Annotated in this window: 51 protein-coding genes and 1 pseudogene (2 of these 52 only partly in view); 24 read left to right on the plus strand and 28 right to left on the minus strand. The window is 62.6% G+C overall.

Annotated elements, in window-relative coordinates; translation table 11 throughout:
- A protein-coding gene (locus KW062_RS17340; RefSeq protein ID WP_027616496.1) for an NCS1 family nucleobase:cation symporter-1 crosses the window boundary here: on the minus strand, positions 1-931 show its 5' portion. It extends 554 nt beyond the left edge of the window; only the first 931 of its 1485 coding nucleotides appear in the window; the start codon lies at positions 929-931; its stop codon lies beyond the left edge, outside the window.
- A gap of 618 nt (positions 932-1549) precedes the next feature.
- Between KW062_RS17340 and hydA the strand changes: the two genes are divergently transcribed.
- From hydA to preA, 3 genes are all read left to right on the plus strand, one after another.
- The gene (hydA, locus tag KW062_RS17345) at positions 1550-2989 is read left to right on the plus strand and encodes a dihydropyrimidinase (RefSeq protein WP_105754574.1); all 1440 of its coding nucleotides are present in this window, start codon (positions 1550-1552) and stop codon (positions 2987-2989) included.
- Between the two features lie 144 nt (positions 2990-3133).
- Positions 3134-4501, plus strand: a complete 1368-nt coding sequence (locus tag KW062_RS17350) for an NAD(P)-dependent oxidoreductase (RefSeq protein WP_177433258.1) — start codon at positions 3134-3136, stop codon at positions 4499-4501.
- A complete protein-coding gene (preA, locus tag KW062_RS17355; protein ID WP_027616493.1) occupies positions 4501-5775 on the plus strand; it encodes an NAD-dependent dihydropyrimidine dehydrogenase subunit PreA in 1275 nt (424 codons plus the stop codon). Before KW062_RS17350 ends, preA begins: the two co-directional genes overlap by 1 nt.
- A gap of 132 nt (positions 5776-5907) precedes the next feature.
- Here the strand turns inward: preA and KW062_RS17360 are convergent, their stop codons facing one another.
- On the minus strand, positions 5908-6528 hold the full coding sequence (locus KW062_RS17360) for a TetR/AcrR family transcriptional regulator (protein WP_027616492.1): 621 nt from the start codon (positions 6526-6528) through the stop codon (positions 5908-5910).
- A gap of 122 nt (positions 6529-6650) precedes the next feature.
- Here KW062_RS17360 and copC point away from each other — a divergent pair, with 122 nt between their 5' ends.
- On the plus strand, positions 6651-7016 hold the full coding sequence (gene copC / locus KW062_RS17365) for a copper homeostasis periplasmic binding protein CopC (protein ID WP_027616491.1): 366 nt from the start codon (positions 6651-6653) through the stop codon (positions 7014-7016).
- 3 nt (positions 7017-7019) lie between these two features.
- On the plus strand, positions 7020-7880 hold the full coding sequence (gene copD / locus KW062_RS17370) for a copper homeostasis membrane protein CopD (protein ID WP_105754575.1): 861 nt from the start codon (positions 7020-7022) through the stop codon (positions 7878-7880).
- Here the strand turns inward: copD and KW062_RS17375 are convergent.
- From KW062_RS17375 to pedF, 13 genes are all read right to left on the minus strand, one after another.
- Positions 7877-9604: a PAS domain-containing hybrid sensor histidine kinase/response regulator gene (locus tag KW062_RS17375; RefSeq protein ID WP_027616489.1), complete on the minus strand. Its 1728-nt coding sequence runs from the start codon at positions 9602-9604 to the stop codon at positions 7877-7879. The genes copD and KW062_RS17375 overlap by 4 nt on opposite strands.
- Entirely contained in the window at positions 9588-10751 is a 1164-nt protein-coding gene (ercA, locus tag KW062_RS17380; RefSeq protein WP_027616488.1) for an alcohol dehydrogenase-like regulatory protein ErcA, read from the minus strand. The genes KW062_RS17375 and ercA overlap by 17 nt, the downstream gene beginning before the upstream one ends.
- A 142-nt stretch (positions 10752-10893) precedes the next feature.
- Positions 10894-12036, minus strand: coding sequence for a pyrroloquinoline quinone biosynthesis protein PqqE (gene pqqE, locus KW062_RS17385; protein WP_027616487.1), 1143 nt, complete (start codon positions 12034-12036; stop codon positions 10894-10896).
- On the minus strand, positions 12014-12286 hold the full coding sequence (gene pqqD, locus KW062_RS17390; RefSeq protein WP_027616486.1) for a pyrroloquinoline quinone biosynthesis peptide chaperone PqqD: 273 nt from the start codon (positions 12284-12286) through the stop codon (positions 12014-12016). The genes pqqE and pqqD overlap by 23 nt, the downstream gene beginning before the upstream one ends.
- A complete protein-coding gene (pqqC, locus tag KW062_RS17395; RefSeq protein WP_105754576.1) occupies positions 12283-13035 on the minus strand; it encodes a pyrroloquinoline-quinone synthase PqqC in 753 nt (250 codons plus the stop codon). Before pqqC ends, pqqD begins: the two co-directional genes overlap by 4 nt.
- 112 nt (positions 13036-13147) lie before the next feature.
- Complete coding sequence (gene pqqB / locus KW062_RS17400; protein WP_105754577.1) at positions 13148-14062, minus strand: pyrroloquinoline quinone biosynthesis protein PqqB; 915 nt, start codon at positions 14060-14062, stop codon at positions 13148-13150.
- Between the two features lie 55 nt (positions 14063-14117).
- On the minus strand, positions 14118-14189 hold the full coding sequence (gene pqqA, locus KW062_RS17405; RefSeq protein ID WP_003253598.1) for a pyrroloquinoline quinone precursor peptide PqqA: 72 nt from the start codon (positions 14187-14189) through the stop codon (positions 14118-14120).
- Positions 14190-14437: 248 nt separating this feature from the next.
- Complete coding sequence (exaC, locus tag KW062_RS17410; RefSeq protein WP_105754578.1) at positions 14438-15958, minus strand: acetaldehyde dehydrogenase ExaC; 1521 nt, start codon at positions 15956-15958, stop codon at positions 14438-14440.
- A 233-nt stretch (positions 15959-16191) separates the two neighbouring features.
- Positions 16192-17967: a PQQ-dependent methanol/ethanol family dehydrogenase gene (locus KW062_RS17415; RefSeq protein ID WP_105754579.1), complete on the minus strand. Its 1776-nt coding sequence runs from the start codon at positions 17965-17967 to the stop codon at positions 16192-16194.
- Between the two features lie 174 nt (positions 17968-18141).
- The gene (locus KW062_RS17420) at positions 18142-19089 is read right to left on the minus strand and encodes a quinoprotein relay system zinc metallohydrolase 1 (RefSeq protein WP_105754580.1); all 948 of its coding nucleotides are present in this window, start codon (positions 19087-19089) and stop codon (positions 18142-18144) included.
- A 16-nt stretch (positions 19090-19105) separates the two neighbouring features.
- Positions 19106-19867 (minus strand): quinoprotein dehydrogenase-associated SoxYZ-like carrier, encoded by a 762-nt coding sequence (locus tag KW062_RS17425; RefSeq protein WP_105754581.1) that lies wholly within the window; start codon positions 19865-19867, stop codon positions 19106-19108.
- A gap of 11 nt (positions 19868-19878) precedes the next feature.
- Entirely contained in the window at positions 19879-20754 is an 876-nt protein-coding gene (locus KW062_RS17430; protein ID WP_105754582.1) for a substrate-binding periplasmic protein, read from the minus strand.
- 3 nt (positions 20755-20757) lie between these two features.
- Positions 20758-21219 carry a cytochrome c-550 PedF gene (gene pedF / locus KW062_RS17435; protein WP_027616478.1) on the minus strand — a complete coding sequence of 154 codons (462 nt, stop codon included), beginning with the start codon at positions 21217-21219 and terminating at the stop codon, positions 20758-20760.
- 253 nt (positions 21220-21472) lie between these two features.
- Between pedF and exaA the strand changes: the two genes are divergently transcribed.
- Together exaA and KW062_RS17445 are read left to right on the plus strand one after the other, a co-directional pair.
- On the plus strand, positions 21473-23362 hold the full coding sequence (exaA, locus tag KW062_RS17440) for a quinoprotein ethanol dehydrogenase (protein ID WP_081786279.1): 1890 nt from the start codon (positions 21473-21475) through the stop codon (positions 23360-23362).
- 152 nt (positions 23363-23514) lie between these two features.
- Complete coding sequence (locus KW062_RS17445) at positions 23515-24162, plus strand: pentapeptide repeat-containing protein (protein WP_027616476.1); 648 nt, start codon at positions 23515-23517, stop codon at positions 24160-24162.
- Positions 24163-24484: 322 nt separating this feature from the next.
- On the opposite strand, the pseudogene KW062_RS17450 reads toward KW062_RS17445, so the two are convergent.
- The 4 genes and pseudogenes from KW062_RS17450 to KW062_RS28970 form a co-directional block, all read right to left on the minus strand.
- Positions 24485-24670 (minus strand): annotated as a pseudogene (locus tag KW062_RS17450) (helix-turn-helix domain-containing protein); the annotation flags it as partial.
- Positions 24671-24882: 212 nt separating this feature from the next.
- Complete coding sequence (locus KW062_RS17455; protein WP_027616475.1) at positions 24883-25521, minus strand: response regulator transcription factor; 639 nt, start codon at positions 25519-25521, stop codon at positions 24883-24885.
- Positions 25518-26780 carry a HAMP domain-containing sensor histidine kinase gene (locus tag KW062_RS17460; protein WP_027616474.1) on the minus strand — a complete coding sequence of 421 codons (1263 nt, stop codon included), beginning with the start codon at positions 26778-26780 and terminating at the stop codon, positions 25518-25520. Before KW062_RS17460 ends, KW062_RS17455 begins: the two co-directional genes overlap by 4 nt.
- A gap of 2 nt (positions 26781-26782) precedes the next feature.
- The gene (locus KW062_RS28970) at positions 26783-26905 is read right to left on the minus strand and encodes a hypothetical protein (RefSeq protein ID WP_256350804.1); all 123 of its coding nucleotides are present in this window, start codon (positions 26903-26905) and stop codon (positions 26783-26785) included.
- A gap of 156 nt (positions 26906-27061) precedes the next feature.
- Here KW062_RS28970 and KW062_RS17465 point away from each other — a divergent pair, with 156 nt between their 5' ends.
- From KW062_RS17465 to KW062_RS17490, 6 genes are all read left to right on the plus strand, one after another.
- Complete coding sequence (locus tag KW062_RS17465) at positions 27062-28246, plus strand: ABC transporter substrate-binding protein (RefSeq protein WP_105754583.1); 1185 nt, start codon at positions 27062-27064, stop codon at positions 28244-28246.
- Between the two features lie 41 nt (positions 28247-28287).
- Positions 28288-29247, plus strand: a complete 960-nt coding sequence (locus KW062_RS17470; protein WP_105754584.1) for a YVTN family beta-propeller repeat protein — start codon at positions 28288-28290, stop codon at positions 29245-29247.
- Positions 29244-29984, plus strand: coding sequence for an ATP-binding cassette domain-containing protein (locus KW062_RS17475; protein WP_105754585.1), 741 nt, complete (start codon positions 29244-29246; stop codon positions 29982-29984). The genes KW062_RS17470 and KW062_RS17475 overlap by 4 nt, the downstream gene beginning before the upstream one ends.
- Positions 29981-30772 (plus strand): ABC transporter permease, encoded by a 792-nt coding sequence (locus tag KW062_RS17480; protein WP_027616470.1) that lies wholly within the window; start codon positions 29981-29983, stop codon positions 30770-30772. The genes KW062_RS17475 and KW062_RS17480 overlap by 4 nt, the downstream gene beginning before the upstream one ends.
- A gap of 125 nt (positions 30773-30897) precedes the next feature.
- Complete coding sequence (locus KW062_RS17485) at positions 30898-31455, plus strand: PQQ-dependent catabolism-associated CXXCW motif protein (RefSeq protein ID WP_027616469.1); 558 nt, start codon at positions 30898-30900, stop codon at positions 31453-31455.
- Between the two features lie 56 nt (positions 31456-31511).
- Positions 31512-32177 carry a response regulator transcription factor gene (locus KW062_RS17490; RefSeq protein ID WP_027616468.1) on the plus strand — a complete coding sequence of 222 codons (666 nt, stop codon included), beginning with the start codon at positions 31512-31514 and terminating at the stop codon, positions 32175-32177.
- 109 nt (positions 32178-32286) lie between these two features.
- Here the strand turns inward: KW062_RS17490 and pgm are convergent, their stop codons facing one another.
- From pgm to KW062_RS17510, 4 genes are all read right to left on the minus strand, one after another.
- Entirely contained in the window at positions 32287-33930 is a 1644-nt protein-coding gene (gene pgm / locus KW062_RS17495; protein WP_027616467.1) for a phosphoglucomutase (alpha-D-glucose-1,6-bisphosphate-dependent), read from the minus strand.
- Between the two features lie 234 nt (positions 33931-34164).
- Positions 34165-35565, minus strand: coding sequence for an aminotransferase-like domain-containing protein (locus KW062_RS17500; protein ID WP_027616466.1), 1401 nt, complete (start codon positions 35563-35565; stop codon positions 34165-34167).
- An 88-nt stretch (positions 35566-35653) separates the two neighbouring features.
- Positions 35654-37114: a hypothetical protein gene (locus tag KW062_RS17505; protein ID WP_027616465.1), complete on the minus strand. Its 1461-nt coding sequence runs from the start codon at positions 37112-37114 to the stop codon at positions 35654-35656.
- 602 nt (positions 37115-37716) lie between these two features.
- Entirely contained in the window at positions 37717-38739 is a 1023-nt protein-coding gene (locus tag KW062_RS17510) for a zinc-dependent alcohol dehydrogenase family protein (protein WP_027616464.1), read from the minus strand.
- Between the two features lie 267 nt (positions 38740-39006).
- Between KW062_RS17510 and KW062_RS17515 the strand changes: the two genes are divergently transcribed.
- Positions 39007-39921 carry a LysR family transcriptional regulator gene (locus KW062_RS17515; RefSeq protein WP_105754586.1) on the plus strand — a complete coding sequence of 305 codons (915 nt, stop codon included), beginning with the start codon at positions 39007-39009 and terminating at the stop codon, positions 39919-39921.
- 15 nt (positions 39922-39936) lie between these two features.
- Here KW062_RS17515 and KW062_RS17520 read toward each other — a convergent pair whose 3' ends face one another.
- Entirely contained in the window at positions 39937-40725 is a 789-nt protein-coding gene (locus tag KW062_RS17520) for an IclR family transcriptional regulator (RefSeq protein WP_027616366.1), read from the minus strand.
- A 318-nt stretch (positions 40726-41043) separates the two neighbouring features.
- On the opposite strand from KW062_RS17520, the gene KW062_RS17525 reads away from it, so the two are divergent.
- The 8 genes from KW062_RS17525 (at position 41044) to KW062_RS17560 (ending at position 50775) form a co-directional block, all read left to right on the plus strand.
- Positions 41044-42414 carry an aminotransferase gene (locus KW062_RS17525; RefSeq protein ID WP_105754587.1) on the plus strand — a complete coding sequence of 457 codons (1371 nt, stop codon included), beginning with the start codon at positions 41044-41046 and terminating at the stop codon, positions 42412-42414.
- Between the two features lie 35 nt (positions 42415-42449).
- A complete protein-coding gene (locus tag KW062_RS17530; protein WP_051550469.1) occupies positions 42450-43565 on the plus strand; it encodes an ABC transporter ATP-binding protein in 1116 nt (371 codons plus the stop codon).
- Positions 43566-43657: 92 nt separating this feature from the next.
- Complete coding sequence (locus tag KW062_RS17535; protein ID WP_105754588.1) at positions 43658-44701, plus strand: ABC transporter substrate-binding protein; 1044 nt, start codon at positions 43658-43660, stop codon at positions 44699-44701.
- A gap of 15 nt (positions 44702-44716) precedes the next feature.
- Positions 44717-45934, plus strand: coding sequence for an ABC transporter permease (locus KW062_RS17540; RefSeq protein WP_027616362.1), 1218 nt, complete (start codon positions 44717-44719; stop codon positions 45932-45934).
- Positions 45934-46731: an ABC transporter permease gene (locus tag KW062_RS17545; protein WP_027616361.1), complete on the plus strand. Its 798-nt coding sequence runs from the start codon at positions 45934-45936 to the stop codon at positions 46729-46731. Before KW062_RS17540 ends, KW062_RS17545 begins: the two co-directional genes overlap by 1 nt.
- 208 nt (positions 46732-46939) lie before the next feature.
- On the plus strand, positions 46940-48271 hold the full coding sequence (locus KW062_RS17550) for an MFS transporter (protein ID WP_027616360.1): 1332 nt from the start codon (positions 46940-46942) through the stop codon (positions 48269-48271).
- 25 nt (positions 48272-48296) lie between these two features.
- On the plus strand, positions 48297-49391 hold the full coding sequence (locus KW062_RS17555) for a class II histone deacetylase (protein WP_027616359.1): 1095 nt from the start codon (positions 48297-48299) through the stop codon (positions 49389-49391).
- A 157-nt stretch (positions 49392-49548) separates the two neighbouring features.
- Positions 49549-50775, plus strand: a complete 1227-nt coding sequence (locus KW062_RS17560) for an OprD family porin (RefSeq protein WP_027616358.1) — start codon at positions 49549-49551, stop codon at positions 50773-50775.
- A gap of 51 nt (positions 50776-50826) precedes the next feature.
- Here KW062_RS17560 and KW062_RS17565 read toward each other — a convergent pair whose 3' ends face one another.
- From KW062_RS17565 to KW062_RS17580, 4 genes are all read right to left on the minus strand, one after another.
- On the minus strand, positions 50827-51627 hold the full coding sequence (locus tag KW062_RS17565; protein WP_256350807.1) for an IclR family transcriptional regulator: 801 nt from the start codon (positions 51625-51627) through the stop codon (positions 50827-50829).
- Between the two features lie 76 nt (positions 51628-51703).
- Complete coding sequence (locus KW062_RS17570; protein WP_027616356.1) at positions 51704-53044, minus strand: MFS transporter; 1341 nt, start codon at positions 53042-53044, stop codon at positions 51704-51706.
- A gap of 45 nt (positions 53045-53089) precedes the next feature.
- Complete coding sequence (locus tag KW062_RS17575) at positions 53090-54679, minus strand: GMC family oxidoreductase (RefSeq protein WP_027616355.1); 1590 nt, start codon at positions 54677-54679, stop codon at positions 53090-53092.
- 27 nt (positions 54680-54706) lie between these two features.
- On the minus strand, positions 54707-56137 hold the full coding sequence (locus KW062_RS17580; RefSeq protein WP_105754590.1) for an NAD-dependent succinate-semialdehyde dehydrogenase: 1431 nt from the start codon (positions 56135-56137) through the stop codon (positions 54707-54709).
- Positions 56138-56319: 182 nt separating this feature from the next.
- Here KW062_RS17580 and KW062_RS17585 point away from each other — a divergent pair, with 182 nt between their 5' ends.
- Both KW062_RS17585 and KW062_RS17590 read left to right on the plus strand, forming a co-directional pair.
- Positions 56320-56715 carry a cupin domain-containing protein gene (locus tag KW062_RS17585; RefSeq protein ID WP_027616353.1) on the plus strand — a complete coding sequence of 132 codons (396 nt, stop codon included), beginning with the start codon at positions 56320-56322 and terminating at the stop codon, positions 56713-56715.
- Positions 56712-56929, plus strand: partial view of an HpcH/HpaI aldolase family protein gene (locus tag KW062_RS17590; protein WP_027616352.1) — the start only. Its footprint extends 541 nt past the window's final position; only the first 218 of its 759 coding nucleotides appear in the window; the start codon lies at positions 56712-56714; the stop codon falls past the right edge of the window. Before KW062_RS17585 ends, KW062_RS17590 begins: the two co-directional genes overlap by 4 nt.

Genomic DNA, 56929 nt, shown 5'->3' on the forward strand with positions numbered 1-56929 from the left:
TATGGCCGATCAGTGACACCGGATCCGAGACGGTCACCCCCACCAGTTTTTCCGAAGCCGCAGTCATCACTACGCCGAGGGCGGCGAACAGGAACATGGTCAACGGCAGGCCCATGATCTGCCCGACAATCTGGTCCTTCTGGCTTTTCGCATAACGGCTGAAGTCCGGGATATTCAACGACAGCGTGGCCCAGAACCCGACCATCGCGGTCAGGCCGGCAAAGAAATAACTCCACAGGCTGGCGCCCTCGGGCCGTTTTGGCGGCTGGGCCATGAGTTCGGTCAGCGACACGTTAGGCATCGCCCACACCAGCAGGCCCAGGCCCACCAGCACCAGCAGCGGCGCAGAAAGGGTTTCCAGCCATTTGATCGACTCGGCGCCGCGCAGCACCACCCACAGGTTCAGCGCCCAGAACAGCATGAAGCCGATCACCTCCCCGGTGCCGCCGAGCCCCTTCCAGTCGGCCGACAGCGAGCCTAGAAACAGGTGGATCGCCAGCCCGCCGAACATGGTCTGGATGCCAAACCAGCCGCAGGCCACCAAGGCGCGAATCAGACAGGGTACGTTGGAGCCAATCACCCCGAAGGACGAGCGCAGCAACACCGGAAATGGAATGCCGTACTTGGTGCCGGCAAAGGCGTTGAGCGTGAGCGGGATCAGCACGATGACGTTGGCCAGCAGAATCGCCATCAGCGCTTCGCCGACACTCAGGCCGAAGTAAGCCGTGAGCACGCCGCCAAGAGTGTAAGTCGGTACGCAGATCGACATGCCAACCCATAGTGCAGTGATGTGCCACTTGTTCCAGGTGCGCTCGTGGACCTTGGTCGGGGCAATGTCGTGGTTGTATCGGGGGCTGTCGAGGACGTCGCTGGCGGCCTCGAGTTCGTAGAGTCCGTCACGCTCGGTGACTTGCGATCTGTTCTGTTGCATGGCCGCTCCACTGTTCTGATTATTGTGCTCATCGGGTTGGCCAGCGGCGATCCGCTGACCTGACGATGGCCGGAGAACTGACAACATTTACCGACCGGCCAAGGTGCCAGCGGCGGCAATCAATAACTGTGCCGCAGGCTCCGTTGACGGTTGCAACGGCTCGGTAAAATCCATGTAAACAACTGATACCCATAACTTTTATATCTACAGTCGATCCCGCTGCGACTACTTGATCGGGCACTCAGGCTAAATGTCGGTCAAATGATCGGAACTTCCAGGATCCAAACTGGTGCGCTTTATTTATAGGCGTTTTTTTCGTATGCCACGAACCTACCGCAAATAGCTGATTGCACATGAGAAATCTTGACCATATTTGGATCCTGTCAAGTGCGTCAAATTGGTGAGGGACCGCACCAAATTGCGGATTTACATATTTAATCATTTAAAATCATATAGTTAATCAGGCTATAAGCTTATAAAAAATATTCTTGCTCAATCAGACATCACCAGCTAGCGTTTAATCTTGACAGCGCTGACAGGAATATAACCCACGCAGCCTGCCTCCTATAAAAACACTTAGAACCGGCATAAGCCGGTCTTGCCTGCGAGGAACTCGGAATGTCTCTGTTGATCCGTGGCGCCACCGTTGTTACCCATGATGAAAGTTATCGCGCCGATGTCCTGTGCCATAACGGATTGATCGCCGCCATCGGTGACAATCTTGATGTTCCCGCAGACTGCGAAGTGCTCGACGGCAGCGGCCAATACCTGATGCCCGGTGGCATCGATCCCCACACCCACATGCAATTACCCTTCATGGGCACCGTGGCCAGCGAAGACTTCTTTAGCGGCACTGCGGCCGGCCTGGCCGGTGGCACCACCTCGATCATCGACTTCGTGATTCCCAATCCGCAGCAATCCTTGCTGGAAGCCTTTCACCAATGGCGCGGCTGGGCGCAAAAGTCCGCCTCTGACTACGGCTTTCATGTGGCGGTGACCTGGTGGAGCGAGCAGGTCCGCGAAGAGATGGGCGAGTTGGTGAGCCAGCACGGGGTCAACAGCTTCAAGCATTTCATGGCCTACAAGAACGCGATCATGGCGGCCGACGACACCCTGGTGGCCAGTTTCGAGCGTTGCCTGGAACTCGGTGCCGTGCCCACCGTGCACGCCGAAAACGGCGAGCTGGTGTTCCACCTGCAACGCAAACTGATGGCCCAAGGCATGACCGGTCCCGAGGCGCATCCGCTGTCGCGCCCCTCTCAGGTCGAAGGCGAAGCTGCCAGCCGGGCGATCCGCATCGCCGAAACCCTCGGCACTCCGCTGTACCTGGTGCACGTCTCGACCAAGGAGGCACTGGACGAAATCACCTATGCCCGTAGCAAGGGCCAGCCGGTCTACGGCGAAGTCCTCGCCGGGCACTTGCTGCTGGACGACAGCGTCTACCAGCATCCCGACTGGAACACCGCTGCAGGCTACGTGATGAGCCCGCCGTTCCGCCCACGCGGCCATCAAGAGGCGCTGTGGCATGGCCTGCAGGCAGGTAACCTGCACACCACCGCCACCGACCACTGCTGCTTCTGCGCCGAGCAGAAAGCCGCCGGCCGCAACGATTTCAGCAAGATCCCCAACGGCACCGCTGGTATCGAAGACCGCATGGCGGTGCTCTGGGATGAAGGGGTCAACACCGGACGCCTGTCGATGCAGCAGTTCGTCGCCCTGACCTCCACCCACACCGCGAAGATCTTCAACCTCTACCCACGCAAAGGCGCGATTCGTGTCGGCGCCGATGCCGACCTGGTGCTCTGGGACCCTGAGGGCACTCGCACGATCTCGGCCAAAACCCATCATCAGCAGGTCGACTTCAACATTTTCGAAGGCAAGACCGTGCGCGGCGTGCCCAGCCACACCATCAGCCAGGGCAAGCTGGTCTGGGCCAACGGCGACCTGCGGGCCGAGCGTGGTGCCGGGCGCTATATCGAACGGCCGGCCTATCCGGCGGTGTTTGATTTGCTCAGCAAGCGGGCGGACTTGAACAGGCCCGTGGCTGTGAAACGCTGAAGCCGTCATTCGCTGGCAAGCCAGCTCCTACAGTTTGAAATCGAAGTGCAATCCCCTGTGGGAGCGGGCTCGCCCGCGATAGCCATACAAAAAAATCACCTGCCCAGCAGAGGCAGCACCTCAAATAACCGTGAGGCCACCACCGTGATCCCGACCCTCAACCACTTGCCCCATCCCCTCGAGGATGGGGCCACCCTCGCCGGCCACTTCACCGACCTGGCGCCCCCTCTTACCCCACGCCAGGCCGAGGTCGAAGCCTCGCGCTGCCTGTATTGCTACGACGCCCCCTGCGTCAATGCCTGCCCGAGCGAGATCGACATTCCGTCGTTCATCCGCAACATCCATCAGGACAACGTCCAGGGCGCCGCGCAGAAAATCCTTTCGGCAAACATCCTCGGCGGCAGCTGTGCCCGGGTCTGCCCCACCGAAATCCTCTGCCAGCAAGCCTGCGTGCGCAACAACGCCGCAGAATGCGCGCCGGTGCTGATCGGCCTGCTGCAACGCTACGCCATCGACAACGCGCAGTTCAGCGAGCATCCCTTCCAGCGCGCACCAACGACTGGCAAGCGGATTGCCGTGGTCGGTGCCGGGCCCGCCGGGTTGTCCTGTGCCCACCGTTGCGCGATGCACGGCCACGATGTGGTGATTTTCGAAGCGCGGGAAAAAGCTGGCGGCCTCAATGAGTACGGGATCGCCAAGTACAAACTGGTGGATGACTTTGCCCAGCACGAAGTGGACTTCCTGCTGCAGATCGGCGGCATCGAAATTCGCCATGGCCAGCAACTGGGCAACAACCTCAGCCTGAGCGAACTGCATCAACAGTTCGACGCGGTATTCCTCGGCCTCGGCCTGGCTGCCAGCAAACAATTGGGCCTCGCCGATGAAGATGCTCCGGGGCTGCTGGCCGCCACCGAGTTCATCCGCGAACTGCGCCAGGCCGATGATCTGAGCCAATTACCGCTGGCCCAACACTGCATCGTCCTCGGTGCCGGCAACACCGCGATCGACATGGCGGTGCAGATGGCCCGACTCGGCGCCCGTGACGTCAACCTGGTGTATCGCCGTGGCGTCGAGGACATGGGCGCCACCGACCATGAACAGGACATCGCCAAGGCCAATCAGGTGCGGCTGCTGACCTGGGCCCAGCCCGAGGAAGTGCTGCTCGACAGCAACGGCCAGGTGCGCGGCATGCGCTTCGCCCGCACGCGCATGGACAGCGGTCGCCTGGCCACCACCGGCGAGACCTTCGAACTGGCCGCCGACGCTATCTTCAAAGCCATCGGTCAGGCTTTCGATGACCAGGCGCTGAGCGATTCCCTGGCCGCTCAACTGCAGCGTACCAATGGCCGGATTCAGGTCGACGAACAGATGCGCACCAGCGTTCCCGGGGTCTACGCCGGCGGTGACTGCACCAGCCTCGATCAGGACCTCACCGTGCAGGCGGTGCAACATGGCAAGCTGGCCGCACAAGCGATCCATGCCCAACTCATGCTCAATGTGGAGGCTGCGTAATGGCCGATCTCTCGATTGTCTTCGCCGGCATCAAAGCCCCCAATCCGTTCTGGCTGGCCTCGGCGCCACCTACCGATAAAGCCTACAACGTGGTCCGCGCGTTTGAGGCCGGCTGGGGTGGCGTGGTCTGGAAAACCCTCGGCGAGGACCCGGCGGCGGTCAACGTCTCATCGCGTTACTCGGCGCATTTCGGCGCCAACCGCGAGGTCATGGGCATCAACAACATCGAGCTGATCACCGACCGCTCGCTGGAAATCAATCTACGCGAGATCACTCAGGTCAAGAAGGACTGGCCGGACCGGGCGCTGATCGTGTCGCTGATGGTGCCCTGCGTCGAAGAGTCGTGGAAAAACATCCTGCCGCTGGTGGAGGCCACGGGCGCCGACGGCATCGAGCTGAATTTCGGTTGCCCCCATGGCATGCCGGAACGCGGCATGGGCGCGGCGGTCGGCCAGGTGCCGGAGTACGTCGAGCAAGTCACCCGCTGGTGCAAGACCTATTGCTCACTGCCGGTGATCGTCAAGCTCACGCCCAACATCACCGACATCCGCGTCGCCGCCCGCGCGGCTCACCGTGGCGGCGCCGATGCGGTGTCGCTGATTAACACCATCAACTCGATCACCAGTGTCGACCTCGAGCACATGGTCGCCCTTCCCACCGTCGGCAGCCAGAGCACCCACGGTGGCTACTGCGGCTCGGCGGTCAAGCCGATTGCGCTGAATATGGTCGCGGAAATCGCCCGTGATCCACAGACCCAGGGCCTGCCCATCTGCGGTATCGGCGGCATTGGCAGTTGGCGCGACGCCGCCGAATTCATCGCCCTGGGCAGCGGTGCGGTGCAGGTGTGCACCGCGGCGATGCTGCATGGTTTTCGCATTGTCGAAGACATGAAGGACGGCCTGTCACGCTGGATGGACAGTCAGGGCTATCGCAGCATCGCCGACTTCTCCGGGCGCGCCGTGGGCAACACCACCGACTGGAAGTACCTGGACATCAACTACCAGGTGATCGCGAAAATCGACCAGCAGGCCTGTATCGGCTGCGGTCGTTGCCATATTGCCTGCGAAGACACCTCCCACCAGGCCGTGGCCAGCCTCAAACAAGCCGACGGCACCCACAAGTACCAGGTGATCGACGACGAATGCGTGGGCTGCAACCTGTGCCAGATCACCTGCCCGGTACAGGACTGCATCGAGATGGTGCCCAAGGACAATGGCAAGCCGTTCCTCGACTGGAACCATGATCCGAGGAATCCGTATCACGTCAGTGCTTGAGTGCGGCGGCGCCTGCCAGGCCGCCTTCGCGAGCAGCGGAGCGCCGCCCGGGCGGCGCTCCGCTGCTCGCGAAAAACTTCTGGGCGCCGCGCACATTCAGGATGAACACATCATCGTTGTGCCAAATCACCCTCACAACCCCAACCCAATCCCCCGCAAAATCACACTCGTCACCGTCTGCACCGCTTTCTCGAACTGCATATCCGAAAGCGGCTGATGGTCATTGAGAATATTCACCTGATGATCAAAGTCAGCGTAGTGCTGGGTCGAGGCCCAGATCATGTAGAGCAGGCTCGAAGGCTCCACCGGCAGGATGCGTTTGTCGTCGACCCACTGACGGATTTTCGCTTCTTTCATTTTTGCCCAATCGTAGAGACTGGCATCCAGGGCTTCGCCGAGGGTCGGGGCGCCGTGGATGATTTCGTTGGCCCAGACTTTCGAGCCATAGGGCCGGCTGCGTGAGTGCTGCATTTTTGCGCGGATGTAGCTGCTCAACACCACCCGCGGGTCATCGAACATCTCGAAGCACAGCGCGTCCTGTTTCCACACTTCCAGCAGGTCGAACAGCACCGCGCTGTAGAGTTCGGTCTTGGTGCTGAAGTAGTAATGCAGGTTGGAGCGCGGCAGTTGCACTTCGCGGGCGATGTCGGCCATGGCTGTGCTGCCGAAGCCTTTCTCGGCGAAGACCTTTTCGGCCGCCAGGAGGATTTTTTCGACGTTGCTGCGACGGATCTCGATCTTGTGATTGCCCATGGGGGCTCCCTGAGAACGGCATGGTCCAAGACTAGCATTGGCACAGGACGAAACGAAACGTCGTGCGCTGCGCCAGCCAAGGCTAAACTGCGGTATTTCGATCAATCACATAGGTGCCTCTCATGCTGCTGAAAAATGCCCTGACCACTGCCGCCCTGCTCGGCTCCTTGCTGGTGGCCTCTTCGGTCTGGGCCCATGCCCACCTGAAAAGCCAGGTGCCGCCAGCGGACAGCACCGTCAGCGCGCCCGCTGACGTACGCCTGGTGTTCTCCGAAGGCATTGAAGCAGCGTTCACCCAGGTCACCCTGACCAAGGATGGGGTCGCGGTGCCGGTCAAGAGCATCGTCACCGAAGGCAGCGACAAGAAAACCCTGGTGGTCACTCCGGTGGCACCTCTGGCGCCTGGCAGCTATCAGGTGCAATGGAATGCGCTTTCAGTCGACACCCACAAAAGCAAAGGCAGCTACGGCTTCAAGATCGGCGAATAACCCATGATCGATGGCATGGTGCTGTTGCGCTTTGTGCATTTCAGCCTGGTATTGACCCTGTTCGGTGCCTGGCTGTTTCGACCGTTACTGATCAAGGACAATACCCCGCTGTTGGATCGCCGCTTGCTGCGTCTGGCGCGCTGGTTGACCTCACTGGCGCTGCTCAGTGGTGTGGCCTGGTTGTGGCTGATCAGCGCCAGCATGGCCGGTTCAACGCTGCTGGAGGTAGATACACCGACGCTGCAGTTGGTACTCGACAAGACCTTTTTCGGCCAGGTCTGGCGCTGCCATTTGCTGCTCAACGCCCTGCTGCTGGCGCTGTTGTGGACGCCCTGGCATTCGCGCCACTGGCCGCGCCTGAGCCTTGGCGCGCTGCTGCTGGCAACCCTGGCCCCGGTCGGCCACGGCGCCATGCTCGACGGCCTGAGCGGGCAGTTGCTGATCCTCAATCAGATCGTCCACCTCAGTTGCGTTGCCGCCTGGCTCGGCGGTTTGCTGATGCTGGTGCTGATTTTGCGCCAGCCCGAGGGGCATGACCTGGGCACCATCCTGCGACGTTTCAGTGGGGTCGCCTACGGGCTGGTGGCGGGGTTGATCATCAGTGGTCTGATCAACGTGCGGGTGCTCACCGGCGCCTTCTGGCCCACCCCGCTGCTGTCCGGCTTTGCCTTGATCCTGATGATCAAGGTGCTGCTAGTGTTGGCGATGCTCGGCCTGGCCCTGTTCAATCGGCTGCGCATCGACCAGTGCCAACAGCGCCTGGGCGTGTTGCGCGCCAGCGTTCAGTTGGAGTGGCTGCTGGGGCTCGGCGCGGTGGCAGCGGTGGCGTTGCTTGGGACGCTACCGCCGATGATCGCCGGCTAAGCCAGCAACTGGCTCAACACTGCGCGCAGCTTGCCCGGCTTCACCGGTTTGTTGAGCAGCGGCGCCTCCAGCTGTTGCAATGAGCGCCGGCATTGATCGCTTCGATCGGCGGTGATAATCACCGCCGGGATCGCCTGCTGGAAATGCTCGCGCAAATGCCGCACCACGTCACAGCCCACCACCCCATGATCCAGGTGGTAGTCGGCGAGGATCAGTTCCGGCGCCTGGCCTTGCAGGTTGCTCAGGGCCGAGCTTTCGTCAGTGGCGGTCACCACTTCGCAGCCCCACTGCCCAAGCAATGCCCCCATGCTCTGCAGAATGCTCACTTCATTATCCAGCACCAACAGACGCCGCCCCGGCAGCGGATTGCCCGTGCTGGCTTGAGGAGCCGCGAGGTTGATGGGCAGCGGCACTTCGGCAGAAATCGGTACCTCGATACTGAAGCGTGAGCCGCGCCCCGGACGCGAATGCACCTGCACCGAGTAGCCGAGAATCTTGGCGATGCGCTCAACAATCGCCAGGCCCAGACCGACACCCTTGCGGTCAGCGGCGCGGCCGACATCCAGTTGGTTGAACTCAAGAAAGATCGCTTCGAGCCGGTCTGCGGCGATCCCGCGTCCGGTGTCCCAGACTTCCAGCCGCAGTTGGTCGCCACGACGCCGGGCCGCCAGCAGGATGCTGCCCTGGTCGGTGTAGCGGCAGGCATTGCTCAGCAGGTTGCGCAGGATCCGAGTCATCAGCCGCAAGTCGGTGCGAATCGCGTAGTCGCCCATGCGTACCCGCAGATTGAGACCGGCAGCCTGGGCCACCGACTGAAACTCCGAGACCAGCGGCCCGAGCAATTCATCGAGGCGATACAGCGCCACATCGGGCCTCACCGCCGACTGGTCCAGACGGGAAATATCCAGCAAGTCGGTGAGCAGATCCTCTGCCCCTTCCAGGGCCTGATGCGTGCGTTCTACCAGCACCTGCTCGACCTCCGGAAGACGTCGCTCGCGCAGGGTGGAAATCAGCAGGCGTGCGGCATTCAGCGGTTGCAGCAAGTCATGGCTGGCCGCCGCCAGGTACTTGTCCTTGCTGCGATTGGCGGCCTGGGCGGCGTCGCGGGCATCGCGCAAGTCCTGCTCGATCTGCTCACGCTGGGCGATCTGCTGTTGCAGGTTGCGGTTGGCCTCGAGCAACTCGTCTGTGCGCGCGGTCACCCGCTGCTCCAATTGATCGTTGAGTTGTTGCAGATGCTCCTGGGCCAGCTTGCGCTCGGTGATATCAGCGACAAAGCCCTCAACCAGGCCTTGCTGGTCCGGCTTGAGCAGCAGGTTCATCAGCACATCGACATGGCTGCCATCCTTGCGCCGCAGCTGGGTTTCATAGGCCAGCAGGCTGCGCTCGCGCTGCAGGATCAGGCCGATCTGCTCCAGTTCGCGGGCGCCGCCGACGAACAAGGTGCCGGCCAGGTCGGTGAGGGAAAACAGCACGTCCTGCGGATCGTCGTAGCCGAGCATTCGCGCCAGCGCCGGATTGGCCGCGCGCATGCCCTCCAGCAAACTGGCCTGGAACACCCCGTGCACGGCGTTTTCGAACAGCCACTTGTAGCGATTGCGCTCGGTTTCCAGATCCTGCAAACGCGCCGCCAGCTCCGGGTAATGGCTCTTGCGCGTCGAGTGGCTGCCCAGTCCCAGTAACCCCGCCAGCGCCTGTTGCTGCTGGTCAGAGGGCTTCGCCATAAACGACCTCGACGTCACGCTGACTGGATTCGCGGGGGTTGGTGAGAATGCACGGATCGTCCATCGCGTGCTGCGACAGGAACGGAATATCCGCCGTGCTGACGCCGTGCAATCCAAGGGTCTCGTGGAAGCCGATGGCGTGCTTGAGGGCGATCAGGTGCTCCACCAGACGGCCGCAGATCTGCCGGTGATTGAGGCCACGGCAATCGATGCCGAAGGTCTCGGCGATCACCTTGAAACGCTCCGGCGCCGAGCTGTAGTTGAACGCCACCACGTGTTCCACCAGCACCGCGTTGCACAAGCCGTGAGGCAGGTCGAGAAAGCCGCCGAGGCTGTGGGACATGGCGTGCACCGCGCCGAGGATCGCGTTGGAGAACGCCAGCCCGGCCTGCATGCTGCCGAGCATGATTTTCTCGCGCAGGGCAATGTCGTGGGGATTGGCAATCATCTGCACCAGATTGCCGTTGATCAGGCGCATTGCTTCCAGCGCATGGGGATCGGTCAGCGGGCCGTGGCCAGTGGAAACGAACGCCTCGATTGCATGCACCAGCGCGTCGATACCGGTACAGGCCGAGAGGAACGGGTCCATGCTCAGGGTGGTTTCCGGGTCGATCAGCGACACGTCCGGCACCACCGCCTTGCTGACGATGGAGAACTTCATGCGTTCCTGCTGGTTGGAAATGATCACGAACTGCGAGACGTCTGCGGAGGTGCCGGCGGTGGTCGGAATCAGGATCAGCGGCGGGCTCGGCACACGAATGGTGTCCACGCCCTCGAACTCGAGGATGCTGCGCCCATGAGCGACCACGATGCCGATACCCTTGCCGCAGTCCATCGGGCTGCCGCCGCCGACCGCGACAATCACGTCGCACTGTTGCTCGCGGTACAACTCGGCACCGCGCATGACTTCCTCGACCCGTGGGTTGGGCGATACGTCGCTATACAGGCAGTAATCGATATCCAACGCCTGCAGGCTGGCCTCGACATCCGCCACCCAACCGGCGGCAATCACCCCGGGATCACTGACCACCAGCACCTTGCGCGCGCCGAAACTCTTGGCGAAGTTGCCGACGTTGTGCCGGCAGCCGGCACCGAAAATGATTTCCGGGGAAACGAATTTACGCAGTTGACTGAGACTCTGGCTCATTGGAAAGCCTGTTTTTTATTGTATTGGAATGTAACCGCCACACTAAAGCATCCGTTGGCGAATGCAATGAGACCAAATGGTGGGGAGCTGGCGTTTCTGTGTGCCCCCCAGTAGGAGCCCATTCACAGGATCAAAATCGGCTTTATCCACGAAAAATCAACCGCGAGGCCTTTTCATTGCGCAGCGTCAGCTGCTCGATCCCCTGCCCCGGCGCCTCGGCTTCTTCCCGGGCCTTGAGGATGACCCCGTGATGCGCTGACTTGCTGCACACCGGGTCGGCGTTTTCGGCGTCGCCGGTGAGCATGAAGGCCTGGCAACGGCAGCCGCCCAGGTCCTTGTGTTTTTCATCGCAGGAGCGGCACGGTTCCTTCATCCAGGCATCGCCACGAAAGCGATTGAAGCCGAACGAATCATTCCAGATGTGCTCGATGCTGTGCTCGCGCACATTGGGAAAGGCCACCGGCAATTGCCGTGCGCTATGACATGGCAGTGCGGTGCCGTCGGGAGTGATGTCGAGGAACAGGTTGGCCCAGCCGTTCATGCAGGTCTTGGGGCGCTCTTCGTAATAGTCCGGGGTAACGAAAATCAGCTTGCACGGATGTCCTTCGGCTTCGAGGCGCTGGCGATAGAGGTTGGTCACCGCCTCGGCGCACTGCAACTGCTCGAGGGTCGGCAGCAGGCCGACTCGGTTGAGTTCGGCCCAGCCGTAGAACTGACAGGTGGCCAGCTCGACAAAGTCTGCTTCCAGTTCCAGGCACAGCTCGATGATGCGCTCAATGTGGTCGATGTTGTGCCGGTGGGTGACGAAGTTCAGCACCATCGGATAACCCTGGGCTTTCACCGCCCGGGCCATCGCCAATTTCTGCGCGAAGGCCTTGCGCGAACCGGCGAGCATGTTGTTCACCGCCTCATCGGCGGCCTGGAAACTGATCTGGATGTGGTCCAGCCCAGCCACCTTGAAGTCACGGACCTTCTGCTCGGTCAGGCCGATCCCCGAGGTGATCAAATTGGTGTAGTAACCCATGTCTCGCGCGGCCTTGATCAGCTCGGCGAGGTCCTGGCGCACCAGCGGCTCGCCGCCGGAAAACCCCAATTGCGCCGCGCCCATGTCCCGTGCCTCGCGGAATACCCGGATCCATTCCTCAGTGCTCAGTTCCTCGCCATGGCGGGCGAAGTCCAGCGGATTGGAGCAATACGGGCATTGCAACGGGCAGCGGTAGGTCAGCTCCGCCAGCAACCACAGCGGCGGGCCGGGCTGGGTCTCATTCGATCCAGAACTGAGCATGGGCGACCTCCAGGAATGCCAGCACGTCTTCGTCGATCCCGGGCACGCCGGGGAAGCTTTCGATCAACTGCTCGATAATCGCGTTGACGCTGCGCTGGCCGTCGAGCAGCGCAAGGATCTGCCCGGCGCTGCCATTGAGCTTGATCATGCCCTCGGGGTAAAGCAGCACATGGCAGTCCTGGCGCGGCTCCCATTGCAGGCGAAAACCCCGGCGCAGTGCCGGCACTTGTTTGCGTTGAATCAGGCTCACAGGGCGATCCCCCGGTGCCAGACGTTGTCGCCAGTCACCGTGTGGTACGGCGGACGCTCCAGCTCGTAGGCCATGCTCATGGCGTCGAGCATGCTCCACAGTACGTCGAGCTTGAATTGCAGGATCTCCAGCATGCGTTGCTGGCCGGCGGCCGTGGTGTAATGCGCCAGGGTAATGCGCAAGCCGTGCTCGACATCGCGCCGTGCCTGGCCTAGGCGGGTACGGAAGTAGTCGTAGCCGGCGCTGTCGATCCACGGGTAATGAGTCGGCCAGCTGTCGAGGCGCGACTGGTGGATCTGCGGGGCGAAGAGTTCAGTCAGCGAGCTGCTGGCCGCTTCCTGCCAACAGGCACGGCGGGCGAAGTTGACGTAGGCATCAACCGCGAAGCGAACGCCGGGCAACACCAGTTCCTGGGAGAGGATCTGTTGCCGATCGAGGCCCACCGCCTCACCGAGACGCAGCCAGGCTTCGATGCCGCCCTCGCTGCCGGGTGCGCCGTCGTGGTCCTGGATGCGCTGCAACCACTCGCGGCGCACTTCGCGGTCGGGGCAGTTGGCGAGGATCGCGGCGTCCTTGAGCGGGATGTTGACCTGGTAGTAGAAGCGATTGGCGACCCAGCCCTGGATCTGCCGGCGCGTGGCGCGGCCGGCGTACATGGCTTGGTGGAAGGGATGGTGGATGTGGTAATAGGCGCCCTTGGCGCGCAGGGCGGCCTCGAATTCGGCGGGGGGCATGGGGGCTGAGGGCATCAGGTTTCTCCAGGATCTTTATTGTTAGGGCGGCCCTCATCGCGAGCAGGCTCGCTCCTACAGGTTGTGCGCTCTTCTGTAGGAGCGAGCCTGCTCGCGATTGGGTCTGCAGCTACAACTCAATATTCATCCCGTCATACGCCACCTCGATCCCCCGCCGCTGCAACAGCGCCCGCTCGGCGGAGTCTTCGTCAAGGATCGGATTGGTGTTGTTGATGTGGATCAGCACCTTGCGCTGGCGCGGGAAACCGTCCAGCACTTCAAGCATCCCGCCCGGCCCGCTTTGCGCCAGGTGACCCATGTCGCGGCCCAGGCTCTGGCCGACGCCGCTCAGGCGCATCTCGTCATCGCGCCACAGCGTGCCGTCGAGCAGCAGGCAATCGGCGCGGTCCATCCAGCCCAGCAGTTCGTCGTCTATCTGGCCCAGGCCCGGGGCATAGAACAACGCCTGGCCGCTGCGCCGGTCTTCGATGAACAGGCCGATGGTGTCGCCCGGCTGCGGGTTGCCACGGTTCGGTGAATAGGGCGGCGCGTTGCTCACCAAGGGAATGGCGCGAAAGCTCAGGTCCGGGCAGGCGTCGATGTTAAAGGGCTCGCGGTCGAGGCTAATGGGCTGCCACTGCAGGCCACCATTCCAGTGCGCGAGCATGTTGAACAGGGGGAAGCCGCTGCTCAGGTCCTGATGCACCCGCTCGGTACACCACACTGAGTGCGGGCAACCTTCGCGCAGGCTCAGCAGGCCGGTGCAGTGATCGATCTGGCTGTCCATCAGGATCACCCCGACCAGCGCCGTGTCGCGCAGCCGGCGAGCCGGTTGCAGCGCCGGGAAGCTCTCCAGTTGCGCACGAATATCCGGTGATGCGTTGCACAGCAGCCAATCGACGCCGTTGTCGCTCAAGGCAATCGACGATTGGGTGCGTCGCTGCGCCCGCAGGCTGCCGTTGCGCACGCCGGCGCACTGGCGGCAGTTACAGTTCCATTGCGGAAAACCGCCACCGGCGGCGGAACCGAGAACGCGGATCTGCATGAACATCGCTCCACAAGGCAGGCCCGGCCAACGCAACGGCTGGCCGGGTGAACAATCAACGGTTGGCGAAATACATCGTCACTTCGAAGCCAATGCGCAGATCGGTAAACGCGGGTTTAGTCCACATGGGTCATTCCTCTTCTTGTGCCGGGCGATTCCGGTACAGGCATTAATGCACGGGGGCCGAGGTGACCGAATGCTACTTTGGAAGGAGGTTGCGGGGTGATTTGGTAGGGGGTATTGCAGGTCTTGCACAGAGCACAAAACTGTAGGAGCGAGCCTGCTCGCGATGGCGGCCTGACATTCAGCGGAGAATGTTCGGGCCCCATCGCGAGCAGGCTCGCTCCTACAAGGGGGATCGGTGAACCTTAAGAGTTAGAAGAATCCGAGCGGATTGATGTCGTAGCTCACCAGCAGGTTCTTGGTCTGTTGGTAGTGGTCGAGCATCATCTTGTGGTTCTCGCGGCCGACCCCGGACTTCTTGTAGCCACCGAACGCGGCGTGGGCCGGGTACAGGTGGTAGCAGTTGGTCCAGACGCGCCCGGCCTTGATCGCCCGGCCCATGCGGTAGGCGCGGTTGATGTCGCGGGTCCACAGCCCGGCGCCGAGGCCGAATTCGCTGTCGTTGGCGATGGCCAGGGCTTCGGCTTCGTCCTTGAAGGTGGTGACACCCACCACCGGGCCGAAGATTTCCTCCTGGAACACACGCATTTTGTTGTGGCCCTTGAGCAAGGTCGGCTGGATGTAATAACCGCTGGACAGATCGCCTTCAAGACGCTCGGCCGCACCGCCGGTGAGCAGTTGCGCGCCCTCCTCCTGGGCAATTTGCAGGTACGAGAGGATCTTGTCGTATTGCTGCTCGGACGCCTGGGCGCCGACCATGGTCTCGGTGTCCAGCGGGTTACCGCGTTTGATCTTGACGATCTTCTTCATCACCTCGGCCATGAACGGCTCGTAGATCGACTCCTGTACCAGGGCGCGGGATGGGCAGGTGCATACTTCGCCCTGGTTAAAGAACGCCAGTACCAGGCCTTCGGCGGCCTTCTCGATGAACTGCGGTTCGGCGTTCATGATGTCTTCGAAGAAGATGTTCGGCGACTTGCCGCCCAGTTCGACGGTGCTCGGAATGATGTTCTCGGCGGCGCAATGCATGATGTGCGCGCCCACTGGCGTGGAGCCGGTGAAGGCGATCTTGGCGATGCGCTTGCTGGTGGCTAGCGCTTCACCGGCTTCGCGGCCAAAGCCCTGGACGATGTTCAGCACGCCGGGAGGCAGCAGGTCGGCGATCAGCTCAGCGAAGACCATGATCGACAGCGGCGTCTGCTCGGCCGGCTTGAGCACGATGCAGTTACCGGCGGCCAGGGCCGGGGCGAGTTTCCAGGCGGCCATCAGCAGCGGGAAGTTCCACGGAATGATCTGCCCGACCACACCCAGCGGCTCGTGGAAGTGGTAAGCGGTGGTCAGTTCGTTGATTTCCGCGGCGCCGCCTTCCTGGGCGCGGATGCAGCCGGCGAAGTAACGGAAGTGGTCAGCGGCCAGCGGTACGTCGGCATTCAGGGTTTCGCGCACGGCCTTGCCGTTGTCCCAGGTTTCGGTGACGGCGAGGATTTCCAGGTTCTGCTCGATGCGGTCGGCGATTTTCAGTAGCACCAGGGAGCGATCCTGGGCCGAGGTCTTGCCCCAGGCATCCGCTGCTGCGTGGGCGGCATCCAGGGCGCGGTCGATGTCGGCAGCGCTGGAGCGCGGGAATTCGGCGATCACTTCACCCGTGACCGGCGAGGTATTGGTGAAATACTCGCCATTGATCGGGGCGACAAACTCACCGCCGATGAAGTTACCGTAACGTGGCTTGAACGAAACGACGGCGCCTGGTGTTCCGGGTTGTGCGTAGATCATGGTGAGCCTCTGTTGGGTCGAAGCCTGTCGGGGAAACAGGCGATGCACCGATAGTAGAGAGCCCCGCGTGCCAGACGTATGCGCCGTTGGCAGGAGGGGCTCTCGTTATTTGGTAGTAAATCCTGTGGGAGCGAGCCTGCTCGCGATGACGGTGGGTCAAGCACATCATGGGTGACTGACATGGCCCCATCGCGAGCAGGCTCGCTCCCACAGGTTATCCAGCGGTCTTCAGATCAGTGCTTGGCCACCAACTCCTTCGGCAACTTGAAGGTCCAGAGCATGCCGCCCTGGTTAAAGTCCTTCACCCGCTTGGCCACTTCGCCGCCCCACAGCGGCACCGCGCCGCCCCAACCGGAGACCACCGAGACGTATTGCTCGCCGTCCATGTCCCAGGTGATCGGCGAGCCGAGGACGCCGGAGCCGGTCTGGAACTCCCAGACCTTTTCGCCGGTCTTGGCGTTGAACGCCTGCAGGAAACCTTCCGGGGTGCCGGTGAAGACCAGGTTACCCTTGGTGGTCAGGACCCCGCCCCACAGCGGCGCGAAGTTCTTGTGGCGCCAGACTTCCTTGCCGGTCTTCGGATCGATGGCCCGCAGCACGCCGATGTAGTCTTCGTTGAGCGGCTTGATGGTGAAGCCGGCACCGAGGAACGCCGCGCCTTTCTTGTAGGCGATGCCTTCGTTCCAGATGTCCATACCCCACTCGTTGGACGGCACGTAGAACAGCCCGGTGTCCTGGTTGTAGGCCATCGGCATCCAGTTCTTCGCGCCGAGGAACGCCGGTGCGACGAACACCGAGCTGCCCTTGGCTTCGCTGCCCGGCGCCCCGGGGCGGCTGGCGTCGTTGTAGATCGGCCGACCGTCTTTGTCGAGGCCAGTGGCCCAGGTGATCTTGTCGACAAACGGGAAGCCCCGGATGAACTTGCCGTTGGTGCGGTCCAGCACGTAGAAGAAGCCGTTGCGGTCAGCGGTGGCAGCGGCCTTGATTTCCTTGCCGCCTTCCTTGTAGTTGAACGACACCAGCTCGTTCACCCCGTCATAGTCCCAGCCGTCGTGGGGCGTGCTCTGGAAGTGCCATTTGATGGTGCCGTCATCCGGATTGAGGGCCAGGCGCGACGAGGAGTAGAGGTTGTCGCCAGGACGCAGGTGCGAGTTCCACGGCGCCGGGTTGCCGGTACCGAACAGTAGCAGGTTGGTTTCCGGGTCATAGTAGCCGCCCAGCCAGGGCGCCGCGCCGCCGGTCTTCCACAGATCGCCGGGCCAGGTCTTGCCCGCCTCGCCACCGGAAATGCCGTTCTCGATCGCCTTGCCGTCCTTGTACACATAGCCCATGTGGCCTTCGACGGTGGGACGCATCCACAGCAGCTCGCCGTTTTTCGGATCGTAGGCCTGGATCTTGCCAACCACGCCGAATTCGCCACCGGCGACCCCGGTGATCAGCTTGCCGTTGATCACCAGCGGCGCGGCACTGATCGAGTAGCCTTCCTTGTGGTCGGCGACTTTCTTGCTCCACACCACCTTGCCGGTGTCCTTGTTCAGGGCCACCAGCTTGGCGTCGAGGGTGCCGAAGAACACCAGGTCGCCGTACAGCGCCACGCCACGGTTGATCACGTCGCAGCACGGACGGATGTCGTCGGGCAGGCGCGCATCGTACTGCCAGAGTTTCTTGCCGGTGCGTGCGTCCACCGCGAACACCCGCGAGTAGGAGCCGGTCAGGTACATCACGCCGTCCTTGATCATCGGCTGGGCTTGCTGACCGCGTTGTTTTTCACCGCCAAAGGAAAACGCCCAGGCCGGACGCAGGTCCTTGATGTTGTTGACGTTGAGGGTGTCGAGCGGGCTGTAGCGCTGACCCTGGACGCCCAGACCGTTGGTGACGATCTGCTCCGGGTTTTTCGGGTCCTGGAGAATGTCCTGGTCGCTGACGGCGGCCAGTGCCTGGCCGGACAACAGCATGGCACTGAGCAGCAGGCTCAGGACGAAGGGCTGGCGACGTGCGGGTTGTGTCATGACGGCTACCTCTGCGGTTTTTGTTATACCCGGGAAATTTTCCCGGTCTGGTGCAGATTCTTGAGCCAGGGCGCCGGGCCAACAATTGCCCGCAGTGTGGAGATTGCTAGTTCCTTGGTATGGGGTCGCAGAGGTCATTCACAACACACCCCCTGTAGGAGCGGGCGCACGCTCCTACAGGGGGTTGTGCTCGGCGGTGGAATCGACGCGCGTCATCTGCTTGCGCTCATAGCGCGGGTACAGGTGGCTGACGCTGCGGATCAGTTCGTAGCGGCTCAGGCTGATGGCGGCGAAGCGCTCGGGGATGGGGCTGCGGATCATTTCGCTCATGTCGCTGCCATTGGCGGCGCCCTCGCGCAGCAACTGATCGAGCCAGCCCAGGTAGTCACGCATTTGTTCGAAGGGCCTGGCATCGCTGGCGAGCGGGCCGTGGCCGGGCACGACAAGCTTCCAGCCCAGGCCCTGCAAGGTGGCGATATCCGCCAGCCACACCGCCAGCCCCGGGCTGTTGGGCGTGGTCAGGGCGCGTTGATAAAACACCAGGTCGCCGGCAAACAGCACGCCAGTTTGCTGGTCGAGAATAGCCAGATCTGCGCCGGTATGCCCACCCAGGCTCAGCAATTGCAAATCGTGATTCCCAAAACTTTTCAGCCCAGGCTCGATGTCCTGGGTCGGCAATACCACCTCGGTGCCGCGCATCCAGTCACCGACCATGCGGTACATGTTTTCCGCCATGGCCTCGCCCTGCTGTTTCAGCAAGGCAGTGGTGCCAGGCAGCGCACCAATCGGCACATCTCTGAAGGCCTGATTGCCCAGCACATGGTCGGGATGGTGATGGGTGAGCAGCACTTCGATCACCGGCTTGTCGGTGACGCTGGCAATCGCTTTACGCATGGCTTCGCCATAGCGCTTCGACGGCCCGGTGTCGATCACCACCACGCCAGCCGAGGTGACAATGAACCCGGTGTTGACGATATTGCCGCCATTGTCCTTGCCGAAATTGGCCGTGCTGCCTTCCAGCAACCAGGTGTCGGCGGCGATCTGTCGCGGCGTCAGGGCATAGTCGAGATCGGCCAGCACCGGCAGGCTCAATGTCAGGCAGAACAGCAGCATCCAGCGCATGGCGGGCTCCTTGGGCTCAGGGTATGGCCGCGGTGAATTGGTTGCCGCTGTTGTCGCGCAGCAGCAGTTGCGTCTGCCCTGCCCCTTCGAGATCGAAGCCCAGGTTAGGGTTTTCACTGACCGCCGGGAACAGCTCCAGACGCGCCAACACCTGGTCGTCGGCACCGCGCAATTCGGCATGATTGAGGAAAAATTCAGGGATGCCGGAGACCATGCCGTTATCCATCGGATGGGCCACCTGCAGGCGCAGACGACTGAAGTCCCCTCGCGGATAACGGCCGCCGAGCACTTCGCCGACATGCTCTTCCCACCCCGGTTCGGTGCGCACCACGCTCGGCGCCGTACAGCCGCCGCCCGCCGCATCGATCAGGGTCGAGCCGACATGCCACAGGCCATCGCGGGTCTGCACCGCCGCACGCAACGGCGTCGCCTGCTCGATGCGGATGCGGATCGACAGCCATGGCAGCACTCGCTGCAGCGGCTCGAAGTCGACGATTTTCGGCAAGGGATTGAGCTCGGCCCATGCAAGGATACGCACCACGTCGCCCTGGAACGCCCGCGCATCGATCTCCAGCGGCACCTGGCGGGCGTCTTCGGCAAAGGGTGGCGCGAGCAGCTTGACCCGCTCGTCGAACACGAACGGCGCATCACCGAGCATCTGCTTGTGGTAGAACGCCCACATCACCGAGGGCACCGGATCCTTTCCCGGGTCGACCTGCGCGGCCTCTGCCAGCAACGGCAGCCAGCAGGCCAACAACCAACTCACTCGCCAGTTCATCGCTCCAGCTCCTATTGGTACATCTGCGGTACGTCGTAGCGCAGGCCGTAGCGCCCATACATCGCTTTGAGCGTGCCATCGCGAATCAAGCCTTCCAGGACTTCTTCGACGGCGTAAGCCAGTTGCCGATTGCTTTCGTGCACCGCCATGCCGATCTCCCAGAGTTGCTTGCCCATGTTCGGGTAGGCGTTCTCGGCGAGGGCTAATTGCGGGTCGGCGGCCAGATGCACCTGCCAGTCGATCTCGCCGCGCATCGCCATCACCGCATCGACTTCACCGGCGCGCATCGCGGCAAATGCCTGGGGCACGCCAGGGTAGTGGCGGGTGCTCTTGGCCAACATGCCGTTGAACACCGAGGTCAGGTAGAACGACGGCACGCTGTCGACTTCGACCCCGATTGGATGCTGCTCGAACACCGCGACACTGGCGACCTTGTCCAGCCGTCGGCGGTCATACGCGACCTGCCATTGTTCGTTCTGGTACGGACCGAACATCACCACATGGCCGTTCTCCAGCTCACCCAATTCGTTGCGCTTGCGCGCGTAATCGTGATCGTAGGGCACGCGCATCATCAGGTCGGCCAGCTGCTGGTTGTGCAGCGGGCTGGCGCGCCAGATGTAGTCGCGCAGGTCGTCGTCGAGTTTTTCCCCGGCAGGCGCCCAGATCAGCTTTAGGCGCACGCCCAGGGCCTTGGCCAGCGCCTCGGCGAGTTCGACGTCGACGCCGCGTGCCTGACCGCCGTCTTCAAAACTGTAGGGGGCAAAATCCTTGTACACCGCAACCTGCAGCTCGCCGTCGGCGATCATCTGGTCATAGCTACGGACCTGCGCCTGCGCCGCCTGGCAGCACAGCCACAGGGCACCGATCAACAGGCTCAGCAGGCGCATGGCTTATTCCTCGACGTGCACGCTGTCCAGATAAGTCCGCACCGCCCACAGCGCTTCCTGGCTCAGGTAGTCGGCCATCTTTGGCATGTACACCCGGCCGTCGCGCACGGCGCCGTGGCGTACCCGCTCGACGAACCATTCATCGCCGGCATCGCCCGCATCCAGCATGCGCAGGTCAGGAGCGATACCCCCGGACTTGGCTTCCAGGCCATGGCAGGCCGCACAGTTCTGGTTGTAGGCCGACGAACCAATCTCGACGGCCTTGTCGTGTTCCGGCGAATTGCGGTACGGATTGACCTCCGCCCAGCCATCGCCATTGAGCGTTACACCGGCATCCTTGATTGGCGTCAGGCCCTTGGTCTCGACCGCTTGCGGTACCACGTTGCCGTGGGCCCAGGTCGAACCTGCACAGATAAAGCCGGCCAGCAGCCCGACCACGAGCACGGCGTTGCGTTTTGTTGTCATTGTTATGCCCTCAGGATTGCACGCAAAACCTCTTGGCAGAGGCTATGGCAGCCATCTTAGAAAGCCCGGCCGGGATGCCCCATGCTGCTTTGGTGGTCGGGTACTACTCCCTTGGTAGTAGGGCTTGAGGTGCACGCCCAAATCAGGTGCGGTTCGGGAAGTCTTCCCGACAACAGCGGGACTTTTTCCGTATCCGCCGTGCGCCCGGCACCGCAACCTGTGCAGGCCAAAACCTCCACTGGGAACTGCAACCATGAGAATAAGATCGCTACCCGCCCTCTCCCCCCTGACCGTTGCCATGCAGGCCTTCCTGCTGGTCGGCAGCCTGTCCGTCGGCGCCACCAGCCATGCCGCGACAGCCCCCGTCAGCACCGGCAAAGTGACCTGGGAAGACATCGCCAACGATCACCTGACCACCAAGGACGTGCTCCAATACGGCATGGGCACCAACGCCCAGCGCTGGAGCCCGCTGGCCCAGGTCAACGACCAGAACGTGTTCAAGCTGACCCCGGCCTGGTCGTATTCCTTCGGCGACGAGAAGCAGCGTGGCCAGGAGTCCCAGGCCATCGTCAGCGACGGCGTGGTCTACGTCACCGGATCCTACTCGCGGGTGTTTGCCCTCGACGCCAAGACCGGCAAACGCCTGTGGACCTACAACCATCGCCTGCCGGACAACATTCGTCCGTGCTGCGACGTGGTCAACCGCGGTGCGGCGATTTTCGGCGACAAGATCTACTTCGGCACCCTCGACGCACGGCTGATCGCCCTCGATAAAAACACCGGCAAAGTGGTCTGGAACAAGAAGTTCGGCGACCACGCCGCCGGCTACACCATGACCGGCGCCCCGGTGTTGATCAAAGACAAGACCAGCGGCAAGGTGCTGCTGATCCACGGCAGCTCCGGCGATGAATTCGGTGTGGTCGGCCAGCTCTACGCACGCGACCCGGAGACCGGCGAGGAAGTCTGGATGCGGCCTTTCGTCGAGGGCCACATGGGCCGCCTGAACGGCAAGGACAGCACCCCCACCGGCGACGTCAAGGCGCCGTCCTGGCCGGATGATCCGACCACCGAAACCGGCAAGGTCGAGGCCTGGAGCCACGGCGGTGGCGCTCCGTGGCAGAGCGCAAGCTTCGATGCGGAAACCAACACCATCATCGTCGGCGCCGGCAACCCAGGCCCGTGGAATACCTGGGCGCGCACCTCCAAGGATGGCAATCCCCACGACTACGACAGCCTCTACACCTCCGGCCAGGTCGGTGTCGATCCGAGCACCGGCGAGGTCAAATGGTTCTACCAGCACACGCCGAACGATGCCTGGGACTTCTCCGGCAACAACGAACTGGTGCTGTTCGACTACAAGGACAAGGACGGCAAGCTGGTCAAGGCCACCGGTCACGCCGACCGCAACGGCTTCTTCTATGTGGTCGACCGCAACAACGGCAAATTGCAGAACGCCTTCCCCTTCGTCGACAACATCACCTGGGCCAGCCATATCGATCTGAAGACCGGGCGTCCGGTGGAGAACGAGGGCCAGCGTCCGGCCAAGCCGCTGCCGGGTGAAACCAAGGGCAAACCGGTGGAAGTCTCGCCGCCGTTCCTCGGTGGCAAGAACTGGAACCCCATGGCCTACAGCCAGGACACCGGGCTGTTCTACATCCCGGGCAACCAGTGGAAAGAGGAGTACTGGACCGAGGAGGTCAACTACAAGAAGGGCTCGGCGTACCTGGGCATGGGTTTCCGTATCAAGCGCATGTACGAGGATCACGTCGGCACCCTGCGGGCGATGAACCCGACCACCGGCAAGCTGGTCTGGGAGCACAAGGAGGCCCTGCCATTGTGGGCGGGCGTGCTGGCGACCAAGGGCAACCTGGTGTTCACCGGCACCGGCGACGGCTACTTCAAGGCCTTCGACGCGAAAACCGGCAAGGAGCTATGGAAATTCCAGACCGGCAGCGGCATCGTCTCCCCGCCAATCACCTGGGAACAGGACGGCGAGCAGTACATCGGCGTGACCGTCGGCTACGGCGGCGCGGTGCCGTTGTGGGGCGGCGACATGGCCGAGCTGACCAAGCCCGTGGCACAGGGCGGCTCGTTCTGGGTGTTCAAGATTCCTAGCTGGGATAACCAGACGGCGAAACGCTGATCTTCACTACTGACACACACCCTGTGGGAGCTGGCCTGCCAGCGATGGACTGAAGACCGCCGCTGGGTACCAGACAGCACACGTCATCGTTCACGACCATCGCCGGCAGGCCGGCTCCCACAGGGGAAATGGGCATACCCGAGAATCTCGCGATGAACTATCTCCCCCTACTGCTCCTGCTCGGCCTCACCGCCGCCCACGCCGACGACGGTGACGACACCCCGCTGATCATCAACGGCTGCACCATCGCCGACCACAGCCAATGCCCCGGCGCCAATTTGCGTGGGGCCAACCTGAGCAATCAGGACCTGCGCAACATGAACCTCAACGGCGCCGACCTGCGCGACGCCGATCTGCGCCACGCCCGCCTCGACCTGGCCAACCTGGAAAAAGCCCAACTGCAAGGCGCCAACCTCGCCCGCGCCAGCCTGCAACAGAGCAACGCACGCCTGGCGGACTTCAGCGGCGCCAACCTGATGGCGATCCAGGGCTGGGGCCTGTTCGCCCAGGGCGCGCAATTCAAGGACGCCAACCTCAGCGGCGCCTACCTGCAATTCGCCCGCCTCTCCGGGGCCAAACTGCACAACAGCAACCTGCGCGCCGCCGACCTGGAAATGGCTTGGCTGAGCAAGGCCGACCTCAAGGGCGCAGACCTCAGCGACGCCAATTTGCAGGAAGCCAAGTTCGGCGAAAGCAACCTGGAGCAGGCGAACCTCAGCGGTTCGCGTCAGCATTATGGGAATTTTCAGGATGCGAATATGGAGGGGTGCCGGGGGTGTCCTACTACCTGGGATAGATGAACTGGATGCAATTTGAACGGCACTGTTCATTGTGGGCGCCTGCTAGCGATGGCTGCCTTAAGGTGTACATATCCATTCCTGCGGTAACGGGGCCGGTGGATCAAAATCAAAAGCAGCCGAGGCGGCCTACCGGCCGGCCTATTCAGGGAAGCCGGTGCAGCTCAGCCCTTTGTGGGAGCCAGCCTGCTGTCGATGGTCGTCAACGGTGACGCAGCTGTACTGAATGTACGCGGTGGCCTCAGGCTCTTCGCGAGCAGGCTCGCTCCTACAGGGCTCTGCACCAACCTGAAAAACCAGGTCGGCCGGTAGGCCGCCTCGTTAGCCGGCGACGGTTGTGCTCCTCGAGTCCCGCCGGGCCTTCTTTTTCATACCGCTCGACCCACTTGTAGCCGGTCTTGCGACTGATTTCGTAAGCCTGGCAGAGGGCACTGAAGCTGGGCGGACCCTTGATGTAGTCCGCGATGAAAAGCAATTTCAGGTCCATAGGTTTTAGCTCTCGCCAAGGCATGGTCAGATCCTCAAAAACCGACCCTGCCAGTTAAAAACTGTTACCTATGTGAGTGAACTGATTTGTAACCCATGTGGGTGAGTCATACCGGCGCAACCATAAGTCGCCGTTACCGCAGCAATGGATATGTACACAAACAGATCGCCATCGCTAGCAGGCTAGCTTCCACAGACACCGCGTCGAACACAATATTGGTGCAAGGCCACCCCAAGTCACCCCGCCACCCGCACCACCCCCATATCAATCCCCAGATGCACCAACTCCGCATGGGACGACACCTGCAGCTTGCTCTTGAGCAGGGTCAGGTGGTTGGACACGGTCTTGCTGCTGATGCTCAATTGCTCGGCGATGGTCCGGGCCGGGGTGCCTTTGGCGAGCATCACAAAGATCTCCAGCTCACGCTGGGTCATGCTTTGCAGGCGCGGGTCGCGGGTGTCTTGCTGTGGGTGGCAGGCGAGCTGGGTGGCCAGGGGTTGTTCGATGTAGGCATGGCCGGCGAGGATCCGCTGCACCGCTTCGATCAACACTTCCGGCGCCGAGCTTTTGGTCAGGTAGCCCGAGGCACCGGCATCCAGCGCCTGGCGCACCAAGGGCAATTCATCGTGCATGCTGAAAAACAGCACCCGCAGCTGCGGCAGGCGCTGGCGCAGGCGCCGGGTGGTTTCCAGGCCGCTGATACCGGGCAGGCCGAAATCCATGATCACCAGGTTGGGCACCGCCTCCTGCACCCGAGCCAGCGCCTCTTCACCGGTGGCCGCTTCGCGCACTTCGATCGCCGGCAACAGCGCGCGCAACAGGCTCGCGTAGCCCTGGCGGACCACCGCATGGTCATCGACCAGCAGAATATTCATGACGCCTCCACAGGCATGCTCAAGGCCAGCGCCCATCCGGCGCCGGGCTGACTGATGATGCGCAGCTCGCCGCCAAGGCTGCGGGCTCGCTCGAACATTGAATACAGACCGACACCCGGCCGTTGCGGCCGCTGCGCCCCGCGCCCGTTGTCGCGCACCAGCAAGCGCAGGCGCCCGCCGCGCTGCTGCAGACGAACCCGCACCTGACTGGCCTGGGCATGCCGGGCGACGTTGGTCAGCGCCTCTTGCAGCAGGCGATAGAGGTGGGCCTGCTCAGGCAAGCTCAACACCGGCAGCTGTGCGCCGACCCGCAGCCGGCATTCGATGCCTTGGCGGCCCTGCCATTGCTCCACCAGCAAGGCAAAGGCTGCAGCCAGCGGCAGATGCTGCAAGGCCACCGGATACAGCTCGCGCACCAGCGTGCGAAACCCTTGCTGCAAGTGCTCGCAGTTGTGCTCCAGCTCACGCACCGTGCGCTCGACGGTCTCCGGCTGGTCCACCACCAGCCGCAGCAGACAGGCCTGGGCACGAATGCCCGCCAGGTACTGACCGAGGTCGTCGTGCAGGGTCTGCGCCAGATGGGTGCGTTCCTGCTCCTGCACCGCCAACAGGGTGCGCGTCAGGTGGGTGTTGTCGGCACGGGCCTGCTCCAGGGCCTCGGTCATGCGATTGAACTGAGTCGCCAGCTGCCGCGCTTCCGCCACGCCCTCGGTGGGCAGGCGCACCTTGAGCTGCCCGTCGCAGACCTGCTGCAAGGCCCGCTGCAGTTGCTGCAACTGGCCCAGGCCACGGCTGACCGCCCAGCGAATGGTCAACAGGCTGACCAGCAACGCCAGGCCGCACAGGCTCAGTAACTGCTGCAGGGAATCCCAGACTTCGTCGATTTCATCCCGCGGATCGAGGGCGATCTGCACCCGCCGACCGTCCGCCAGATCCAGCAGCCGCGCACTGTGTCGGGCCTCGGCGAACAACAGTCGTCCCAACCAGGCGTCCAACCCGCTCTGCGGCGTTGAAGGCGCTGTCTCGCCAGGTTGCAGCCACTGCACCCGTACGTGACGCAGGCTTTCAGTCAGGCGCGGTTGCAGGCCGGCCGGGTCACGCTCGGCGCTGTCGCTCAGGTACTCGACCACCGCCTGCGCCGATTGCAGCTCGCGCTCGACGTCCGCCAGCGCCTGGTGCAGCAGCAGGCCGACGCAGGCCAGTGTCACCAGGGCAAAAAAGCCGCCGACCCACAGGTTGATCCGCCATAGCGCCGACATGCCTAGCGCCCGCCGCTGGCCGGAATCAAACGCAAGGGTGCCGGTTGGGCACCGTGCAGCCGGTCGATGCCGATCATGCTGAGGATCAGCAGCAACGGCAGGAGCAATGCCTTGAGAATTCGCATGGTCGATCCCCTCCGGATGGTAGCCGCCATAGCCCATGCTAAAACCACGCCGGCCCCGACGAGTTACTACCTTGGTACTGCCCCAGCGGTACTTTCTGCATATTTGCAGGTCGTCGTGGCCTTCCTATGCTGGCGCTACCCCAGAGGAAGTGCCCCATGCGCCAGCTAGTCCCCTACGCCCTGAACTACCTGCTGGCGATTGCCTGCGCCGCCGGACTGGCGACCCACAGCCAGGCCGCCGAGGCGCCGCTGCAGGTGCGCATCGGCTACCTCGGCTACCGCCCAGACCCCGGCCCGCTGCTGTCCAACGTGATCCCCGAACCCAGCGATGCGGGGCTGCGCGGCGCGCAACTGGCAATCACCGACAGCAACAGCACCGGGCGTTTTCTCAACCAGAGCTACAGCCTCGAAAGCGCCAGCGTCGACAGCCCAGAGGCGCTGCTCGCCGCTGCCCAGGCCCAGCACGCCCAAGGCCTGCGCCTGTTCGTCATCAACGCACCGGCCGCCAGCCTGCGCCAACTCAGTGCCGCCCTGCCCGACAGCCTGCTGTTCAACGCTGGCAGCGCCGATGACCGCCTGCGCAGCACCGAATGCCTGCCCAACGTACTGCACAGCCTGCCCAGCCGCGCCATGCTCGCCGATGCCCTCGGACAATTCCTGGTCGTGCGCAAATGGCAGCGGGCGCTGCTGATCGTGGGCCCCACCGAGGACGACCAGGCCTATGCCGCCGCCCTGCGCCGCGCCGCCAAGCGCTTCGGCGTGCAACTGGTGGCGGAAAAAGCCTGGACCTTCGACAACGATCAGCGGCGCAGCGCCCAGGCCGATATGCCGCTGTTCACTCAGACCGCCGAGTACGACGTGGTGCTGGTGGCCGACGAGCGCGGCGACTTCGGCGAGTACGTGCCCTACCAGACCTGGTACCCACGCCCGGTCGCCGGCACCCAGGGCCTGACGCCGGTGGGCTGGCACAAGACCGTGGAAACCTACGGCGCCGCACAACTGCAAAAGCGCTTTGAAGCCCTCGCCGGACGCTGGATGAACGACCGGGATTTCGCCGCCTGGATTGCCGTGCGCAGCATCGCCAGTGCGGTCAGCAAACTGCGCCAGAGCGAGCCGATGGCGATCCGTCAGTTGGAGCTCAGCGACCAGTTGCCGCTGGACGGTTTCAAGGGCCGCAAGCTCAGCTATCGGCCGTGGAATGGCCAACTGCGGCAACCGATCCCGATCGTCCAGCCAAGGGCGCTGGTCAGCACTTCGCCCCAGGACGGTTTCCTCCATCCCTTCAACGAAATGGACAGCCTGGGCTACGACAAGGCCGAGGTCAGCTGCCGCTTTCCCTGATCGACACCCATGACAACGACAACAACAAAAAGGAATCCACCATGCGCCGCACCCTGCTTTCCTGCGCCCTGTTACTCGCCGCCGGGCACGCCGCGGCAAGTACTGCCTGGGTCTCCAACGAAAAGGACAACAGCCTGAGCCTGATCGACATGCAGACCCTGCAAGTCACCGAGACCCTGCCGGTCGGCCAGCGTCCGCGCGGCCTGCTGCTGTCCCATGACAACAAGCTGCTGTACATCTGCGCCAGCGATTCGGACCGGGTCCAGGTGATGGACGTGGCGACCCGCAAGATCATCAAGGAACTGCCCTCCGGCAAGGACCCCGAGCAATTCGCCCTGCACCCCAACAACCGCTGGCTGTATGTGTCCAACGAGGACGATGCGCTGGTCACGGTGATCGACACCGAGACCTCCAAGGTGCTCGGCCAGATCAACGTCGGCGTCGAGCCCGAAGGCATGGCGGTCAGCCCCGACGGCAAGTGGGCGGTGAACACCAGTGAAACGACCAACATGCTGCACTGGATCGACACCAGCACCCAGACCCTGGCCGACAGCACGTTGGTCGACCAGCGTCCGCGCTTCGTCGAATTCTCTCCGGACGGCAAGCAGCTCTGGGCCTCGGCAGAAATCGGCGGCACCGTGACCATTCTCGATGTGGCCAGCCGCAACGTGCTCAAGACTCTCAACTTCGCGATCAAGGGCGTGCACCCGGACAAGGTCCAGCCAGTGGGGGTCAAGCTCAGTGCCGACGGCAAGTACGGATTCGTCGCCCTCGGCCCGGCCAACCATGTGGCGGTGATCGACGCCAACACTTTCAAGATTCTTGACTATCTGCTGGTGGGGCGGCGCGTTTGGCAGATGGCATTTACCCCGGATCAGAAACAGCTGCTGGCCACCAATGGCGTCAGCGGCGATGTCTCGGTGATTGACGTCGACAGCCTCAAAGTCATCAAGTCGGTGAAGGTCGGGCGTTATCCCTGGGGCGTGGTGGTCACCCCATGAACGCCCTCGACGTCAGCGACCTGAGCTTTGCCTATGGCGCCCGCGAGGCGCTGCGCCAGGTCACTTTCGGCCTGGCGCCGGGACGTTTTGCTGCGGTACTCGGGCCTAACGGCGCAGGCAAATCGACCCTGATCGCGCTGTTGACCCGACTCTATGATCTGCAGCAGGGCGACATCCGCGTCGGCGGCTGTTCGCTGCGCAACGCCGCCGGCCCGGCTCTGCGGCAATTGGGCGTGGTGTTCCAGCAGAGCACCCTCGACCTCGACCTTAGCGTCGAACAGAACCTGCGATATCACGCCGCCCTGCATGGCCTGTCACGGCGCCAGAGCGGGCTGCGAGTCGAGGCCGAGCTGGCACGCCAGGACTTGATGGAGCGGCGCCGCGAACGGGTGCGCGAACTGAATGGTGGGCATCGTCGCCGTGTGGAAATCGCCCGCGCCCTGTTGCATGAACCACGCCTGCTGTTGCTCGACGAAGCCAGCGTCGGCCTCGATCCGGCCAGCCGCCTGGCCCTCAACCAGCACCTCCGCACCCTGTGCCGCGAACAGCGGTTGAGCGTGCTGTGGACCACCCACCTGCTGGACGAAGTACAACCCAGCGACGACTTGCTGATTCTCCATCAAGGCCGCCTGGTCGCCAGCGGTCAGGCGGCCGTTCTCAGCCAGGCCCACGGCGGCGACCTTGACTCGGCCTTCGCCCGCCTGACCACCACAGTCCCATCAGGAGTTACATCATGAGCGCCTACTGGGAATGCCTGCGCGGCATCGTGCTGCGCGAATGGCTGCGTTTCGTGTTGCAGCGCACGCGTTTTCTCAGCGCCCTGGTGCGCCCGCTGTTGTGGCTGCTGGTGTTCGCCGCCGGGTTTCGCGCGGCGTTGGGCATTGCGATCATCGAACCCTACGACACCTATATCCCCTATGAGGTCTACATCATCCCCGGGCTGGCCTGCATGATCCTGCTGTTCAACGGCATGCAGGGCTCGCTGGCGATGGTCTACGACCGGGAGATGGGCAGCATGCGCGTGCTGCTCACCAGCCCGTTGCCGCGCACCTTTCTGCTGTGCAGCAAATTGCTGGCAACGGCGTTGATCTCGCTGCTGCAGGTGTATGCGTTCCTGATGATTGCCTGGCTGTATGGCGTCCGCCCACCGGCCGCTGGCATGCTATTGGCGTTGCCGGCGTTGCTGCTGGTGGCGCTGATGCTCAGCGCGCTGGGGCTGTTGTTGTCCAATGCGATTCGCCAGCTGGAGAACTTCGCCGGGGTGATGAACTTCGTGATCTTCCCGCTGTTTTTCCTGTCTTCGGCGCTGTATCCGTTGTGGAAGATGCGCGAGTCCAGTGAGTGGCTGTACTGGCTGTGCGCGCTCAACCCGTTCACTCATGCGGTGGAACTGGTGCGGTTTGCCTTATATGAACGCCTCAATCCGCTGGCCCTGGCGGTGTGCGCCGGGCTGACCCTGGTGTTTGCGCTACTGGCGGTGCTGACGTTCAATCCGCAGCATGCTGCGGTGCGAAAGGCCAATTGAGCACAACCCTTGCTCCTACAAATAATGAAACCAGTACTTTAGTACTGCTTTTCCTGTCTAACGTCGCATTCCCAACGCACTGCGACAGGCATGTAATAGGTCACAACAATAAGGACTGAACCTTTATGCCGCGTGCCTGCCGCCGTCCCCTGCGCCCTTGCCTGGCGCTGCTCTCGCTGTGCCTCATGTTGGGCGTCGCCCAGGCCCAGACCGCGCTATTTTCCAGTGACGGTTACCGCATCGATGTCTACCGCAGCCCGACGCCGCAGCAACTCGACGGCGCGACCCTGGTCGACACCCCTGCCCTGCAAACGTTGCTGAAACAAACCCCGGCGCCGTTGCTGATCGACGTCTATCGACGGCAATGGCTGCACGAACGCTTCATCGAAGATCAGCCTCACGAAAATGTGCCCGGCAGCCATTGGCTGGCCAACACCGGCGATGGTGAACTGACCCCGCTCTGGCAAGCCTACTTCGCAGGCAATCTCGCCCGTTTGACCGCTGGCGATCACAGCCGGCCAATGGTGTTCTACTGCCGCTCTGATTGCTGGTTGAGTTGGAACGCGGTGAAACGCGCCGCCGCCCTGGGCTATACGAGCCTGTACTGGTACCGCGACGGCGTCGACGCCTGGCAGGCCGCCAACCTGCCCCTGACAACCGCACAGCCCGAGGCTTTTCCCTGACGTTGCACCTTGCGTGTTATTGCCACACCATAATCAAAATAATGAGGTGAGAGGCTATGTATAAAATTCTGATTGCCGACGATCACCCGCTGTTTCGCGAAGCGATCCATAACGTTATCAGTGATGGTTTCCCCGGCAGCGAGGTGATGGAAACTGCCGACCTCGACAGTGCCCTGGCGCTGACTGAAAGCCATGACGATCTGGATCTGATCCTGCTCGACCTGAACATGCCCGGCATGCACGGTCTCAATGGCCTGATCAACCTGCGCAACGAGGCACCGACCATTCCGGTGGTGATCGTTTCGGCCGAGCAGGACAAGCAGATTGTCCTGCAGGCCATCACTTATGGAGCGGTGGGCTTCATCACCAAGTCTTCGCCCCGGGCGCAGATGACCGATGCCATCGAGCAGATTCTCAATGGCAACGTCTACCTGCCGCCCGACATCATCCGCACCCAGAAGAGCAGCAGCCCACGGCGAATGAACGACACCCCGAGCTTCCCACCCGAACTGCTTCAGGCGCTGACCCGCAAGCAGTTGCTGGTGCTGGAACGAATGACCAAAGGGGAATCGAACAAGCAAATCGCCTACACCCTGGAAATCGCCGAAACCACGGTCAAGGCCCACGTCTCGGCGATTCTGCGCAAACTCAACGTGCACAACCGGGTGCAGGCGATCCTCAGTGCCGGGGATATTGATTTCGGGTCGTATTTGCGCCGGTGAGAGGCATGCCGGGCGGTAACATGAACTGTAGGAGCGAGCCTGCTCGCGATGGCGGCGTATCTGATACACCGCAGCGCCTGAATCGCTAGCAGGCTAGCTCCTACAATGATTACCCGCTAATCGCCCCATCCACCAACGCCTGCGCTTCTTGCACCAATTGCTTGAGGTGCGCATCGCCAATGAAGCTCTCGGCGTAGATCTTGTAAATGTCCTCAGTGCCCGAAGGACGGGCGGCGAACCAGCCGTTTTCGGTCATCACCTTCAGGCCGCCAATTGCCTGATCATTGCCCGGCGCCTTGCTGAGGATCTGCTGGATCGCTTCGCCGGCCAGTTCGGTGGACTTGACCTGTTCTGGCGCCAGCTTGCCCAGCAGGGCTTTCTGCTCGGGACTGGCCTTGGCATCGACACGCACGGCAAAGGGTTCACCCAGCTCGGCGGTCAGGGCGGCATACGCCTGGCTTGGATCGCGACCGGTACGGGCGGTCATTTCCGCCGCCAGCAAGGCCGGGATCAGACCGTCCTTGTCGGTGCTCCAGACGCCGCCGTCCTTGCGCAGGAACGAAGCACCGGCGCTTTCTTCACCGCCAAAGCCCAGGGAGCCGTCGAACAAACCGTCGGCAAACCATTTGAAGCCCACCGGCACTTCGTACAGGCGACGGCCCAGGCGCTTGGCCACCCGGTCGATCAGGCCACTGCTGACCACGGTCTTGCCCACGGCGGCGTCGGCACGCCATTGCGGGCGGTTCTGGAACAGGTAGTCGATGGACACGGCCAGGTAGTTGTTCGGCGCCAGCAGGCCACCGGACGGTGTGACAATACCGTGGCGGTCGTGGTCCGGGTCGCAGGCAAAGGCCACGTCAAAACGTTCCTTGAGGCCGATCAAGCCCTGCATCGCATGACTGGAGGACGGGTCCATGCGGATCTGCCCGTCCCAATCCACCGACATGAAGCGGAAGGTCGGGTCGACCTCGGTGTTGACCACGTCCAGGTCCAGGCGATAGTGCTCGGCAATCGCCGACCAGTAGCGCACCCCGGCACCCCCCAGCGGATCGACGCCCAGGCGCAGTTTGGCGTCGCGGATCGCGTCAAAATCGATGACGTTGACCAGGTCTGCGACGTAAGTATTGAGGTAGTCATGGCGATGGGTGGTGTCGGCCTTGAGCGCCTGCTCGACACTGATGCGCTTGACCCCGGCGAGCTTGTTCGCCAGCAATTCGTTGGCCTTGGCTTCGATCCACTTGGTGATGTGGGTATCGGCTGGGCCACCGTTGGTGGGGTTGTATTTGTAGCCGCCGCTTTGCGGCGGGTTGTGCGATGGCGTGATGACGATACCGTCCGCCAGCCCCGTGGTACGACCCCGGTTGTAGCAGAGAATGGCGTGGGACACCGCCGGCGTCGGCGTGTACTCGTCGTTCGCCGCGATCATCACGGTCACGCCGTTGGCCGCCAGCACTTCCAAGGCGCTGGCACCGGCCGGGGTCGACAGCGCGTGGGTGTCGATCCCGACAAACAGCGGTCCGTCGATACCCTGGGCCTGACGGTACAGGCAGATAGCCTGGCTGATGGCCAGTACGTGCCATTCATTGAAACTCAGCTCGAACGAGCTGCCACGGTGCCCCGAGGTGCCGAACGCGACACGCTGGGTTGCCACCGAAGCGTCCGGTTGGCCTGTGTAATAGGCCGTTACCAGTCGCGGGATATCGACCAGCAACTGGGCTGGCGCCGGTTTGCCCGCAAAAGGACTGAGTGTCATGCAAAACCTCTGAAAAAAAGTGGTTCGGGTATAGGGCTGTAGGGGCGAGCCTGCTCGCGAAGAACGTGAACGATCATGCGATCATTCTGGATAATCGCGGCGCCTACAGTTTTTCGCGAGCAGGCTCGCTCCTACAAAGACTGGAGCCAAAATACTGCTGATGCAGTTTACTGGCAGTTTGACCATTGAGCGACGTTATATATCCGCCAGCGCGCAGTTAAAATTGCCCGCCGCTCAGTCAATGAGCTCCAGGCGCAGGGCGTCGGCCAACTGACTCATGGCCATGTCAAGATCGTGCTGGGCGCTGAAGGCGTGACTCAGGCGCACATGCTGGGCGTGCAGGCCATGCAGGCTGAACAGCTCACCCGGGGCGATCACCACGCTTTGCTTGAGCATGCGCTGGAACACCCGGCGCATGTCCACCGGCCGCAGCGAACGGAGCCAGAGCGTGGCCCCGCCCCTCGGCTCGACGCACTCCATGGCATCGCCCAGACGCTCCTGCATTACCTGCAGCATCCGCGCCTTGCGCTCACACAACAGGCGCCGCAGCACTTGCAGGTGCTGATCAATGCGCCCGCTGCTGTAAAGCCGGGCGATGGCTTTCTGACGAATCGGCGACAGGCGAAAGGACCGCAGCAAAAAGGTCCGTTGCAGCTCCATGCTCAACGCCCGCGACAGCAGATAACCGTAGGGCGCTTCCGGGCCCATGAGTTTCTCGAAAGTGGAGAACACCAGCAGGCGCTCGGGATCGAGCAGGTCCCGCAGACGCCGCTCGCTGGGCTCGTGGCTCAACTCGCCATAGACATCGTTCTCCAGGACCCAGCAGCCATGCAGGCGTAACATCCGCGCAATGCTCTGGCGATTGTCCTCCGGCATGACGCTACCGCTGGGCATGCTGACCCCGGACGAGAGCAGTACCATCTGCACCTTCTCGGTGGCGAGCAGACGGGCGAGCAATTGCGGGTCAAGGCTGCCATTGCTGGCCAAAGGCAGTTCAATCACCCTGACCCCAGCCGATTGCAACAGGCGCAGGATGACCCAGTCGCAGGGCGACTCCACCAGCACCGTGGCGCCCTTGAGCCCCAGCACGGCGATCAGGATCTCCAGCACCCCGCGCAGATCGGCCCCGATATAGACATCGTCGGGATGCCAGCAGCGAATCGGCGAAGTGGTGTAACGGGCTGCCAGCGCCGTGCGCAGTTCCAGCTCGCCACAGGGCTGCGAGTGCGGTTGCTGCTGACGCGGATACTGACGCACCAGTTCGCGCTCCAGCAGCAGCAAGGGACTGTCCAGCGATTGCAACTGCGCCGGCTCATCACTGCTCATCACCAGCATGCCGGGGCGCCGGACGCTGACATACAGGCTTTCCAGCAGATCGTTACCTCCACAGAACGCGGCATTCAGCGCAACCGGCAAGGCGTAATATCCGGACTTGGCCACCGAGTACACCCGCCCTTCCTTTTCCAACAGCGAGTAGGCGTACTGAATGGTCGAGATCGATACCCCCAAGCGCTCCGCCAGCTGACGCAGCGACGGCAACTTGATCGGCCGCTCCGCCCCCATTTCATTGATCAGGTTCGTCAAGTAGCGGTACACGGCCTGGTAGGCGAAATCAATTTCTCTGTGCGCTTTCATGGCAAGTGACCGCGCCGCGGGCAAGCCCGGGTGCTGTTTCCGGCGCGAAGTCGCCCCAGGCCTGTGCGATCCATCAATGCGGCCACCTTCAACGTCTCGCCGAACGTTCAGTCGGCACCGGCGAATCACTACGCGCAGGTGCTGCTTCCTGACTGGGGATTGGCTCGCCAGCGTCGATCGGATCCCTGGCGTAAAGGCTACGAACCTGGGCCAGCGGCAAACCGCTGACATCGACTATCCATTGCGCCACCGGCTCCGGTGCGGCCTGCCCCTGCAGTGCTTTATGCAGGTCGAGCTGCGCCACCAGCATGCCCGGATGACAGCGCCGCAGAAAACGCTCGAGTCCTGCCCCGCCATGGGCAAAGGGGGCGAACAGCAGGCATACCTGTTGCGCTTCGCTCAGGCCGAGGACTTGCTGCGCCTCGATATTGGCCTGTACCCGCAATTCCGCGACATCGCGGGGCTCCCCGTACAGCGCCAGGGCCTGCTGGCAAAACCGTTCGGGCACGCCACGCCGGCGCATGAGCAGCAGCGCATGTTGCACGTAATGGGTGAACCCACGTTCGTAGGTGTGGCCGTACAGATAAGCTGCCTGCAAGCCGTGGAAATGGGCCGACAACAAAGGGCTGGCGAAGTCGTTTTCACGCATCTGCAGATCCCGCTCGTCGGGCTGCAAGCCAAGGAACTCGGTCAACAGCGGCCAGCGTTCTTCCATATTGCCAGTCACCAGGTCCTGAATATCGATATGCAGGGTCCCGCGTCGGGCGTCAAACCCGGAATGCGGTCGCCATTCGACCTGGTCATGCCCGGCGTAGAGCTCGCGGAACAAATCCTCCTGCAGCTCTTCAAGGGTGTCGAACAAACCTTCAAAACTCTGCGTCGGCACAGGCATCGCCGACAGCCCGGCCTTTCTCGCACCGCGCAGCAACCCCGCGATGAACTGCCGTTGCTGGCGCGCCGTTTCCCCGCCCACCAGGGCGTCCACGCCACCCTCCCAGCGAACCATCTGGGCATAAAAATCGCCCATGGCAAGGTAGCCCTCATCACCTACTTCATAAATGCTGCCGGGCGTTCGCAGGTGCCCGAGCAACAACAGATTTCGGCGATTGAGCTCGCGGCCGGCATCCGAAATCGGCGTCGGATGGGCGAAGGGCAGGACTTCACGATGGTCGACCATCAATACTTCGACGCGAGGATCGTCGTAGACAAACAGGGCGTTGTAGCTGCGGTGAATGGATTCCATCATGGTCGGTGTCGTAGCCCCCAGACGCAGAGTCGCAACACGCATCTGGAAGGTTGCAGGACTTCTGCCGGCGATACTCAGTTGCGCGGCACGCATGAAAGCCAGGGTGTAACAACTGTCGCGGCTACCGGAATGCGAGACCAATACTTTGTAATGACCGATACGATCCGGGCCTCCGGCCGCGACTAACAGACGCTGGATTAGAAGTTGCAGGGCGGTGCGCTCTGCCCGGGAGAAAAAACTCAACAGACGAGTCAATACCTGGTGATAGACATTGTTCATCGCTGAATCATGAATGGCGCTCATCGTTATTTACCTGATATTCAATAGAACGGTACCCAAAGAACACTCATCCACCGCTACAAGCGCGTCGATGATGAATGCTTAATACGGGTCTTTAGTATCGGTGTATAAATGCTAGCACTTTGACTACAGACACCATTTGACACGATTGAGCGGCCATAACACCGGCAAGCGGAAATATCGCCAAAGCCCGCATGAACATTGGACTTCGCCTTCTAAACGGCGCTTCTTAGGATGCTTCCCACAATGTCCTACAGACAATGAGTACATCAAATTAGGAATCAACAACCAATTAGCCGAATAACAACTAACTAACGTCGACCTCAACAACCGATTCTCAACACGAGACGTAGATAAGCACTGATCCATACACCAGGCACCCGGCGGGGTGCCAACTAAAACATAAGGCTCAACCATGACTCATTCCTTGAGATGAAAGTAGTCATTCAATTATCAGGGCTTAGATGCTGATTAGAAGATACAGATCGCAGGGAAAAACCAGCTCAGTTGCGCCATTCTTCAATCAATTAAAGAAAAACAGTGAGTTAACAGCGGCCCATAAATGCAAAAGCCCGCTTTCGCGGGCTTTCGTCGGTGGCCGAGATTCAGGCCGGTTCGATCTGCAGCGCCACGCGCTCTCGGCATGGGCATTCGTCCATGTAGCGGTGTGCCTCGACAAACTCGGCAAATGGAAACACCCGGGTCTTGAGCGGCAATAGCACGCGGTCGGCGGTCAATTGGTTGATCTCGCGCAGGGCACGCTGCATGGCCACCGGGTCCTGAGCAATTCCCAACTCCGGCTTGCCGGTGAAGTTACCGATGCAGTGCACAAAGAACTGAATGTTCTTCTGGAACGCCGCACAGGCCGGAAACGGTGTCTGGTTGCCGCCTTGCAGGCCATACAACACCAGGCTGCCGCGAGGCGCCAGGACGTCGCCCAGCAGCGACATCTGCGGGCCGCCGAGACCGTCGAATACCACATCGACACCGCGGTTGTCGGTGAGCTTGTTGATCTGCATCAGCAGGTCCTGCTCTTCGGTGACAATCACCTTCTCTGCACCCAGCGAACGCAGGTACTCACGCTCGTCAGCGCTCTTGGTCGCGGCAATCACCCGCACACCCAGGGCCTTGCCCAATTGCACGAACGAAGGTCCGGCGCAGTGGCTGGCATCAGTGACCAGGGCAAATTGCCCCGGTTTGACCCGGGCCAGATCGACCAGCGCGAAATAAGCGATCAGCAGCGGCGTGTAGTGCACCGCGGCCTCGATCGGGCTCAGCACGTCGGGATAGCGGGTCACGGAGGTACGCGGCAGCACGATTTGCTCACCGTACACGGGGTAATCGTTGGGGCTTTGCGCCGGGAAACTGGCTACCCGGTCACCAATCGCCAGGTCGTCGACGCCATCGCCGAGCGCGGTGACCACGCCAGCCATTTCCTGGCCAATGCCGGAGGGCAGTCGGGCATGGGACGATGCCAGGTTCTGCCGCCACAGGGTGTCGTACCAGCTGACGCCAATCGCCTCGACACGCACCTGTACTTCACCGGGTGCCGGCTGAGCGGCCGCATGCTCTTCGCACTTGAGCACCTCGGCAGGACCAAACTTGTGAAAACGGATCGTGCGGGACATCGCAAACCTCGTCAAATTAACCTCTAATGCCCTGAACTCTATCCGGGCTTTCGCGCCAAGACCATCAGTGGCTATTAATAGTCGACATGCCTGTCATTGATTCCGCAACCGCGGCAATCCGTCCATCCACTTTGAAAACCGAACCCGTCTTGTGGGAAAAATGATTTACTCGGTGCAGAGTAACAGCCTTTCCCCGTAAGATTCATGCCGGTCATTGTTCTCAAATGGCCGCTCTCGTCAAGTTTGCTGATTCTGCCAGGACTCCAGATGAATCGTAATGACCTGCGTCGTGTCGACCTGAACCTGTTGATCGTGTTTGAAACCCTGATGCATGAACGCAGCGTGACCCGCGCCGCGGAGAAGCTGTTTCTCGGTCAACCGGCCATCAGCGCGGCCCTCTCACGCCTGCGCAGCCTGTTCGACGACCCGCTGTTCGTGCGCACCGGACGCAGCATGGAACCGTCCGCCCGCGCCGTGGAAATCTTCGCCCTGCTGTCCCCGGCCCTCGACTCGATTTCCACTGCGGTCAGCCGCGCCGCCGAATTCGACCCGGCCACCAGCACCTCGGTGTTTCGCATCGGCCTGTCCGACGACGTCGAATTCGCCCTGCTGCCGATGCTGCTCAAGCGCCTGCGCGCCGAATCGCCGGGCATTGTGCTGGTGGTGCGCCGGGTCAATTACATCCTGATGCCAGGCCTGCTGGCCTCCGGCGAAATCTCCATCGGCGTCAGTTACACCACCGACCTGCCGGCCAACGCCAAGCGCAAGGTGCTGCGCCGCAGCCAGCCCAAACTGCTGCGCGCCGACACCGTCCCCGGCCCCCTGAGCCTGGACGACTACTGCGCCCGCCCCCACGCCTTGGTGTCGTTCGCCGGCGACCTCAGTGGCTTCATCGATGAAGAGCTGGAAAAACTCGGGCGCAAACGCCACGTGGTACTGGCCGTCCCACAGTTCAACGGCCTGAGCACCCTGCTCGCCGGCACCGACATCGTCGCCACCGTCCCCGACTACACCGCCGAAGCCCTCACCGCCGCCGGCGGCGTACGTGCCGAGGATCCGCCGCTGCCGACCCGTAGCTTTGAGCTGCATATGGCGTGGCGGGGGTCGCAGGATAATGATCCGGGGGAGAGATGGTTGAGGTCGCGGATTCAGATGTTTTTTGGGGATCCAGATAGCCTCTAACCAAACACAACCGCATCAATCAGTCAAAAACTCCCCTTTGAACCCCAGGTTCCAAGACGCGCGCAATGCCGCCGTCTTCAATGCGCGCACCTGATCCGGATGGATGTCTCTGGATATGTACTGCACCGTCGCCACAAGTGCGAGGGTGCCAATCAGTTCGGCGTTGATCCCCAGAATTGGCGCTGCCAGCGCCGACACCCCCAGCGTCTCCTCTTCTATCGCGGCTGCCCAGCCCTGGCGGCGCGCCTCGCTGACCTGATGCTGCAGCACCTTGGGGTCCGTGACGGTGTGCAAGGTGATGGCCGCCAATCCCGCCGTCATGACCTGCTCGACATTCAATTGTCGGGAGAACGCCAGTGCGACCTTGCCCTGGGCATTGCAGTGCAACTGCAATTCGGTGCCGGTGCGTACGCCGATCTCCAGAGATGACTTGCCCAGTTGCGTGTCGACCACTACAAGGCGGCGCCCTTGCAGTGCCGACAGCACCACCGTCAGGCCCAATTCTTCACGCAAGTCGCGAATGGCGTCGGTCGAGGCGCTGAGCAGGTCGATACCACTGGCTGCCACGCGTCCCAGCACAAACGCCTGGATCCCCAGGCGATAGCGCGATGTCTGTGGGTTCTGGCTCAGGTAGCCGCGCTCGACCAGGGTTTTCAGGTGGCGGAATACCGAGCCCTTGGTGGTATTCAATTGGGCCGCCAGCTCGCTGACACCGATTTCGCCGTCGGCACCGGCCACGCGTTCCAGCACATCGAACGCCAGTTGCACCGACCTGACGCCGCCCTTCCCGGTTTCTTCACTCATCGTCTTGGGTCTCCCTTTCGTGCGCGCCGTTCGCACAGGCGAAACAACTCGATGGCGCGAATATCGCTCAAGCGTGAGCCACTGACAAGTGACGACCGTCCAGCGCGCTGAGCGCCCAGCAACGCTCTGAACAGCAAACCTGTTGATTCAAAAAGGAAAATTATCCCAGGTATAAAAACAACGCCCTCCTTGGTTTCGTGTGCGAAACAGTTTTTCTACCAGCGAAACAGAAAACATTTGACGAGCATCCCGATAGCTCGTAAAAATGAAACTACGTCCCGCATACGCTTACGAGTTAACCCTAGAGGAAGTACGCCCATGAATGCCCAAGGCTCGGCACTGGCCCAGCGTGATATCGCCTACCACCTTCATCCCCAGACCAACCTGCGGCTGCATGAGCAGGTCGGCCCGTTGGTGATCGAGCGTGGCGAAGGCATCTACGTGTTTGACGAAAACGGCCAGCGCTATATCGAGGGCATGTCCGGGCTGTGGTGCGCCACCCTGGGTTTCAGCCAGCCACGCCTGGCCGATGCCGCCCATGCGCAGATGCTCAAGCTGCCCTATCAGCAGACCTTCGCCCACCGCAGCCACGGTCCGGCCGCCGACCTTGCCGCCGAGTTGATTGCCCATGCCCCGGCGGGGCTGGAGAAGGTGGTGTTCCAGAGCTCCGGCTCCGAGGCCGTCGATACCGCGATCAAGTTCGTGCGCTATTACCACACCGCGATCGGCAAGCCGGGCAAGCATCGGCTGATCGCTCGCCAGCGCAGCTACCACGGCACCACCCTTGCCGCTGCCAGCCTCACCGGGTTGCCGAACATGCATAAAGGCTGGGGCGAGCCGCTGGCGGATGTGATCCACGTGCGCTGCCCGCACCTGTACCGCCAGGGCGAGCCTGGGGAGACCGAAGAAGCCTTCGCCACACGCCTGGCCGAGGAGCTTGAGCAAACCATCCTGCAAGCAGGCCCCGAGACCATCGGCGCGTTCTTCGCCGAACCGATCATGGGCACCGGCGGCGTGATCGTGCCGCCGACCGGGTACTTCGCCAAAGTTCAGGCGGTACTGCGCAAGTACGAGATCCTGATGATCGCCGACGAAGTCATCTGCGGGTTTGGACGTACCGGCCATTACTGGGGTAGCGAGGCGGTGGGCATCGAGCCCGATATGCTCACCTGCGCCAAAGGCCTGTCGGCTGCGTTTCAACCGATCTCCGCCCTGCTGGTCAGCGACCGCATCTACCAGGTCATTGCCGACCAGAGCCAGGCCCTCGGCGGCCTCGGCCACGGCTACACCTACGGCGGCCACCCGGTGGCGGCGGCCGTGGCGCTGGAAACCCTGCGCCTTTACGACGAACTGGACATCGTCGCCCATGTGCGCGAAGTGGCTCCGGCGTTCCAGGCCGGCCTGCGCGCGCTGGCTGATCATCCGCTGGTGGGTGAGGTACGCGGCATCGGCCTGATGGCAGCCCTGGAATTCGTTGCCGACAAGCACAGCCGCGAGCCGTTCGCCGCTGAACTGAAGATCGCCCAGCAGGTCAGCACGGTGCTGCAACGCAACGGCATCCTGCTGCGCGCCCTGGGAGACACCCTGGTCTTGGCGCCGCCGCTGATCGTCGATGCCGACCAGATCCAGACTATTCTCAAGGCTGTGGCCCAGGCACTGGATGAAGTCCATGCAGGTGTGCGGCCATGATCGCCCAGTCCTTGCGCCCACAGCCCGAGGTCGCCATGCCGCTACCGCAGGACCCTATTGCCGCCCCGGCCAGCGCCTCGACCGTGGTGCGTTTCGACGGCGTGTACAAGACCTACGACGAACGCAGCTGGGTGGTCGACAACCTCGACCTGGACATTCGCCAGGGCGAGTTCCTGTCCCTGCTTGGCCCCAGCGGGTCGGGCAAGACCACCACGCTGATGATGCTGGCCGGTTTCGACGCCCCGGATCGTGGGCGCATCCTCATGGATGGCCAGGACATCAGCGCCCTGCCCGCCTACAAGCGCGACATGGGCGTGGTGTTCCAGAGCTACGCGCTGTTCCCGCACATGAGCGTGGCGCAGAACGTGGCGTTCCCGCTAAACCTGCGTAAGGTACCGGCCGCCGAGGCCCGCACTCGGGTCAGTGAAGCACTGGCCCTGGCGCGTCTTGAGGGTTTCGAGGACCGTCGCCCCGGGCAGTTGTCCGGCGGCCAGCAGCAACGGGTCGCGCTGGCTCGGGCGCTGGTCTATCGCCCACGCATCCTGTTGATGGACGAACCTCTCGGCGCGCTCGACAAGGCGTTGCGCGAACACATGCAACTGGAACTCAAGGCCATCCACCAACAGTTGGGCATCACCTTCGTCTACGTCACCCACGACCAGGACGAAGCGATGACCATGTCCGACCGGGTGGCGGTGTTCAACGACGGCAAAATCGCCCAGATCAACGCGCCGCACCTGCTCTACACGCGGCCCTCGAGCCGCTTTGTGGCCAACTTCCTGGGCGAGACCAACCTGCTCGACAGCACGGTCATCGCCCGAACCGCCAGCCACGCCCAAGTGCGCCTGGATGAAGACGGCAGCACCCATGAAGCCTGCTGCGCCGATGCCAGCCTGGCCCCAGGCGATCGCGCGGCGCTGGCGATTCGTCCGGAAAACCTGCGCCTGGCCGCACCTGGCGAGCCCTCGATCAACGTGCAAGTGATCGACAGCATTTTCCACGGTGCCCACAGCCGCATACGTCTGCGCATGGCCCGAGGTGCGCAACTGTCGATGACCTGCAACCCAGCCAGTCTCGGACGCGCTGCCCCGCAGCCTGGTGAAACCCTGGCCCTGGCAGTGCCGGCGGAACAGGCCATGGTGCTGCGCTGACGTATTGCACGACCACACAACAACAAATAACGCATCGGCTCGACCTGCATCACTGCCAACCAATTCCAATTCCAAAGGCTGGGAGTCACACCATGATCAATCGTCACCGCTTCAGCACCCTCACCCTCTGCGGGCTCGCCCTGCTCGCCAGCGGCGCCCAGGCCCGCGACCTGACCGTTGCCTCCTGGGGCGGTGCCTATCAGGACGTGCAACGGGACATCTTCTTCAAGCCGTACACCCAGGCCAGCGGCAATAAAGTCGTCGACGACAGTTGGGAAGGCGGCATCGGACTGCTGCGCACCCGTGCCGAAAGCGACGACGGCGGCTGGGACCTGGTGCAGGTCGAAGGCGAAGACCTGGCACTGGGCTGTGGCGAAGGCTTGTTCGTGCCACTGGACGTTTCCCGCATCGGCGGCAAGGCCAACTATATCCCCGGCGCCACCAGCACATGCGGCATCGGTAATGCGGTCTACAACTTCGTCATCGGTTACGACACCAGCAAACTCAAGCGTGCGCCGACCGGCTGGAGCGACTTCTTCGACACCGCCACCTTCCCCGGCAAACGTGCTCTGCGCCAGGGCCCCAAAGGCAATCTGGAAGCGGCCCTGATGGCCGACGGCGTGGCCCCGGCCGACGTCTACAAGACCCTCGGCACGCCCGGCGGTGTCGAGCGTGCCTTCCACAAACTCGACAGCATCAAGGGCCAGTTACTGTTCTGGAAGGCCGGCGGTCAGCCGATGCAACTTCTGGCATCCGGCGAGGTGGCGATGACGACCTCCTACAACGGCCGGGTGACCAATGCCATCCGCCAGGACCACAAGCCGTTCGGGCTGGTGTGGAACCAGTCGCTGCAAACGATGGACAGCTGGGCAATCCTCGCCAACTCGCCCAACGTGGACAAGGCCTACGGCCTGCTCAAGGTGATGGGGGACGGCGAGAACCAGAAGCGTTGGCCAGCCCTGCAACCCACTGGCATCACCTCGCTCAAGGGCATCGCCGACACCGACCCGGCGGTAATGGTCGACTCGCCCAGTGCGCCACAGAACAGCGCCAACGTGCTGGTGCTGGATGACCATTTCTGGGTCGACCGCATCGATGAACTGAATGCCAAATGGACCGCCTGGGCGGCCAAGTGAGCCGGGGGAAATCACATGAGTGCTCTCGCCTTCGACAACGCCATCCCGGTGGTGGCGCGCAAGGATCGCGCCGCGCTGTGGCGGGCCTATGGCCTGCTGGCTCCGTTGGTGCTGTTCCTGCTGCTGACCTTCGTCGGCCCCATCGGCACGCTGTTGTGGCGCGCCGTGGCCGATCCGGAACTGACTGAAGCGTTGCCCGCCACGGCCCTGGCGGTTGCCAACTGGGACGGCACCTCGGCGCCGGACGAACGCCTGTTCGCGCCACTGGTGAAGGACCTGCGCCAGGTGCAACCGCGAGAGCTCGCGGCAGCAGCACGACGTCTGGCGTATGAGGCACCGGCACTGCGTGCCCTGTTGACCGCCGCGCGCCGTGAAGCGGCGCAACTGGACGGCACGGCGGCCTCGCTGCAGGCCCTCGATCCGCGCTGGCTGGACAACGCGACGTGGCAGACTTTCAAGCGCGCCACGGGGCCGGTCGGCAGCTATCACCTGCTGTCAGCGGTGGATCTGAAGCACGACTACCGCGATGGTTTGGTGGCCAAAGAGGAAACCGGGCTGTACCGGGCCATTCTCGGGCGCACCTTCGGCATTGCGGCAATCACCACGCTGGTCTGTGTGCTGCTGGCGTTCCCACTGTGCGCCTTCCTCGACAAGCGTACGCCGCGCACCCGCAACGCCTTGCTGCTGTTGATCCTGCTGCCGTTCTGGACCTCGATTCTGGTGCGTACCACTGCCTGGATGGTGTTGTTGCAGGACCAGGGCCTGGTCAACGCCTGGCTGCTGCGCCTGGGCCTGGTCGACAGCCCCTTGCACCTGCTCTACAACCGCTTCGGGGTGATCCTGGCGCTGGTCCACGTGATGCTGCCGTTCATGGTCTTCCCGCTGCTGGCGGCCATGGCCGGCTGTAACCGTTTGCTGGTGCAGGCGGCCTATTCCATGGGCGCGCGGCCATTGCGAGTGTTCTTCCAGGTCTACCTGCCGCAAGTGCTGCCAGGCCTGGCAGCCGGCGCGCTGATGGTGTTCATCGTCACCCTGGGCTTCTACATCACCCCCGCGCTGCTGGGCGGACCTGCCGACCAGATGATCAGCTTCTACATCGCGCAATTCACCACCGGCACCCTCAACTGGGGCCTGGCGTCAGCCCTCGGACTGATTTTGTTGGTAGCCACCACCCTGCTTTATCTGGTCCAGGCGCACCTGGCTCGGCGCGGCCACGAAGGAGCAAAACGATGATCCGCAATCCCAACCGCGGGCCACTGGCGTGGTTCGGCAATTTGAGCCTGTCGCTCAGTGGCGTGCTGGTGCTGGCGTTCCTGCTGCTGCCGATCCTGGTGGTCTTGCCGCTGTCGTTCAGCGACAACCGCTACATGTCGCTGCCGTTGGGCAGCTTCACCTTGCACTGGTACGAGCAGTTTTTCGGCTCCAGCCAATGGCTCGGCGCGCTGGCCAACAGCTTTGCCATCGCCCTGACCAGCACCGCCCTCGCGGTGTTGCTGGGGGGGCTGGCGGCGCTCGGCCTGCGTCACCCTTCGATGCCTGGCAAGCGGGTGATCGAAGTGCTGCTGATCGCGCCGATGATCGTGCCGGCGGTGATCGTCGGGGTCGGCATGTACTTCGTGTTCTCCAGTGCAGGTCTGACCCGCAGCTACCTGGGCCTGGTGCTGGCGCACACGACCCTGGCGGTGCCCTTCGTCATCGTCAACGTCGGTGCTGCGCTCGGCGGCTTGAACCAGCGCCTGTTGTGGGCGGCCGCCAGCATGGGCGCGACACCCTGGGTCACGCTGCGCCAGGTGACCTTGCCGCTGATTTCGCCGGGGCTGGTCTCGGGCGCCCTGTTCGCCTTCGCCACCTCGCTGGACGAAGTGGTGGTGACGCTGTTCCTCGCCGGCCCCGACCAACGCACCCTGCCGCGGGAAATGTTCACCACCGCCCGCGAAGCCCTGAGCCCGGTGCTGCTGGCCGCCGCGACCATCATGGTGCTGTTCGCCACCTTGCTGCTATTGCTCTCGCGCTCTCTATCCCGCCGCTGAACCTGGGGCAACGGCACGCCGTTGCCCATTCATCCCGTCAATCCTTGACATCCACTCGGAGGGCTTCTTAATATCGCGACCACACAGAGAAACAGCGTTTCGCAGAAAAAAACAAAATAGCGAAGTCCCGTTTTACCGCTCACTGCCCAAAAAAAGCTTTTTTGCCTGCCTTGCATGCAGGCTGCCCGATAATTCCAGAGAGCCTCTGATGAACCTCATTTCCCGCAACACCTTTGTCAGCGACCAGGATTGCTCGCTGTACAACCGCATCGCCTGGCGCATCTTGCCGTTCCTTTTCGTGCTCTACGTCGTGGCCTTCCTCGACCGCGTCAACGTCGGCTTCGCCAAATTGCAGATGGCCGCCGATGTGGGCCTGAGCGACATGGCCTTCGGTTTTGGCGCCGGGGTATTTTTCCTCGGCTACTGCCTGTTCGAGATCCCCAGCAACATGATGATGCAGCGTGTCGGCGCACGCTTGTGGATCGCCCGGATCATGGTGGTCTGGGGCATCATTTCGACCTCGATGATGTTCGTTTCCACCCCCACTTCGTTCTATATCCTGCGTTTCCTGCTCGGGGTGGCCGAAGCCGGTTTCTACCCTGGCATCGTGCTGTACCTGACGTACTGGCTGCCGTCCTATGCGCAATCCCAGGGCCTGGCCTGTCTGAGCCTGGGCGTGGGTTTTGCCGGCGTAATCGGCGGGCCGCTGTCGGGCTGGATCATGCAGACCTTTGCCGGCATGCACGGCCTGGCCGGCTGGCAATGGCTGTTTTTGCTCGAAGGCCTGCCGGCGGTGCTCCTCGGCATCGTGGTGTTCTTCTACCTCGATGACCGCCCCGGCAAGGTGCGCTGGCTGAGCGCCGCACAGAATGCCAAGGTGGTCGCCGACCTCGACCGCCAACGTCGGGAGCACGAGCAGGCGGGTGCCACCCACACCTTGCGTAGCGCCTTCCGCCACCGTGCGTTGTGGTGCCTGGTGTTCGTCAATTTCGCCCTGTTGTGCGGCACCTACGGTGTGTCGTTCTGGCTGCCGCAGATTATCCGCAATCTGGGTGAGCAGACCCTGTTGGAGACCGGCCTGTTGTCGGCTGTGCCGTTCGCCGTGGGCTCGGTGTGCATGCTGCTTGTCGGCAAGCATTCGGACCGTACCCGCGAACGCCGTTGGCACGCCTCGTTGTCGATCCTCGCCGCGTGCCTGGGCCTGGCTCTCAGCGCGACTTTCCACAACCAGCCACTGTTGTGCCTCGCCAGCCTGTGCCTGGCGATGGCCGGCAGCCTCTCGGCATTCAACGTGCTGTGGGCGATCCCCGGCACGCTGCTGACCGGCGCCGCCACCGGAGTCGGTATCGCCCTGATGACCACTGTCGGCAACCTCGGCGGCTACGCCAGCCCGTTCATGATGGGCTGGATAAAGCAGTCCAGTGGTCACCTGGAATACGGCCTGTTTATCCTCGCCGCCCTGAACCTCGCCGCCGCGTTGGTGATGGCCCGGGTGCGCTCCCAGGCTGGGCCCGTGGCCGCTGTTGGCACCGCAGGCTGAGCCTGCCCTGATACAAGGAATAGAAATGAGCAACAGCGGATTTTTTCACGATGAACACTGCTTCTGGCACAGCGGTGGCCTGTTCGCCCTGACCTTGCCCGTGGGTGGCTGGGTCGAACCACCGTCGGGTGCCGCCCACGCCGAATCACCGGAGTCCAAGCGCCGCCTGAAAAACCTGGTGGAAGTCTCGGGCCTGGGCAAGTCGCTGGTGCAGCGCGGCGGCGAGCCGGTGTCCATGGCGCAGATGCTCAAGGTGCACACGCCCGAGTACCTGCAGCGCTTTCGCCAACTGTGCGCCAACGGCGGTGGCCTGCTCGACCCGGGCGCACCGGTCGGCCCGGCCACCTATGAGGTCGCCCGGGTATCGGCAGGTCTGGTCAGTGCGGCCGTCAACCAGGTGCTGCAAGGCGAACTGGACAACGCCTACGTGCTCAGCCGCCCGCCCGGCCACCACGCCCTGCCCGATCAGGCCATGGGTTTCTGCTACCTGAACAACATCGCCATCGCCATCGAGATCGCTCGCGAGCAATTCGGCATCGAGCGTGTGGCGGTGCTCGACTGGGACGTGCACCACGGCAACGGCACCCAGACGATCTACTACGAACGCGACGACGTGTTGACACTGTCGATCCATCAGCAGCGCGCCTACCCCCGCGGCTACACCGGCGAACACGATACCGGCAGCGGTGCTGGAGCCGGGCTCAACGTCAATGTGCCCCTTCCACCAGGCAGCGGCCATGAGGCTTATCTGCACGCCATGCAACGCATGGTGCTGCCGGCGCTGGAGCGTTATCGCCCGCAACTGATCATCGTTGCCTGCGGTTATGACGCCAGCGGCGTCGACCCTCTGGGGCGCATGCTTTTGCACAGCGACAGCTACCGCGAACTGACCCGTCTGACCCGCGAGGCAGCCGAACGCCTGTGCGACGGCAAACTGGTGCTGGTGCACGAAGGCGGTTACGCCGAAGCCTATGTGCCGTTCTGCGGGTTGGCGGCCATCGAGGCGCTCAGTGGCATTCGCACCGACGTGCAGGACCCGTTGCTCGCAATGCTCGAGTCTCAACAACCCGACGCGCAAACCGTCGCCTTTCAGAAAACCCTGATCGACCAACTGGTGTAATCGGCCAACTAACCACTTCGGAGACAAATGCCTAACGAACAATTCCAATAATCCAATCGTCCGCCAACACACTTCCTGATTTATCGAACTTGAACCCACGGCCGTCATCGCCTTGATGACGGCCGTGCGCTCACGCACACGCCTGGAAAATAACTACATGAATGCTAAGAAGACCACATTGGCACTGGCTGTTACTTGCGCCCTCTCCTGCAATGCCATGGCCGACACGGGTGGCTTTGTCGAAGATGCGCACTTCTCGATAAAAGCACGCAACTTCTACATGAATCGCAACTTCCTCGACGACCGCACTTCACAGAACTACTCCGAAGAATGGGCGCAGGGTTTCATTGGCCTCTTCGAGTCCGGCTATACGCCGGGGACCGTTGGCTTCGGGGTGGACGGCATCGCCCTGCTCGGCTTGAAACTGGACACTGGCGGGGGGCGCAAAGGCGGTGGCACGCTGCTATTGGAGGAAGACAGCGACGGTGCCAAGAGCAGCTATTCCAAGGGTGGCGCTGCAGTAAAAGCGCGGTTCTCGAAAACGATCTTCAAGTTCGGCGAGCAACTGATGAACCTGCCGGTACTCGCCACCAGCGATAACCGTCTGTTGCCCGAAACCACCGAGGGCTGGCTGGTCACCAGCAAGGAAATCCCCGATCTGACGCTGCACGCCGGCCACTTCACGGCTTTGCGCAGCCGCGATCAGAGTGAACACGACAGCGGTGGCATGACCTCGCTGGACTTGTTCGGTGGCAACTACACCGTCAATAAACAATTGAACGTGCGCGCCTATCATTCCGATGTCGGGGATTACTGGCGCAAATATTACCTGGGCAGCACATTGGCGTTACCGATCAGCGAGGGTTTAGCGGCAACGTTCGATTTCAACGGGTATGACACCCAGAGTGAAGGCCGGCAATTGGGCGGCATCCTGGATAACCGTATCTGGAGTTTGTCGGCCGCATTGGCGGCCGGGCCACATACCTTCATGGTCGCCCATCAGCGGGTGACCGGCACCGGCAACTACACCTACGGTGTGGATGGCAACAGCACGGTTTTTTTGGCTAACTCCGTGCAATATTCGGACTTCAACTACGAGAACGAACGTTCGTGGCAGGCCCGTTACGACTTCAACTTTGCGGGCGTCGGCATGCCGGGCCTGAATTTCATGGGCCGCTACCTGCGCGGCACCGATTTCCATACCGCGCAAACCGACAACGGTCGCGCCTGGGAACGCGACCTGGAGCTCAAGTACGTGGTGCAATCCGGGTCGGCCAAGGACCTTTCCTTTCGCATCCGCCAGGCCAGTTTCCGCAGCCCCGATCGCGGGCTGAACTTCAACGAAGTGCGGGTCATTACCGAGTACCCGATCAACATCCTCTGAAGCGCCACCCACACAGGAGCCGGATCCGGCCCCTGCCATGACCGCCAGCGCCTAGAGGCGCTGGTAGGTTCCCGCATGTAAACGCTCGCTGATCTCCGCCGCCGCCGACTGCAACTCGCGCAACATTGCCGCCGGTGGTGGCGACGGGATCGCCGCGCTTGGCCCGACGATGCCGATGGTGCCGACGATCTGGTCGTTGTCGCGAAAAATCGGACAGCACACGGCGTTGATCCCTATGGTCACCTCGCCGTCCGCATCGTCATACAGACGCTCGCGAATCAGCGCCAGGCGCTGGGCCAACGCCTCCGGTTCGTGCAGGGTTACGGGCGTCAGTTGCGGCATCTTGCGGCGCATCACCCGTTGCTGGCTGGCGGTATCGGCGAATGCCAGTACCGTGCGGCCCTGAGCCGAACAATACGGCAGCACACGGTTGCCAGGTTTCACCGAAATGCACACGTTGGCCTTGGATTCGACACAGGACACCACCAGTGCCGTGTCGTGGGTGGCGACAGCGAGCAAGGCCGTTTGGCCGGTGGCATCGCGAATGCGGGTCAGGTAGGGATCGGCGATGGCGCGCAGGTCGAACTGTTCGCCAGCGGCTTCACCATAGGCCACCAGGCGCGAACCGAGCATGTATTTCTCGGTGGTCGGGTCCTGCTCGAGGATCCCCAACTGGCGCATCGAAGCCAGGTGCCGGTAGGTGCGCGGCTTGGCCGTTTGCAGCTGTTGGGCCAGCTCGGTGACCCCGAGCGGGCGCCGCGCAGCGGTCAGTTCATCGAGCAGGCGGAAGACCATCTCCACCGATTCGAGCAGGGCCGGACCAGTGGCAGGCTTTTCATCATCCTGGTTCAAGCGTTCACCTCGCATGGGGCTTTGGGGAAAGGCCCGATTGTATCGCTCGGCGAAACGCTTGTGTTGGTCTACGACATCAAATACTGGCAGGCTCCGCTGCAACCTTGGCGCGATCCTGTTGCGGCAGCTTCACCGAGAACATTGTGTAGGCACCCAGCAGGGTCATTACCGCCAGCACATACAAGCCGTACTCCAAGTGCCCGCTACCCTGCTTCACCCAGCCCATCATGAACGGGCTGGCGTAGCCGCCCAGATTGCCGATAGTGGCGATCAGCGCAATACCGGCCGCTGCCGCAGTACCGGTCAGCAATACGCCAGGCAAAGCCCAGAGCACGCAGAACCCGGCCAGGCCACCGGACATCGCCAGGCTCAAGCCGGCCAACGAAAGCACCGGCTGATCGTGGAAAAACGCCGCTATCGCCAGGCCCGCTGCCGAGGCCAGGTTGCACAGGGTGCCGTGCCAACGCCGCTCGCGGGTGCGGTCCGAATGTCGGCTGACCACCAGCATCACCACCGACGCGACCGCAAAAGGAATCGCTGCGATCAGGCCGGTGTGGGTCAGGCTCTTGATGCCCAGCCCCTGCACGATCTGCGGCAGCCAGAAGCTCACGCCATAAGTGCCGCACAACAAGGCAAAGTTCACATAGATCAATCGCCACAGGTCCTTGTTGACGAACGCCGCACGGAAGTTGTGCCCGGCCCCCGCGTGCTCCTGCTCCTGACGCTGCGCCGCCAGTTGACGCACCACCCGCTGGTTCTGTTCAGGGCTCAGCCAGTGGACATTGCCCGGACGATCATCCAGATAGAAGAACACCACGATGCCGAGAATCACCGCCGGCGTGCCCTCGATCAGGAACAACCATTGCCAGCCGGCAAGCCCATGGACGCCCGCGAAGGTCTGCATGATCCAGCCCGATAACGGACTGCCCAGCACTCCGGCCATGGCAATCCCCAGGTTGAACCAGGCCATGGCCTGGGAACGGGCATACGAGGGAAACCAGTAGGTCATGTACAACACCACCCCCGGATAAAACCCAGCCTCGGCCATGCCGAGCAGAAAGCGCATGACGTAGAACTGGTTCGGCGTCTGCACGAACATCATCGACACCGACAGGATCCCCCACATCACCATGATCCGGGTGATCCAGAACCGTGCCCCGACCCGTTGCAGCATCATATTGCTGGGGATCTCGCACAGGCAGTAGCCGATGAAAAACACCCCGGCGCCGAAGCCGAAGGCCATGTCGCTCAGCCCGATATCGGCCGACATCTGCAGCTTGGCAAAACCGACGTTGACCCGGTCGAGAAAGGCAATGATGTAGAGCACGAACAGGAACGGCAGCAACCGCCAGGCGATGCGGTTGTACAGCACGCTGTCCTGCTCGTTGTCGAACGTGTTACGGGCTATGAGCTTCATCGCAGTACCCTTTTTGTAATTGTTGTGTTGGTGAAGCGAGCCCTATCAGGCCTGAGCCGACAGGATGAAATCGGCGCAGCGCTCGCCGATCATGATGCAAGGCGCATTGGTGTTGCCACTGACGATCGTCGGCATGATCGACGCATCAGCCACCCGCAGCCCCTGCACGCCGCGCACGCGCAGTGTTGGGTCGACCACGGCGGCAGCGTCCGAGCCCATCCGGCAGGTACCGGCGGGATGGAATACGGTCTTGGCGACGGTGCGTACGTAGTCTTCGAACACCGTGTCGGGCACGTCGTCGCTTTCCGGCAGCATCAGCATGCGTTCGACCACATTGGCCAGTGCCGGCGCGCGCAAGATCTTGCGGGCCAGCTTCACTCCGGCAACCAGGGTGCGCATGTCCTCGGGATCACTCAGGTAGTTGGCGTTGAGCGCCACCTGCGCCAGCGGGTCGGCGCTTTTCAGGCGCAGACGGCCTCGGGAACGCGGGCGCAGCGCACAAGGGTTGACGGAAATGCCATGACCGGCCGGCGGCATGCGGTCGATATCGCCGACCAGTGCCGGCACCACATGAAATTGCACGTCCGGCCGACCACAGCCGGTGGCATCGACGAACGCTCCGCTTTCCACCACGTTGGAGCTCAGCAGGCCGTGGCGCGTGGCCAGGTATTTCAGGCCATGGCCGATGGCGCGCAGGCCACGGTCGTGCCCCAGCAGGCTCGACGGCTGGCGGGTCTGGGCGTAGACCGAGGCGCTGAGGTGGTCCTGGAAGTTCTCGCCGACTTCGGGGGCGTCCACCCGCACGTCGATGCCCATTGCCTGCAAATGCTCACGCGGGCCGATCCCGGAGAGCATCAGCAGCTTCGGCGAAGCGATGGCCCCGGCGCTGACGATCACTTCGCCACGGGCGCGGAAACTCAAGCCGCGGCCGGCCTCATCCTGTGCCTGCACGCCCACCACCCGCAAACCGTCGAACTGCAAACGGCTGACGTGGATACCCGTCATGACCTTAAGGTTGGGATTCTTGCGTAGCGGCCGCAGGTACGACACAGCTGAACTGGCGCGGCGCCCATCGGCGGTAGTGGTCTGGTAGAAACCGGCACCTTCCTGCCTGGCACCGTTGAAGTCATCGGTGGCCGGCACGCCCGCTTCGACAGCCGCCGTGACAAAGGCGCGACTGAGGAAATGCTTGTGCCGTGGGTCGCTGACCTTCAGCGGCCCCTGTTGGCCGTGCAATTGCCCACCCAGTCGGGCATTGGCTTCACAGCGGCGGAACACTGGCAGCACATCCGACCAGCCCCAGCCCTGGCAACCGGCATTTTTCCATTCTTCATAATCTTCGGCCTGGCCGCGAATGTAGATCATCGCGTTGACCGAGCTGCCGCCGCCCAGGGTGCGACCCTGGGGAATGAACACTTCGCGCTGGTTGACATGGGGCTCGGGCTCAGTGCGGTACATCCAGGTGCGCCGGGTGCCGTGCACGCGGATAAAGGTGCCGGGAATGTGCACGTAGGGGTGATTGTCCGCCGGACCGGCTTCGAGCAGCAGCACTTGCTTGCCCGCCTGGGCCAACCGTGCGCTGAGCGCACAGCCGGCCGATCCAGCTCCGATCACGATGTAATCGAAGGTTTCCATTCTTGTTGTTCTCTGGGTGAAGACGAATCAGCCGACCTGACTGACGAACTTGGTGGTGAAGTAGGCGTCCAGCCCTTCGCTGCCACCTTCACTGCCGTAGCCGCTGTCCTTGACGCCACCGAACGGCGTTTCTGGCGCGGCGAGGCCAAAGTGGTTGATCGAGACCATGCCCGACTGCAACTCGTCGGCCAGCAATGTGGCGCGCTGCACCGAACGGGTGAAGGCAAATGCCGCAAGGCCAAATGGCAGGCCGTTGGCCTTGGCGATTACTGCTTCCAGGGTGTCGAAGGCTACGATCGAGGCAATCGGCGCGAACGGCTCTTCGCTCATGATCCGGGCGTTTTCCGGTACTTCGGTTAGCACGGTCGCCGGGTAGTAAAAGCCTGCGCCCTCGCCGCCCTGCCCACCGAGGCGCAGTTGCGCGCCGACGGCCAAAGCGTCGTCGACATACTCCTGGGCCGCCGTTACCCGACGCGGGTTGGCCAGGGGGCCGAGTTGGGTGCTCGCGTCCTGGCCATCGCCGAGCTTCAGGCTGGCGCTGACGCGACAGAAGGTTTCGACGAAGCGCTCATAGACGCTGGCCTGCACATAGAAGCGGGTTGGCGACACGCAGATCTGCCCACCGTTGCGGAACTTGAGGTTGGCCCCCAGGGTGGCGACCGCGTCAACGTCGACGTCGTCGCATACGATAAACGGAGCATGACCACCCAGCTCCAGGGTGCAGCGCTTGAGGTACTGGCCCGCGAGGGCACCGAGCGCACGGCCGACCGGCACGGAACCGGTAAAAGACACCTTGCGGATGATCTCCGAGCGGATCAACTGATCCGACACCTCTGCCGGCACACCGAACACCAGGTTCAGCACGCCCGCAGGCACGCCGGCATCCTGAAAGGCACGGCACAGTTCGATGCACGAAGACGGCGTTTCTTCCGGGCCCTTGGCGATGATCGAGCAGCCGGCTGCCAATGCACCGGCGATCTTGCGCACCAGTTGGCTGACCGGGAAGTTCCATGGGCTGAACGCCGCGACCGGGCCGATCGGCTCGCGCAGCACCATCTGCCGTACGCCGCTGGCCCGCGCCGGGATCACCCGGCCGTAGGCGCGACGACCTTCTTCGGCGTACCAATCGATATGGTCGCCGGCGCCAAAGGCTTCCATGCGCGCTTCAGCCAGGGGCTTGCCTTGCTCGAGGGTGATCAGTGCGGCGATCTCGTCGGCACGCTCGCGCACCAGATCCGCAGCGCGGCGCAGCACTTTTGAGCGCTCATAGGCCGACGTCTTGCGCCACACCTCGAAGCCGCGTGCGGCAGCAGCCAGCGCGCGATCCAGATCGGCGGAACTGGCCAGGCTCAGCTGGGCGATCACCTCGCCGTTGGCAGGGTTGAATACATCGGCGCGGCGCGGGTGATTGCCGGCTGACCACTGCCCGTCGATCAACAGGGATTCTATGACTCGCATGGACGGCACTTCCTTTAATTTGTTTCTTTTGTAGAAACGTTGTTTTTTTGTACGACACAATCCTAGGGTCGACAAGGAACCGCTGTCAAGGTCGAAAAAGTCACTTGACCGGGCCCCGAACGCCAGCGTAGGTTTATCTCACAACGAAACAGCATTCTTATAAAAGAAACGGAGATACCCCGATGAGTCTCGCCCAGGCCCTGCTTCACAACTGGAATGACCTGCCCCGCGAAACCGTGCGCAAAGGCGTCGAGCGCGTTGCCTTTCGCGGCGACGACACCTTGTGCGTGATGAACTGGCTGACCCCGGGGATGGACGTGTTCCCGCACAGCCACACCTTCGAGCAACTGGTGATCATCGTGCAGGGCCGGGTGCGCTTTCACCTGGACGACGAAGTGGTCGAAGGCGGCCCGGGCAGCATGATCCGCATCCCGCCGCACGTGGTGCATTACGCCGAGCCGCTGGGCGACGAAGTGGTGATGAACCTCGATGTGTTCTCGCCAATCCGCGACGACTACCGCCATCTGATCGACTACCAGGACGCGGAATTCACCCCGGCCAAAGGCGAGCCGGCATGAACTTCACCAGCCGTCTGCGCCAGGGCGAGCGACTGCTCAGCACCTTTATCAAGACGCCCAGCCACGCAGTGATCGAAATTGCCGGCGACTCCGGACTGGACGCAGTAGTGCTCGATGCCGAGCACGCGCCGTTCGATGCCGCCGCCCTCGACATCAGCCTGCTGGCCTGCCGTGCGGCCCGCACCGCAGGCCTGGTGCGGGTGCCGGACAAGCA

Source organism: Pseudomonas fluorescens (assembly GCF_019212185.1).
Classification (GTDB): domain Bacteria; phylum Pseudomonadota; class Gammaproteobacteria; order Pseudomonadales; family Pseudomonadaceae; genus Aquipseudomonas.

What these genes read in the sequence shown, in the direction of transcription:
- KW062_RS17425 (WP_105754581.1), bottom strand. Translation starts at nt 19,867, where the DNA reads ATGAACTGGCGAGTGAGTTGGTTGTTGGCCTGCTGGCTGCCGTTGCTG.
- KW062_RS17505 (WP_027616465.1), bottom strand. Translation starts at nt 37,114, where the DNA reads ATGAGCGCCATTCATGATTCAGCGATGAACAATGTCTATCACCAGGTA.
- KW062_RS17445 (WP_027616476.1), top strand. Translation starts at nt 23,515, where the DNA reads ATGAACTATCTCCCCCTACTGCTCCTGCTCGGCCTCACCGCCGCCCAC.
- pgm (WP_027616467.1), bottom strand. Translation starts at nt 33,930, where the DNA reads ATGACACTCAGTCCTTTTGCGGGCAAACCGGCGCCAGCCCAGTTGCTG.
- KW062_RS17480 (WP_027616470.1), top strand. Translation starts at nt 29,981, where the DNA reads ATGAGCGCCTACTGGGAATGCCTGCGCGGCATCGTGCTGCGCGAATGG.
- ercA (WP_027616488.1), bottom strand. Translation starts at nt 10,751, where the DNA reads ATGAGCCAGAGTCTCAGTCAACTGCGTAAATTCGTTTCCCCGGAAATC.
- KW062_RS17540 (WP_027616362.1), top strand. Translation starts at nt 44,717, where the DNA reads ATGAGTGCTCTCGCCTTCGACAACGCCATCCCGGTGGTGGCGCGCAAG.
- pedF (WP_027616478.1), bottom strand. Translation starts at nt 21,219, where the DNA reads ATGACAACAAAACGCAACGCCGTGCTCGTGGTCGGGCTGCTGGCCGGC.
- KW062_RS17555 (WP_027616359.1), top strand. Translation starts at nt 48,297, where the DNA reads ATGAGCAACAGCGGATTTTTTCACGATGAACACTGCTTCTGGCACAGC.
- exaA (WP_081786279.1), top strand. Translation starts at nt 21,473, where the DNA reads ATGAGAATAAGATCGCTACCCGCCCTCTCCCCCCTGACCGTTGCCATG.
- KW062_RS17460 (WP_027616474.1), bottom strand. Translation starts at nt 26,780, where the DNA reads ATGTCGGCGCTATGGCGGATCAACCTGTGGGTCGGCGGCTTTTTTGCC.
- KW062_RS17530 (WP_051550469.1), top strand. Translation starts at nt 42,450, where the DNA reads ATGCCGCTACCGCAGGACCCTATTGCCGCCCCGGCCAGCGCCTCGACC.
- KW062_RS17470 (WP_105754584.1), top strand. Translation starts at nt 28,288, where the DNA reads ATGCGCCGCACCCTGCTTTCCTGCGCCCTGTTACTCGCCGCCGGGCAC.
- copD (WP_105754575.1), top strand. Translation starts at nt 7,020, where the DNA reads ATGATCGATGGCATGGTGCTGTTGCGCTTTGTGCATTTCAGCCTGGTA.
- KW062_RS17360 (WP_027616492.1), bottom strand. Translation starts at nt 6,528, where the DNA reads ATGGGCAATCACAAGATCGAGATCCGTCGCAGCAACGTCGAAAAAATC.
- KW062_RS17500 (WP_027616466.1), bottom strand. Translation starts at nt 35,565, where the DNA reads ATGAAAGCGCACAGAGAAATTGATTTCGCCTACCAGGCCGTGTACCGC.
- preA (WP_027616493.1), top strand. Translation starts at nt 4,501, where the DNA reads ATGGCCGATCTCTCGATTGTCTTCGCCGGCATCAAAGCCCCCAATCCG.
- KW062_RS17550 (WP_027616360.1), top strand. Translation starts at nt 46,940, where the DNA reads ATGAACCTCATTTCCCGCAACACCTTTGTCAGCGACCAGGATTGCTCG.
- pqqE (WP_027616487.1), bottom strand. Translation starts at nt 12,036, where the DNA reads ATGCTCAGTTCTGGATCGAATGAGACCCAGCCCGGCCCGCCGCTGTGG.
- KW062_RS17560 (WP_027616358.1), top strand. Translation starts at nt 49,549, where the DNA reads ATGAATGCTAAGAAGACCACATTGGCACTGGCTGTTACTTGCGCCCTC.
- KW062_RS17420 (WP_105754580.1), bottom strand. Translation starts at nt 19,089, where the DNA reads ATGCGCTGGATGCTGCTGTTCTGCCTGACATTGAGCCTGCCGGTGCTG.
- KW062_RS17430 (WP_105754582.1), bottom strand. Translation starts at nt 20,754, where the DNA reads ATGCGCCTGCTGAGCCTGTTGATCGGTGCCCTGTGGCTGTGCTGCCAG.
- KW062_RS17525 (WP_105754587.1), top strand. Translation starts at nt 41,044, where the DNA reads ATGAATGCCCAAGGCTCGGCACTGGCCCAGCGTGATATCGCCTACCAC.
- KW062_RS17580 (WP_105754590.1), bottom strand. Translation starts at nt 56,137, where the DNA reads ATGCGAGTCATAGAATCCCTGTTGATCGACGGGCAGTGGTCAGCCGGC.
- KW062_RS17490 (WP_027616468.1), top strand. Translation starts at nt 31,512, where the DNA reads ATGTATAAAATTCTGATTGCCGACGATCACCCGCTGTTTCGCGAAGCG.
- KW062_RS17570 (WP_027616356.1), bottom strand. Translation starts at nt 53,044, where the DNA reads ATGAAGCTCATAGCCCGTAACACGTTCGACAACGAGCAGGACAGCGTG.
- KW062_RS17510 (WP_027616464.1), bottom strand. Translation starts at nt 38,739, where the DNA reads ATGTCCCGCACGATCCGTTTTCACAAGTTTGGTCCTGCCGAGGTGCTC.
- pqqC (WP_105754576.1), bottom strand. Translation starts at nt 13,035, where the DNA reads ATGCCCTCAGCCCCCATGCCCCCCGCCGAATTCGAGGCCGCCCTGCGC.
- KW062_RS17585 (WP_027616353.1), top strand. Translation starts at nt 56,320, where the DNA reads ATGAGTCTCGCCCAGGCCCTGCTTCACAACTGGAATGACCTGCCCCGC.
- KW062_RS17535 (WP_105754588.1), top strand. Translation starts at nt 43,658, where the DNA reads ATGATCAATCGTCACCGCTTCAGCACCCTCACCCTCTGCGGGCTCGCC.
- KW062_RS17465 (WP_105754583.1), top strand. Translation starts at nt 27,062, where the DNA reads ATGCGCCAGCTAGTCCCCTACGCCCTGAACTACCTGCTGGCGATTGCC.
- KW062_RS17455 (WP_027616475.1), bottom strand. Translation starts at nt 25,521, where the DNA reads ATGAATATTCTGCTGGTCGATGACCATGCGGTGGTCCGCCAGGGCTAC.
- pqqB (WP_105754577.1), bottom strand. Translation starts at nt 14,062, where the DNA reads ATGCAGATCCGCGTTCTCGGTTCCGCCGCCGGTGGCGGTTTTCCGCAA.
- copC (WP_027616491.1), top strand. Translation starts at nt 6,651, where the DNA reads ATGCTGCTGAAAAATGCCCTGACCACTGCCGCCCTGCTCGGCTCCTTG.
- KW062_RS17375 (WP_027616489.1), bottom strand. Translation starts at nt 9,604, where the DNA reads ATGGCGAAGCCCTCTGACCAGCAGCAACAGGCGCTGGCGGGGTTACTG.
- KW062_RS17515 (WP_105754586.1), top strand. Translation starts at nt 39,007, where the DNA reads ATGAATCGTAATGACCTGCGTCGTGTCGACCTGAACCTGTTGATCGTG.
- KW062_RS17575 (WP_027616355.1), bottom strand. Translation starts at nt 54,679, where the DNA reads ATGGAAACCTTCGATTACATCGTGATCGGAGCTGGATCGGCCGGCTGT.
- KW062_RS17475 (WP_105754585.1), top strand. Translation starts at nt 29,244, where the DNA reads ATGAACGCCCTCGACGTCAGCGACCTGAGCTTTGCCTATGGCGCCCGC.
- KW062_RS17415 (WP_105754579.1), bottom strand. Translation starts at nt 17,967, where the DNA reads ATGACACAACCCGCACGTCGCCAGCCCTTCGTCCTGAGCCTGCTGCTC.
- KW062_RS17520 (WP_027616366.1), bottom strand. Translation starts at nt 40,725, where the DNA reads ATGAGTGAAGAAACCGGGAAGGGCGGCGTCAGGTCGGTGCAACTGGCG.
- KW062_RS17485 (WP_027616469.1), top strand. Translation starts at nt 30,898, where the DNA reads ATGCCGCGTGCCTGCCGCCGTCCCCTGCGCCCTTGCCTGGCGCTGCTC.
- exaC (WP_105754578.1), bottom strand. Translation starts at nt 15,958, where the DNA reads ATGATCTACGCACAACCCGGAACACCAGGCGCCGTCGTTTCGTTCAAG.
- KW062_RS28970 (WP_256350804.1), bottom strand. Translation starts at nt 26,905, where the DNA reads ATGCGAATTCTCAAGGCATTGCTCCTGCCGTTGCTGCTGATCCTCAGC.
- hydA (WP_105754574.1), top strand. Translation starts at nt 1,550, where the DNA reads ATGTCTCTGTTGATCCGTGGCGCCACCGTTGTTACCCATGATGAAAGT.